Below are 57,671 nucleotides of genomic sequence, written 5' to 3'. Positions count from 1 at the left end.
CGGGGTGCTGGTGACGGGCGCGTTCCTGTGGCTCGCCGGGCGGCGGGGACATGTGGTGCCGCGTCGGCGCCGGGACGCGCGGGACGGCGCCGTCGCTACACTGCCCCGGTGATCGGTCCTCGGCGGGCTCCCGGGTGGTGGCACCGACTCGACGTCACGGTCCGGGATCTGCCGCTCGTGCTGCTGCTCCTGGCCGGCTCGTTCCTGCCGGCGCTGAACGGCAAGGGGACCCAGGTCGGAGACCTGCCGACCCGCCCCTTCGACGCGCTGACGATCGCGGTGCTCGGCCTGGAGTGCCTGCCGCTCGCCGGGCGCCGCCGGTGGCCGGCCCTCTCGCTGGCGCTGGTGTCCCTCGGTTTCGCCGTCGACCAGCTGCGCGGCTACCACTCGGTCGCCGGCACCGCGCTGCCGCTCGCCCTGATCAGCGCGGGCGCCCATCTGGAACGGCACCGGCGGGCCACCGCGCTGGTGTGCTCGGCGGCCTACGTGCCGTTGGCGGTCGCGCTGTACCGGCTGGGGTCGGGGGGCGAGACGGTGAGCGGGTTCGTGACGTTCTACCTGGCGCTGGTCCTCGCGTGGGGCATCGGGGCGTGGTTGCGCTCCACCCGGGCCGCGGAGGCCGACCGGCGGCGGCGCGTGGCCGAGGACACCCGGGCCGCCGAACGCACCCGGATCGCCCGCGAGTTGCACGACGTGGTCACTCACCATGTGACGGCGATGGTCGTGCAGGCGGAGGCGGCCCGGTACCTGACCGCCGCGCCGGACCGTCTCGACCGGACGCTGACGGCCGTCACCGACACCGGGCGGCGGGCCATCTCCGACCTGCGTCACCTGCTCGACCTGCTCAATCCCGACCACGGCACGGACGCCGGTGACGGCAGGACACCGCCGGCCGGCCGGTTGCTCACGCTCGTGGAGCAGACGCGCCGGGCCGGGCAGCCGGTGGAGTTCACCGAGGAGGGCACGCCGTCCCCGGCGGCGGGCAGCGCCGACCTGGTGGCCTACCGGGTGGTGCAGGAGGCGCTGACGAACGCGCTCAAGTACGCCCATGGCAGCCGTACTTCGGTGCGGGTGCGGCACAACGCGAAGGAGATCACCGTGGAGGTCGGCACGGACGGGTCCGGCCCGGCCACCGCGACGGTGGGCGGGAGCGGGCGGGGCCTGGCCGGTCTGCGGGAGCGGGTGGCCGTGCTGGGCGGCGAGTTCAGCGCAGGACCCGCGGACGACGGCCGTTTCGTCGTCCGGGCCCGGATACCCGCGGGGAGCCCGGCGTGACCGGCGGCGTCGGCGAGGCGCCGATCCGGGTCCTGGTCTGCGACGACCAGGTGCTGATCCGCACCGGGCTGGCGACGATCATCGACGCCCAGCCCGACCTGGAGGTGGCCGGCGAGTGCGGGGACGGGCAGGCCGCGGTCGACCTGGCCGCCCGGCTGCGTCCGGACGTCGTGGTGATGGACGTCCGGATGCCGGTCCTCGACGGCATCGAGGCCACCCGGCTGCTGGCCGGTGCCGGGGTGCCGCATCCGGTGAAGGTGCTCGTGGTGACGACGTTCAACCTGGACGAGTACGTCTACGAGGCCCTGCGCGCCGGCGCCAGCGGCTTTCTGCTCAAGGACGCGCCGCCGGACCGGCTGCTGCACGGCATCCGGACCGTGGCCACGGGCGCGGCCCTGCTGGACCCCGAGGTGACCCGGCAGCTCGTGGGTCGCTACGCGGCCCGGATCCGCCCGGCCGACGGCGGCGGCAGCCCGCACGGCGTCCCGCTGACCCCGCGTGAGCTGGAGGTGCTGCGGCTGATCGCGGACGGCCTCTCCAACGGCGAGATCGCCGCGGCGCTCGTGATCAGCCCGGAGACCGTCAAGACCTTCGTGTCCCGCATCCTGGCCAAGCTGGGGCTGCGCGACCGCGTCCAGGCCGTCGTCTACGCCTACCGGCAGGGCCTGGTGACCTGACCGCTACAGCACCCCGCCGGCCTCGTCCTGGAACAGCTCGGTCCAGTAGTGCCAGTCGGCGTCCGTCGTGACCGGGGTGGGGTCGATGGCCGCGAGGGTGTGGAGCATGGTCGCGGCGAGCTGGTCGTAGGCCTCGGTGGTGAGTTCGTGGTTCAGGTGCTCGTCGATGGTGCGCTCGTGGTGCAGGAGCCAGAGGGTGTAGGCGAGTGTGGAGATGTCCGTGTTGAGCGGGTAGAGGGTCGCCTCGGGCTCGGAGAAGTTGAGGATCGCGCCGGTGGTGCCGTCCACGACGAGGCTGTTGTCCTCGACCAGGTAGCCGAGGCGTATGAGCCGGTCGGCGTGGGCCGGGAGGTCGTCCGGGGGGAAGTGGCCGGTGTGGATGTCGGTGAAGTACTCCCAGAGGGTGGGCAGCGGGGCGTCCGGGTCGAGGTGGAAGAGGACCGCGTCCTCCGGGAGGCCGGTCTCGCGCAGGAAGCGGCGGGTCGGCTCGTGGGTGAGCGTGGGCGGGAAGTCGACCTCTTCGAAGCGGGCCACCCGGCCCTGCCCGAACTCCTGGTCCAGGAGCCGGGCCGGCAGGTCGACGGCGAGCCCGGAGTCCGTGCCGGGTCCGGCGATCAGGCTGAGGGGACGGATCAGGGCCGTCGCCTTCCAGTACGGCGGGACGCGGCCGGCCGTGCCCTCCTCGAAGAGCTCCAGGAGCCTGCGGGAGGCCTCGGTCGCCGCCTTCGTGCCGTGCGTGCCGGCGAGGGAGGCGAACCGGCCGCGCAGGCTCGTCAGTTCCTCGGTGACCGCGGCGAAGCGCAGCAGGGTCTCCAGCGAGGGGGCCAGCGGGCGCGGGTCGGTGGGGTCGAGCAGGTAGGCCGTGCTGATCTCGCCGGTACCGCCGTCGAGGAGGATCGACTCGGTGTCCAGGCCGGCCGGGGCCAGCAGCTCCCCGATCACCAGGCGGTCCCGGAGCTCCTCCGCGAGCCGGGCCGGGCCGTCCGTGACGTCGGCCAGGGTGCGCAGGCCGACCGTGCGCAGCGGCTCGAACGTCAGCAGGCCGCCGCTCTCGGGCAGTCCGTGGCCGGTGAGCCAGCTGCGGGTGGGTTCGTGCGTGATGTACCGGCCCAGTTCGGCCTCGGTCAGCGTGATCGCCGTCGCACCGCTGCCGGTCGTGCTGATCGTGCTCATCGCTGCCCCCGCGATCAAAGAGTTCAAGACGTGCAGGTGGGTCCGTGGTGCGCCGTGCGGACAAGCCGGAAGTCAGCAGGGCATGGCGGCTCGTCCGGGCTTCCCCTCCGGAACGGCCGTCCCCACTGCCAGAACACTACGCCGCGGCACTGACAACGCCCCAGGAAGAGACGCCGGACGGCCCTCGACCGTTGCGCCCCGGTGGGAATTCCCTGCACCGGCCGTTCCACGGTGAGTTCCGGGGTGCGTCCGGCCGCGGTTACCGGGGCCGGCTCACTGCCCGGTGACCACCGCCGCCTGGGGGCGGATCGGGAGGCGGTTGACGGGGCGGCCGGTTGCGGCACGGACGGCGGAGGCGATGGCTGCCGGGGACGTCACCACCGGTACCGCGCTGACGGACTTGGCGCCGAAGGGGGCGACGACGTCGCGTTCCTCGACGAGCTTGACGATCCGGATGTCGGGTGCGTCGAGGGCGGTCGGCAGGGCGTAGCCGGTGAGGTCGGGGTGGCGGATCAGGCCGCGCGGGGTGCGCAGGTTCTCCGTGAGGGCGATGCCGACGCCCTGCGTGACGCCGGCCTCGATCCGGGCGTTGAGCTGGGCCGGGTTGAGGATCCGGCCGACGTCCTGGGCGACGGCCAGCTCCACCACCCGTACCGAGCCGAGTTCGATGTCCACGTCGACGACCGCGCGGATCGCGCAGAAGGCGAGGCCGACGAAGGCGTCGCCCTGCCCGTCGCCGTTCAGCGGCTCGGTCGGGTGCGGGCGGCACTGCGCGGTGGCCCACAGCTCCTTGCCGTCCAGCGCCTCGGTGACCGTGGTCGACAGGACGCCGTCGTACGACGTGATCTTGCCGTCGGTGATCTGGAGCAGCTCGGTCGACATGCCGAACTTGTGGGCGAGGGGCTGCAGGAGCTGGGTGCGGACCATCTTGGCCGCGCGTTCGACGGCGCCGCCGGAGACCCAGGTGTGGCGGCCACGGCAGCCGGGACCGGCCGGGGGCTGGTCGGTGTCGACGGGGGCCACGTGGACCTCGTCGACGCCGAGGGTCTCCTGGACGATCTGGCGGGCCAGCGTGGTGAAGCCCTGGCCGGTCTCCACGGCCGCGCAGAGCACGGTCGCGATGCCGTCGTGGACCTTGACCGTGGCCGTGGAGACCTCGTCGGCGCCCTCCGCGCCGAGCATGTGCACCATGCCGAGGCCGTAGCCGACGCCCCGGCGCACCGCGCCCGGTTCGCCGGCGCCCTCGGGGCCGCCGGGCAGCAGCCACTCCTCCTCGGGGGTGTCCTTGGGGAGCTGCGGGAGCGGGAAGTCCCGTACCGCCTGGAGGAGTTCGGCGACCGGGGCCGGGCAGGTCACGGTCTGGCCGATGGGCAGGAGGTCGCCGGTGGCGAGCACGTTGCGCAGCCGGATCTCGGCGGGGTCGAGGCCGAGCCTCTTCGCCAGCTTGTCCATCTGCGCCTCGTAGGCGGCGCAGACCTGCATGGCGCCCTCGCCGCGGACGTGGCCGGAGGGAGGGTTGTTGGTCCGGACGGCCCAGCCCTCGATGAAGGCGTTGGGGACGACGTACGGGCCGCAGGCGAAGGAGACGGCGGCGGCCAGGGACTCGGCGGAGGTGTCGGCGTAGGCGCCGGCGTCCAGCAGGATCTGGGCCTCGACCTTGACCAGCTTGCCCTCGGCGTCGGCGTGGTGGCGGTAGCGGAGCAGGGTGGGGTGGCGGTGCGCGTGGCCGAGGAACGACTCCTCGCGGGTCGCCGTGAGCTTGACCGGGCAGCCGGTCTTCAGGGCGAGCAGGCCGAGCGGCAGCTGGAAGCCCTGGTCCTCGCGGTCGGCGGTCGCGCCCGGCACGCCGGTGACGACGATCTTGACCTGTTCCAGCGACAGGCCGTAGCAGGCGGCGGCCGTGTTGCGGTCGGTGTGCGGGTCGGTGGAGGCCAGGTAGAGCTCGACGCCGCCGTCGGGGCGGGGCACGGCGAGTCCGGCCTCGGCGCCGATCGGCGCGGGGTCGGCGCGGCCGATGCGGTACTGGCCCTCGACCACGATCTCGCCGGTCGCGTCCGGGTCGCCGTGCTGGAGCGGGATGTGCCGGATCAGGTTGCCGTCGGGGTGCAGCGGCTCGGCCTCGAAGGACTGCTCGGGGTCGATGACCGGGTCGAGCACCTCGTACTCGACGATGACGGCGGCGGCGGCCATGCGGGCGGTGTCCGGGTGGTCGGCGGCGACGGCCGCGATGGGCTCGCCGTGGTGCCGTACGACCTCGGAGGCGAAGACCGGGCGGTCCGGGGTGCCCCGGCCGTGGCGCGGGGTGCCGGGCACGTCCTCGTGGGTGACGACGGCCCGTACGCCGGGCATCTCGCGCGCGTGGCTGGTGTCGATCGACACGATGCGCGCGTGCGGGTGCGGGGAGCGCAGCACGGCCGCCCACAGCAGGCCCTCGGCCCACAGGTCGGCCGCGTACGGGAAGGTGCCCTCGGTCTTCGCGCCCGCGTCGGCGGCCGGCAGCGACACGCCGAGGCCGTGCGGCAGCGGTTCGGCGGCGGGGACGGGGGTCTCCGCGGCGGTGGACGTGGCGACGGTCTCGTTGGTCACGCCTGGCCTCCGTCCGGGCCGTAGGGCTGGTCGTCGTAGCTCTGGTTCTGGTCGTCGAACGACTGGTTGCCGCCGAAGGTCCGGTCGCCGCCGAACGACTGGTTCCCGCCGAACGACTGGTCGCCACCGAACGACTGGTCGCCACCGAAGGTCTGGTCGCCACCGAAGGTCTGGTCGCCACCGAAGCTCTGGTTGCCACCGAAGCTCTGGTCGCCGCCGAACGACTGGTTGCCACCGTACGACTGGTCGTACGTCTGCTCGTGCGGGATCTGGATTCCGGCCCCGAAGGTGCGTGGGGACTCGAACGCCGACGCGTTGACGCCGCCGGCGCCGGGTCCCGCCTGATGGGGGATACGGGCCTCCTCGCCGTCCGTCTCGGCGTCCGCCGCGGCGTGTGCCTCGCGTTCGGCGACGACCTCGTTGACGGCGTCCAGGACGCCGCGGTAGCCGGAGCAGCGGCAGAGGTTGCCGCACAGGGCCTGGCGGGTCTCCAGCTCGGTGGGGGCCGGGTTGCCCTCCAGCAGGTCGTGGACGGTCATCGCCATGCCGGGGACGCAGAAGCCGCACTGGACGGCTCCGCAGCGGGCCAGGGCGCGTTGCACGTCCGAGGGGCGGCCGTCCTGGGCCAGGCCCTCGACCGTGCGGACCTCGCTGCCGGCGGCGGTCACCGCGGGGACCAGGCAGGAGGCGACCAGACGGCCGTCGACCTGGACGTTGCAGGCGCCGCACTCGCCCTGCGAGCAGCCGTCCTTGGCGCCGGCGAGGCCGAGGCGTTCGCGCAGGACGTACAGGAGGGACTCGCCGATCCAGGCGTCGGTGACGGGGCGGTCGGCGCTGTTGACGCGCAGGACGTAGGAGGCGAGGGGGTGGTCGTCGACCGCCTCGGCCCCGCCTTCGATCTGCCGGTCCTCGCCCGCGCCGGCCGGGCCGCTCTCGTCGTCGGGTGCGGGCGGCCCCTGCGGGGCGGACTCGCCGTCGGCGGCCTGCGGGTCGTGGGCGGGGTGGGAGCCGGCCCCGTCGTGGGGCGCGCCGGCCTCGCCGGCGCCGCGCGGTTCGCCGGTGTCGGACGGTCGGCCGACCGTGTACGGTTCGCCGATCTCACCCGCTTCGCCCCGTTCGCCCCCTTCACCCTCGTTCGGCGCGTCGGCCACAGGCGGCGCGCCGACGGCCTGGGAGGCGACCCGGGAGGCCGGAGTGTCACCGTGACCCGCGAGGGGCTCAGCGGGCGACGCAGGGGCCTCCGCGGGGTGTTCCCAGGTATGGGCCCCCGTCACCCACGGCGCGGCGGCACCACCCGGCAGGGTCGCGGGCGGCGTGCCGCCCCACTGCTCCATGAGCGCGGATGTGGTGAACTCGCCCGATTCGTCCGGGGAATCGCCGCTCGCGACCGGGATCGACCACTGCCCGGTCACGTCGTGGCCGGGCGCGGGCGGCGGCTCCTCGTACGTCCACTGCTGCGTCGAGGCCGGGTTGTACGTGAACCGGTCGTCGGCGGGCGGCTCCTGGGGGACCGCGTTCGGGTCGGGCCACCGGGCGCCGTCGGCCGGCGCGCCCCAGGTGTCGGTGCCGGGGGCGGCCGCTATCTGCGGCGGCACATAGCCGTGCCCGGGCGCGGCCAGGGGACTGTCGGCGGAAAGCAGGGCCTCGATGCCGCCCTCGGGAAGCTTCACGAACGCGGTCGCGCCGTCGTCGTAGTCGCCCTGGGGCAGTCGGTTCCAGCGGCCGCCACCGCTCGCGGGCGCGCCCTCTCCGTGCTGGTCGTCGGTCACGACAGCGCCCTCCCCAGTGCTCGTCGGGCCAGCGCGGCGACGGTGCGCCGCAGGTGCAGTACGGCGGGCGGAAGCGCCGGCACCGAGCCGTCGGGCTCGGGGGCCGGGTCCGGGATGCAGGCGGCCGCGACGTACTCGCCGAAGGCGGCCAGCGCCTCCGGGACGAGCGCGCGGTCGTTGTCCCAGTCGATCAGCCGGGCCACCCACTGTTCGGCGTCCAGGGGCCTGAGCGGCATCGGCGCTATGGCGCCGACGGCGCATCTGACCCCGCGCCGCGCGGGGTCGAGGACGAGCGCCACGGAGGCCACCGAGCGGCCGGGTCCGGTGCGGCCGGTCGCCTTCAGGAAGACCTGCGGGGCGTGCAGCAGCGGTACCCGTACGAAGCCGATCAGCTCGCCCCCGCGGAGCATCTCCACGCCGGCCAGCAGGTGCGACACCGGGATCTCCCGGCGGGATCCGCCCGGTCCCGCGATGATCAGCGTCGCCTCCAGGGCGGCGAGCACCGGCAGCGCGTCGCCGGTGGGCGCGGCCGTGGCGATGTTGCCGCCCAGGGTGCCGGCGTTGCGGATGTGCGGCGGACCGGCGGCCCGCGCGGCGGCGGCGAGCGCCGGGATCAGGGCCGCGAAGTCGGGACGGCCCATGCGCGCGTGCGTGAGTCCGGCGCCGAGCAGGGCGTTGCCGTCCTGGTACTGCCAGCCTCGGATCTCGCTGATCCGGCCGAGGCCCACCAGGGCGGCGGGCCTGAGCTGTCCGGAGTTGACGGCGGCCATCAGGTCGGTGCCGCCCGCGACGGGGACGGCGGCGGGCATGTCGGTGAGGGCCGCCACGGCCTCGTTCAGCGTCGTGGGCAGCGTGACGGACTGCCCCGCCTGCGGTGCGTGCGTGGTCAAAACCGGCTGCCCCTTCCCGCTGCCCCACCTGGTCCCACCTGTGTGGCCGTACGGTACGTGCTCACAGGGCGGACGTGGCAACTCTGGCACATCTTCGCAAGCCTCGAACGCACGGGTCCGCTAGGAGGCATTCGCCCACCTCATCGGCGGCTTGGTCCGTTTTCGTCCGCCATCGCCGGTGAATACCGATTGACACTCTTCGGTGATCCTTGGGGTCTTTTTCCATTACGCGTTCGGGGCGGGAGCAGGGAGCGGGAGCGGGCCGGGGCCGGGACCCGGGGGTGGGCTAGCGGTTCGGGGGCGGTCCGTCGAGGGGGCGGCCGGGGACGCCGGGGCGCTGCTGCCAGGGCAGGGGGCCGGCCGGCGGCCGGTAGGCGACCCCCAGGGCGTCGAGCCGCCGGTAGTGCGCGGCCATGCGGCGTTCGAAGCCGGCGAAGTCCCGTTGCCCGGGGGCCGGAAGGGCACTCCAGGCGACCTCGGCGAAGGCGGCGAGCCGGGGGAAGGCCTGGTAGTCCACGCGCGCGTGGTCCTCCATCACCTCGGTCCAGACGTTGGCCTGGGTGCCGAGAACCCGCCGCGCCTGAGATTCGTCGAGCTCCGCCGGAACGGGCTCGAACCGGTACACGTCCTCCAGGGTGCGGACGTATCCGATCGGCACCGGCTCATCGGCGCCGCCGGCCTGCCGGTGGTCCAGGTAGACGTACTGCTCGGGGCACATGACCACGTCGTGACCGGCCCGCGCGGCCGCGATCCCGCCGCCGTAGCCGCGCCACGACGAGACGGCCGCGCCCTCGGCGATCCCGCCCTCCAGGATCTCGTCCCAGCCGATGAGCCGACGCCCGCGCGCGGAAAGCCACTTCGCGAAGTGCCCGATGAACCAGGACTGCAGCGCGTCCTCGTCGGCGAGCCCGAGTTCCCTGATGCGGGCCTGCGCGGCCGGCGAGGCCCGCCACTGCTCCTTCGGGCATTCGTCGCCGCCGACGTGAATGAACTCGGACGGGAACAGCTCCAGCACTTCCTCGAACACCCCCTCGTAGAAGCGCAGGGTGTTGTCAGTGGGGGCGAGTACGTTCGGAGAGATCCCCCAGGAGTCCCAGACCGAGAGGGCGGTGGTGTCGATGACGTCGGTGTTGCCGAGTTCCGGATACGCGGCGACGGCGGCCTGCGAGTGGCCCGGCACGTCGATTTCTGGGACGACCGTGATATGCCGCTCGGCCGCGTAGGCCACGATCTCCCGGATGTCGTCCTGGGTGTAGTGGCCGCCGTGCGGCTTCTCCTCCCACAGGGGTGACGCCCGATGACCGAATTTCGTGCGGGTGCGCCAGGAGCCGACCTCGGTGAGCCGGGGGTACCGCTCGATGCGCAGGCGCCAGCCCTGGTCGTCCGTCAGGTGGAAGTGGAAGACGTTGAGTTTGTGCGCCGCCATGAGATCGAGGTAGCGCAGGACGCCTTCCTTGGGCATGAAGTGCCGGGCCACGTCGAGCATGAAGCCGCGCCAGCGGAATCGCGGGGAGTCCTCGACCGTGAGATACGGCACGGCCCAGGTGCGGCCGGGTTCGACGGCGGCCCTGCGGTACGCGGCGGGGCCCAGGAGCTGCCGCAGTGTCTGGGCGCCCCAGAACACACCCGCCGCGCTGCCGCCCTCGACGAGGACGCCGGCCGGGTCGCTGACGAGGCGGTACTCCTCGGGGCCGAGGCGCGGGTCGAGCAGCAGCCCGATGCCGTCGCCCTCGGTGTCGCCGGGCTCCCGCCCCTCGCGCAGCGGCAGACCGGCGGCCGCCCACAGGACGCTGCGCAGCCAGCGGCCGACGCCCTCCGTCCCCGGACCGGCATAGAGCCGTGAGTGCGCCGTAAGACGCACCTCGCCGGAACCGGCAACGGCACTGCGCGGCGCGGGAATCAGATCCATCACCGAAATCACCTCAGTCCTTGACCGCTCCGCCCGGTCCCGGGACCGGGCGTCGCTGTACGAGTACGAAGAACACCAGCACCGGAATCGTCATCACCGTGGAGGCCGCCATCACGCCGCCCCAGTCGGGGTCGTCCGGCTTGAAGAACACCATGAGCGCCATCGGCAGCATGGACTGCGAAGTGCCGCTGATGATGACGGACTTGGCGAACAGGAAGTCGTTCCAGGCGGAGAGGAAGGAAAACACGCCCGTGGCCACGGGGCCCGGCAGGACGAGCGGGAAAAGGATCTGCCGGAGAAAGCGCGACCGGCTCACCCCGTCGATGTACGCCGCCTCCTCCAGGGCCTGCGGCACCCCTTTCACGAACCCCCGCAGCATCCAGATCGCGAAGGGCAGCGAGAAGGCGATGCGGGGCAGGATCAGCGAGCCCAGCGTGTTCAGCAGACCGAAGTCCCGCATCTGGAAGAAGAAGGGGACGGCGAGGGCCTCCACGGGCGCCGTCCGGGCCGCCGGAAACATGATCGGCAAGGTGGTCCGGAAGCGGAACCGGAATCGGGTCACGGCGGTCGCCGCGAGAAAGGCGATCAGCGCCGAGACGATGACCACACTGCCCGCGACGACCAGCCTGTCGACAAAGTAACGGCCGAATTCCTGCCGCCCGAAGACCCGCGGGAAGGAGTCCGGAGACCAGCGCCGCTCCCTTGGCCGCCGGCCGCCCCGACCGCCGGAGGAACCCGCGCACAAGATTCACGACGGTCACAGCTCCTCCCCCTGCCGGCGCAGCAGCCGCAGGCAGACCAGGGTGACGGCGGGCAGCACCAGCAGCGCGACGACGCCGATGGCCGCGCCCGGCCCGTACTGCGAGGAGGCGAAGGCCTGCCGGTAGGCGTACACGTTGAAGTCCCGGATCAGCGACGCGGCCTCCAGCACCCCGGACGGCGCGGCGCGGATACCGGGAGGAGCCACACCGGCAGGGTGCCGACGAGGAGTGCGGGGACGGGGAGCTTCATGGAGTGACCCTCCGGGGGCGCGCTCAGACATGGGGGCGTTGCAAGATATGCAACAGCCATTTCGCTCTGCACAACACCATGGAGGCTAGGGACAACACGAACATGCCGACAAGAGGTCTCAACCGCTCTGTGACCGTGCGACGCACTCCGTGCAACGCACGGGTACGACAAAGACCCCGGAGCACGCCAAAGCGCGCCCGGGGCCTCGGAGAGCCGAGCTGTCGAACCAGCGGTTACTTGTCCTGGCCCTCGCCGTCGCCGCCGCTGCCCATGGATTCGTAGATCTCCTTGCACATGGGGCACACGGGGTACTTCTTCGGGTCGCGGCCGGGCACCCACACCTTGCCGCACAGCGCCACGACGGGGGTGCCGTCGAGGGCGCTCGCCATGATCTTGTCCTTCTGGACGTAGTGGGCGAAGCGCTCGTGGTCGCCGTCACCGTGGGACACCTGCGGTGTCGGCTCTACGAGGGTCCCCGTACCAGTCCCGCGCTCGGGCTCAAGAGTGCTCATAAGTGCCAAGGGTAATCAACCGCCGGGAACTATGGTTCCCAGGCTTGCACACGGGCGCCACCGGCTGCAGCGCTGCGTTTGCGTCCAGCCCCGCCGAGGCGGAGACGTGACAGGGGCCGTTGACCGGGCCCCGCGTCGCCACAACTCCCACGCCCGGGCGCGGATGTTGCGGGAGCCGTTCCGGTCCGCGTGATCGACGAATCCGCAGGACCGGCACACCAACCGGGACTGGGAGACCCTGTTCGCCCTGTCGATGTGCCCGCACGCCGCACAGGTGCGAGAGGTGTACGCGGGATCTACGTACACCACCGGCACCCCCGCCGCTCGGGCCTTGTACGCGATGAACGCCTGCAGCTGGGCAAAAGCCCAGCTGGAATGGGTAGCCCGTTGGGACTTTGCAAGCCGTACCCGCTCGCGGATGCCCGTCAACTCCTCCAGGGCGATCCCGCGACCGGTGCGTTCAGCCTCGGCCACCAAATGCTTCGCGATCTTGTGATTGATATCCGCCGCGCGACGCGCCTCCTTACGACGCCGCTCCTTCAGGCGGCGCCTCGCGGACGCGGTGTTCTTCTTGTGAAGTTCGGCACGCAGCTTCCGCTCACGAACCCGGATGCGGTTGAGCTCGCGCCCGGCCATGATCTCGCCGTCGGACGTCGTGGCGATGTTCACGATGCCCAGGTCGACGCCCAGGAAGTCCACCGGGTCGGTGTTCGGCTCGGCTTCGGGGATCTCGCAGGTGGCGTAGGGAACCACATCCCGTCCCGCCGTACGAGGTCCGACTCACCCCTGCGGTACAGGCCCAGAACCGTCAGTTGATCGGATCCGGCAGCAATCGCCACGTCCTTCAGCCGTCCGGCAACCGTCCAGATGGATACACGCCGCTCCTCGATCTGCCAGGACAGCATCCGGTCGTCATACGGCTGTGCACCCTCCGGACGAAAGACGATGGGCTTCTCCGCTGCCTTCCGATGCCGCTCCGAGCCCGGCCTTCCCAGGTTCCCGGCGTTCAGGTTTGCCCTGAGCACGGTGTAGGCATCGCAAGTTTTCTTGATCACGTGCTGCGCCGCCCGCGCGCCAAGGCCCCACCGCGCCTTCGTCTCGGCGTGGACGAGTCCACGCAGCGGGAAGTTCCTCTTCACATCACGCTCGAAGGCGACACGGCTGGCCCAGGTCGCCGCTTCATTGCAGCTACGCAGGGTCTCCTCCAAAGCCGCCGCCCGCTCCGGCGTCGGCAGGAGTCTGACCTGCGTCACGAGCTTCATGCCAGGGAGGCCAGGCGGTGAGGAGTAGAACCGCTCTCGAACATCCACGGCGACACTCGAAAGAGTGCTCCATCAGTTGAGCGAGGGGTCGTCCGGGTAGGTGGCCACCATCGCGAGCTCGTTGCGCTGGCGGCGCAGGACCTCGCGCCAGAGTCTTTCCGGGGACGGAGAGGAGACGTCGCCGGGTTCCGACTCGACGACGTACCAGGCGCCCTCGACCAGTTCGTCCTCCAGCTGGCCGGGGCCCCAGCCGGCGTAACCGGCGAAGATCCGCAGGGAGCCGAGGGCGGAGGCGAGCAGCTCCGGCGGGGCCTCCAGGTCGACCAGGCCGATCGCGCCGTGCACCCGGCGCCAGCCGAGCGGGGCCCGGTCGCCGTTGGCACCGCCGGGGATGACCGCGACGCCGAGCGCGGAGTCCAGGGAGACCGGGCCGCCCTGGAAGACGACCCCCGGCTCGCCGGCGAGCGAGGCCCAGCCCTCCAGGATGTCGCCTACGTCCACCGGGGTGGGGCGGTTGAGGACGACACCGAGGGAGCCCTCCTCGTCGTGGTCGAGAAGGAGCACCACCGCGCGGTCGAAGTTCGGGTCCGCCAGGGCGGGCGTGGCCACGAGCAGCCGCCCTGTGAGCGAGGACACCTCGGTCATGCCTGACATGATCCCGCATCTTCCCGCCGCGTGGGGAGCCAATCCGGGCCCCCGGGTGAATGCAGCTCAGGGCGGAAGGGAGCGTCCCCGGCGCACGGTCACGAGCGGTGACCCCATGCGTCCGGTTAGGCACCGTTCGTGTTGTGACACAGCTATGACGTAGCTGGGTGGTCCGTGGGCTTACGGGAGGGGGCCGATGGGCGATTACTCTGTCTTTCCGGCCCTGCCCAACTCCATGGAACGCGAGATTCATGACCGTCAACGACGATGTCCTGCTTGTCCACGGCGGCACCCCGCTGGAGGGCGAGATCCGTGTCCGCGGTGCGAAGAACCTCGTGCCCAAGGCCATGGTCGCCGCCCTGCTGGGCAGTGCACCCAGTCGGCTGCGCAACGTTCCGGACATCCGTGACGTGCGGGTCGTACGCGGCCTGCTGCAGCTGCACGGGGTGACGGTGCGTCCGGGCGAGGAGCCCGGTGAGCTGGTGCTCGATCCGACGTACGTGGAGAGCGCGAACGTCGCTGACATCGATGCCCACGCCGGGTCCAGCCGGATCCCGATCCTGTTCTGCGGCCCGCTGCTGCACCGTCTCGGCCACGCGTTCATCCCGGGCCTCGGCGGCTGCGACATCGGCGGCCGGCCGATCGACTTCCACTTCGACGTGCTGCGGCAGTTCGGCGCGACCATCGAGAAGCGCGCGGACGGCCAGTACCTGGAGGCGCCGAAGGGGCTGCGCGGCACGAAGATCCGGCTGCCGTACCCGTCGGTCGGCGCGACCGAGCAGGTGCTGCTGACGGCCGTACTCGCCGAGGGCGTCACGGAGTTGTCCAACGCCGCGGTCGAACCGGAGATCGAGGACCTCATCTGCGTGCTGCAGAAGATGGGCGCGATCATCGCGATGGACACCGACCGGACGATCCGCATCACCGGTGTGGACAAGCTCGGCGGCTACACCCACCGCGCCCTGTCGGACCGGCTGGAGGCCGCCTCCTGGGCGTCGGCGGCGCTGGCGACCGAGGGCAACATCTACGTCCGGGGCGCCCAGCAGCGCTCGATGATGACGTTCCTGAACACCTACCGGAAGGTGGGCGGTGCCTTCGAGATCGACGACGAGGGCATCCGCTTCTGGCACCCCGGCGGCCAGCTGAAGTCCATCGCGCTGGAGACGGACGTGCACCCGGGCTTCCAGACCGACTGGCAGCAGCCGCTCGTGGTCGCCCTGACCCAGGCGACCGGGCTCTCCATCGTCCACGAGACGGTCTACGAGTCCCGCCTCGGCTTCACCTCCGCGCTGAACCAGATGGGTGCGCACATCCAGCTCTACCGCGAGTGCCTGGGCGGCTCGGCGTGCCGCTTCGGCCAGCGCAACTTCCTGCACTCCGCGGTCGTCTCGGGACCGACCAAGCTGCAGGGCGCCGACCTGGTCATCCCCGACCTGCGCGGCGGCTTCTCCTACCTGATCGCCGCCCTCGCGGCCCAGGGCACCTCCCGCGTCCACGGCATCGACCTCATCAACCGCGGCTACGAGAACTTCATGGAGAAGCTGGTGGAGCTCGGCGCGAAGGTGGAGCTGCCGGGCAAGGCGCTCGGCTGACGCCCGCAAGAGCGGTACGACGATGGGGCGGCCCCTGGTGGAGGGGCCGCCCCATCGTCATTTTTCAGCCGCTTCGGCGGACGCGCCCCGCAAGGGGCGCTGGGGGAGGAACTGCGCGACCAGCCACGACGGGCCGGCAGTCACCCACGGCGCTCAAGCGAAGCGCCTTCGCTCACTTGCCCTTGGCGGATTCCTTGAGCTTCGAGCCCGCGGAGACCTTCACGCTGTAGCCGGCGGGGATGTTGATCGGCTCGCCGGTCTGCGGGTTGCGCGCGGTGCGAGCGGCACGGTGGGTGCGCTCGAAGGTCAGGAAGCCGGGGATGGTGACCTTCTCGTCGCCCTTGGAGACGATGTCGCCGACGACGTCGGCAAACGCGGCCAGCACGGCGTCGGCGTCCTTGCGAGTCACCTCGGCACGGTCGGCCAGCGCGGCCACCAGCTCACTGCGGTTCATGTTGTTACTCCCGTGTTCTTCTTGCCATTGAGGCGTGCCACGCGGCGGAGCCGCATGTTGGGCCGGGACGCATCCTGCCCCCACCTGCGGCGGGAACGCCAATCCGGGTGCCGCAAATACCCTACGGGTGGGCCGAAGGGGGGGTTTCACGACGCGCCGATTCCAGGGCGTGGCAAGTTTCACAAACGTTTGCCCGGGGGCTGCTGCCCCCGGACCCCCGCATCATGCGTCTCGGGTCGCGTTCCGGCTGCCGGGCGGGGGGCTCGCACAGTTCCTCCCCCAGCCTTCGGCCGGGGGTACCCCCAGCGCCCCCTACCGGGCGCCTACGCGCCCTTCGCCGCTTCCCTGACCGCGCCCGCCACCGCTCCCGCGACCTTCTCGTTGAAGACGCTCGGGATGATGTAGTTCGGGTTCAGCTCGTCCTCCGTGACCACGTCGGCGAGGGCCTTCGCGGCCGCGAGCATCATGTCCGTGTTCACCGTACGGGACTGGGCGTCCAGGAGGCCGCGGAAGACACCCGGGAAGACCAGCACGTTGTTGATCTGGTTCGGGAAGTCGGAGCGGCCGGTGGCCACCACGGCGGCCGTCTGACGGGCCACCGCCGGGTCGACCTCGGGGTCCGGGTTCGCGAGTGCGAACACGATCGCGCCGTCGGCCATGGCGGCCACGTCGTCGCCGTCGAGGACGTTCGGGGCGGAGACGCCGATGAACACGTCGGCGCCCCGCACGGCCTCCTTGAGGGTGCCGGTGAGGTTCTCGGGGTTGGTGTTGTCGGCGATCCAGCGCAGCGGCGAGTCGGCGGGGGCGTCCACCAGGTCCTCGCGGGCGGAGTGCACGACACCGCGGATGTCGGCGACGACGGCGTTCTTCACGCCGGCCGCGATCAGCAGCTTGAGGATGGCCGTACCGGCCGCGCCGGCGCCGGACATGACGACCCGGATGTTCTCGATCGCCTTGCCGGTGCAGCGCAGTGCGTTCGTGAGGGCGGCGAGGACGACGATCGCGGTGCCGTGCTGGTCGTCGTGGAAGACGGGGATGTCCAGGGCCTCGCGCAGCCGGGCCTCGATCTCGAAGCAGCGCGGGGCGGAGATGTCCTCCAGGTTGATGCCGGCGAACCCGGGGGCGATCGCCTTGACGATCTCGACGATCGCGTCGGTGTCCTGGGTGTCGAGGCACAGCGGCCAGGCGTCGATGCCGGCGAACCGCTTGAAGAGGGCCGCCTTGCCCTCCATGACCGGCAGGGCGGCCTTGGGGCCGATGTTGCCGAGGCCCAGGACCGCGGAGCCGTCCGTCACGACCGCAACGGAGTTGCGCTTGATGGTGAGGCGGCGCGCGTCCTCGGGGTTCTCCGCGATCGCCATGCACACGCGGGCCACGCCCGGGGTGTAGATCATGGAGAGGTCGTCACGGTTGCGGATCGGGTGCTTGGACTGCATCTCGATCTTGCCGCCGAGGTGCATGAGGAACGTACGGTCCGAGACCTTGCCGAGGGTGACGCCCTCGATGCCGCGCAGCTGCTGGACGATCTGGTCGGCGTGGGCGGTCGAACTGGCCGCGATGGTGACGTCGATGCGGAGCTTCTCGTGGCCGGACGCGGTGACGTCGAGGCCGGTCACCGAGCCTCCGGAGGACTCCACGGCGGTGGTGAGCTGCGAGACGGCGGTTCCGCTCGCGGGCACCTCCAGCCGGATGGTCATCGAGTAGGAGACGCTGGGCGCCGTTGCCATGGCCGACTTCCTTCGTTGTTCACCGTGTCGCTGGTTCTGCCGTCCGATCGTCGCACCTACCGTCGGGTAGGCGTTAGCCGGGCCTGATTGCGTACGTATTGTTCGCGCAAAAAAAGAGGCCCACGTCACAACGGACGTGGGCCTCTTCCTACGTTCATGACACCGACCCGCCATGCTCGCCTCGCGGCAAGTGGTCGCTCGTAGCGACGAAGGTTGGGCCCGGGGGCTTGGATCGGGCCGGTGTCACGACAAGGCTAACAAACAGATCCCGCGCGGCCATTCCCGTCCGGGGACTTCACAGGAAATCTCTGGCGGAACCAGCCGAACGGGCCCGCCCCCGCGCCCCGCCGTCAGTCCCTGAGCAGGTCCGGCACCCCCGCCGCGTCCGGCACGTCCCGCTCCCCGGAGACCACCGTCAGCTGTTGCGTCGCCCGGGTGAGGGCCACGTACAGTACGCGCAGCCCGGCCGGGGACTCGTCGGCGATCTCCGCGGGCGAGACGACGACCGTGGCGTCGTACTCCAGGCCCTTGGCCTCCAGGCTGCCGAGCGCCACCACGCGGTCGCCGAGCCCGGCCAGCCAGCGGGCGGCCTCGGCGCGCCGGTCCATCGCGACGACCACACCGACCGTGCCGTCGACCAGGTCGAGCAGCCGCTCGGCCTCGGCCCGCACGGTCTTCTCCAGCGAGTCGCGGACGACGGCGAAGCGGGGCTCGACGCCGGTGGAGCGGACCGCCGAGGGGGCCTTGGCGCCGGGCATGGCGAGGGCCAGGACCTTGGCCGCGAGTTCGGCGATCTCGGACGGGTTGCGGTAGTTCACCGTGAGCTCGAAGCGGCGGCGCGGGCGGGTGCCCAGGGCCTCGTCGCGGGCCTCGGCCGCCTCGTCGGGGTCGGACCAGGAGGACTGGGCCGGGTCGCCGACGACCGTCCAGGTGGCGTGCCGGCCGCGGCGGCCGACCATCCGCCACTGCATGGGGGTGAGGTCCTGCGCCTCGTCGACGATGACGTGGGCGTACTCGACCCGTTCGGCGGCCAGCCGCTCGGCGCGCTCGCGCTGCGACTCCTCGCGCACCGGCATCAGCTCCTCCAGGCCGGTGAGCTGGTCCAGCGGGTCCAGGTCGCGCTTCTTCCGGGGGCGGGCCGGGGTGCCGAGGATGGCCTCGAGCTCGTCCAGCATGGCGATGTCGTGGACGGTACGGCCGTCCCGCTTCAGCGAGCGGGCCACCCGGCGGACCTCGCCGGGGTTGAGGATGCGGCGGGCCCAGCGGCCGAGGCGTCTCTCGTCGGCCATGGCCGTGAGGACGGCCTGCGGGGTCAGCTCGGGCCACCAGGCGTCGAGGAACTCGATGAAGGGGTCCTCGGTGAGGATGTCCTCGTCGAAGGAGGAGCGCAGTTCGGCGGCGAGCTCCGGGTCCGTGTGCCGGCCGGCCGCGCCGGAGCGGGCCCACAGGGCGTCCAGGAGGAGCTTGCGGGCACGCGGACGCAGCAGGTTGACCGGGGCGGTGCCGCCCAGCACGTTGTGCCGGATGCGGTCGAGCTCCCCGGCCTCCAGCTCCAGGCGGCGGTTGAAGGCGACCACCCTGAGCCGGGTCGGTGAGTCGTTCAGCTCCAGGGCACCGCGGGCGGCCTTGCGCAGCACCCGGAGCATCCGGGAGGAGCCCTTGGCGCGGGCGGTGGCCGGGGTGTCGTACAGGGTGGCCTCGGCGCCGTCGACGAGGGAGCCGATGGCGCGGATGGCGACCTGGCCCTCCTCGCCCAGGGACGGCAGGACGCCCTCGGTGTACGCGACGAGCAGCGGGGTCGGGGAGACGATCAGGATGCCGCCCGCGTACCGGCGCCGGTCCTGGTAGAGCAGGTAGGCGGCGCGGTGCAGGGCGACGGCGGTCTTGCCGGTCCCGGGGCCGCCCTCGACGTAGGTGACCGAGGCGGCGGGGGCGCGGATGACCAGGTCCTGCTCGGCCTGGATGGAGGCGACGATGTCCCGCATGGTGTGGCTGCGGGCCTGGCCGAGGGCGGCCATCAGCGCGCCGTCGCCGATGACGGGCAGGGTGTCGCCGTCGAGGAAGGCGGTCAGCTCGGGGCGCATCAGGTCGTCCTCGACCCCGAGGACCCGGCGGCCCTTGGAGCGGATCACCCGGCGCCGTACGACACGCCCGGGATCGACCGGGGTGGACCGGTAGAAGGGCGCGGCGGCCGGGGCCCGCCAGTCGATGACCAGCGGGGCGTAGTCCTCGTCGAGGACGCCGATGCGGCCGATGTGCAGGGTCTCGGCGATGTCGGCGGTGTTGTCGCCGCGGACCGCCCCCTCGGCGGGCTCCACGGCGGTGTAGGCGCCGTCGGGGCCCTTCTTGCCGTCCTTGCCGAGGAGCAGGTCGATACGGCCGAAGAGGAAGTCCTCGAACTCGTTGTTGAGCCGGTTCAGGTGGATGCCTGCCCGGAAGACCTGCGCGTCGCGTTCGGCGAGCGCGCCGGGTGTGCCTACCTGACCGCGCTTGGCCGCGTCCTCCATCAGGAACTCCGCCTCGTGGATCTTCTCCTCGAGGCGGCGGTACACCCGGTCGAGGTGTACCTGTTCGACGCTGATCTCACGGTCTCGGACGGAGTCCCGGACCGAGTCCGGGAGCGAGTCCTGGACGGAGTCCTGTGCGGAATCCCGATCCGAGCCGTGAGAGCCGACCGCGGATTGCTGAGCCTGAGCGGCCACCGGGCCCCCTTCTGACGTGCTGGGCAGCCGTCAACCGTACGCGAAGGGGACCCGCCGAAGCTACGCGCTGACCGAGACGAGCTTCTTCCCGTCGAAGGTCATGACCTCGAAGTGGTCGATCTGGTTGGGGGTGAAGGCGGCCCCGCCGTGCACGTAGAGCGGCTCCTTGGCCTTCGCCGACTTGGCGTCGGTGATGCCGTATCCCCAGGTCGGGACGGACCAGGAGGTCACCGTCTCGCGCTCGCCGTTCTTGCCCACGGCGATCAGCGAGCACTTCTTCGGGCCGGTGACGTTCTCGAGCTGGAGGACCGCGTGGGTGCCCCAGTCCTTCTTCTCCAGGGCGACGGTCGCGGTGACGTGGGTCGTCGGGTCCGTGGCCGTCTTCTTGTCGCCCATGGTCTGGAAGGCCGCCTGGGCGGGCCCCATGGCCATGTCCGCGGTGCCGCTGTCCGAGGAGCCGCTCAGCGCCACGCCGGCCGCGGTACCGCCGGCGATCAGCACGACCGAGGCGGCCAGTGCGAAGACGTTCCGCCTGCTGCGGACCTTGCGCTTCTCGGAGACCTCGACGACGAGTTTCTCGACCATCCGCGGGCTGGGCCTCGCCGACAGCGACTCGCCGATGGACGGATTGCTTCCGGAGCCCGGCAGGTCCGCCAGGGCCGCGAGCATGGGCTCCATTCCGGCCAGCTCGTCGAGCTGCTGGGCGCACCATTCGCACCCGGCCAGATGGGCCTCGAAAGCGGTTGCCTCGGCGTCGTCGAGAATCCCGAGCGCATACGCGCCGACAGTCTCGTGCTCATTGGGCACCGGAGATTCCTGCATAGCACCAGACATACCCGAACCACCTGTGCCGAACCCGCCGTGCCCCCCGTACACACTCATCACGCCGTCACCCCCCGCTCCTCCAGTGCCAGCTTCATCGACCTGAGGGCATAGAACACCCGCGAACGGACGGTGCCGCTGGGTATACCCAGCGTTTCGGCCGCCTCGTTGACGGTACGCCCCTTGAAGTACGTCTCGACGAGCACCTCCCGGTGGGCCGGGGTCAGGTCGTCGAGCGCGTCCGACAGCGTCATCAGCCACAGCGCCTTGTCGATCTCGTCCTCCGCGGGGATGACCTCCAGCGGCGACGGATCGACCTCCTGCGGCCGGGCCTGCCGGCTGCGGTGACCGTCGATGACGATGCGGCGAGCGACCGTCACCAGCCAGGGGCGTACAGATCCGGTCGCCCGATTGAGCTGGCCGGCGTTCTTCCAGGCACGGATGAGTGTCTCTTGCACGACGTCCTCGGCGCGTTGCCGATCACCGGCGACCAGCCGAAGGACGTACGCAAGGAGAGGTCCGGCGTGCTCCCGGTAGAGAGCACGCATCAGCTCCTCATCAGGCTCCGAGGGCTGGGACATGCGATGTCGGGCCCTCGATCCACGTTCATTGGCCACGGCCGCATCCTTGCGCACGCCCACCTCCGGTGTCCGGGGGTTCCCCCAGTCGGTCGCTCCCCCACCGGTACGGAAGTGACTCGCGGTGTGTTCAACAAGACCCCACATTTTTCGGCGAGGTGACATGACGAGCGGGACATGACCCCACATTCCCACCGCGTGATCTTTACATTTCCGACACAACGTCGAAGACGGCCGAGGTGCCCGTACTCACCCGTCACCAAACGGAGTGTTGTCGAAATCACTTTCGCGGAGCTCGGGTGAAGGTCCGGCAGAAGCCGCGAATGGGACGGGAGTTGGCGTGCGGAGTGACGGCGGTCACGCGCGTGCGCGGGCGCTCGCGCGCGGACGAGGAGCGGACGAGGAGTGGTTCCCGCACGGTCGAAGAGCGGTTCCCGCACGGTCGGGGAGTGGATCACGCGCGGGCGAGGGCGGCGCGGCGCCGGTGCCGGGCCACCCGCTCGCGGTTCCCGCAGACCTCGCTGGAGCACCAGCGGCGCCGCCGGCCCCGGGAGGTGTCCAGGTACACCAGCGGGCAGTTGTCGCCCTCGCACTCCCTGACCGCGGCCCGCGCGACGGGGTCCGTGAGCAGTTCCACGGCGTCCCTGGCGACGGCGGCGAGCAGCGCCGCGCAGCCCGGCGGCCCGGCCAACTCCCGGACCAGGTAGCCGTCCTCGCCGGGCACCGCGCACGGGGCCGGGGGTGCCGCGGCGCGGGCGACGTCGTTGACGCGGGCGAGCGCGAGGTCGTACGACCGGCCCCCCGGGGTGTTCGTGCCGCGCACCAACTGCCCGACACACCCGCGCAGTTCCCGGAAGCCGACCAGCCAGCCGGCGTCGGCGTGGGCCAGCGGGGTGCCCGGCGGGACGAGCCCGGATCCGGTGATCCAGGCCCGCAGCGGTTGCGGCCCGTCCAGCCGTTCGCCGGGATGCGTGGTCGCGAGCAGATCGAGACAGATCCGCCCGGCGTCGAAGCGCAGCTCGTGCGCGGACGCGGTCTCGGCCGTACCCAGTGCCATGTGCCTGCCACCGCCTAGGACAGGGGAACCGTTCTGTTCACAGTGCCCGGTGCGGCGGGCGGCCGGAAGTCCTCGTACCGGTGTTCCGCCGTGGGTCCACGGGCCGGTGTCCCGCCGGGGACCGCGGGCCGGTGTCCCGCCGTGCGCCCTCGGGCCGGTGTCCCGCCGTTCCGGGGAGTTCCCGGGCGACCCCGCTCCGGGCGGGTACGCCGGTGCCCGGCGCGCGGGCCGTCCCCGTTCGGCCCGGATACGGCGACAGGCCTCGCCGTCCCCCGCCGCGGACCCCGACCCTGTGTCCTGCGAACGCACAGCGAGCCGCCCCAGGGGGGACCTGCGAGGGACGGCGGTTCAGAAGGGACACTTTCATGAGCATGCGCATCCGGATCGTACGGGTGCCCGGTCCGACACCGCCCCGGTCCCGACACCGCCCTGGTCCGCGCGCCGACGGCCCCGGCAGCCACGACGTCATCCGCCCTCCCCCGTCGCCTCATCCCCCGTCCCTCCGTGACCGGGGCCGGCGGCAGGCCAGGGGGCGGTCGGCTCAGACGTCCGCGTACTTCGCGTCCGCCGCCGGGTCCAGGGCCAGCCGGTACCCGCGTTTGACGACGGTCTGGATCAGCTTCGGCGCGCCGAGGGCCGTACGCAGGCGGGCCATCGCCGTCTCCACGGCGTGTTCGTCGCGCCCGGCGCCCGGCAGGGCCCGGAGCAGTTCGGCGCGGGCCACCACCCAGCCCGGCCGCCGCGACAGCACCCGCAGCAGGGACATCCCGGCCGGTGGCACCGGCTTCAGCTCGCCGTCGACGAGGACCGCGTGCCCCCGGATCTCGACGCGGTGGCCGGCGACGGGCAACGCCCGGGCCCGCGAGGGCAGTTCCTGGCAGAGGAGCTGTACGAGGGGGCCGAGCCGGAAGCGCTCCGGCTGGACGGTGTCGACGCCGAGGGCCTGGAGCGGCAGGGCCGTCACCGGTCCGACGCAGGCGGGGACGACGTCGTGGCCGAGGGCGGCGAGCAGGTCGCCGAGGAGTCCGCGGTGTTCGGCGCGGGAGACGAGGGAGGCCGCGGCGGGCGCGCTGGTGAAGGTGATCGCGTCGACCGAGCGGGAGACGACGGCGTCCAGGAGCCGGTCCACCGGTCCCAGGTCCTCCGGCGGCATCCACCGGTACACCGGCACCGGCACCACCTCCGCGCCGGCCGCCCGCAGCGACTCCACGAACCCGGGCAGCGGCTCCCCGTGCAGCTGTACGGCGATCCGACGGCCGTCCACGCCCTCCTCCAGGAGCCGGTCGAGCACCTCGGCCATGGACTCGGAGGACGGCGACCACTCCTCGGTCAGCCCGGCGGCCCGGATCGCCCCCTTGACCTTGGGCCCGCGGGCGAGCAGCTCGACGTTCCGCAGCCGTTGCAGCAGCTCCTCGCCGAAGCCCCACCCGTCGGCGGCCTCGACCCACCCCCGGAACCCGATCGCGGTGGTCGCCACGACGATGTCCGGCGCCTGGTCGATGATCTCCTTCGTGGCGGCGAGCAGCTCGCCGTCGTCGGCGAGCGGCACGATGCGCAGGGCGGGGGCGTGCAGCACGACGGCGCCACGCCGCTGCAGCAGCGCTCCGAGCTCGTCGGCGCGGCGCGCGGCCGTGACCCCCACGGTGAACCCCGCGAGGGGGCCGTACCGACCGGGGTCCGGCCGCTGCTGCTGTTCCTCGTCCATGGCTGCTCTCCTAGCTGACCCGCATGCCGAACGAGCCTGTCAACGGCGCGTGACAAGCTCGGTTCGGGTTCATGTCACCAGTGTTACGTCACACCTCGGCGTAGCTGAGCTGCGCCTTTGCCTCGGTGGCGGCCGCGGCCCGCCGTTGCGCGGCCGGCCGGCGAAGGTATACGGCCCAGGTGATGGCGAAGCACAGGCCGTAGTAGGCCAGGAAGGCGACGAACGCACCGGTGCCGGAGCCGTAGGAGAGGAAGGACTGCCGGAAGGCGAGGTTGATGCCGACACCACCGAGCGCGCCGACCGCGCCGATGAGGCCCATGGAGGCACCGGAGAGCCGACGCCCGTACTTGACCGCTTCCTCGCCTTCCAGCCCCTTGGCGAGCGCCTTGGTGTGGAAGATCCCGGGGATCATCTTGAACGTCGAGCCGTTACCGATACCGGCGAGCGCGAACAGGACGACGAACGCGACGACGAACAGCGGCAGCGACTTCTGCATGCTCGCGACGACCAGGACGGCGGTGGCGGCGGCCATGCCGACGTAGTTGTACAGAGTGATCTTCGAGCCGCCGTACCTGTCGGCGAGCCAGCCGCCCACGGGACGGATCAGGGAGCCGAGCAGGGGGCCCATGAAGGTGAGGTACGTGGCCTGCAGCGGCGTACGGCCGAACTGGTTCGTCAGCACCTGGCCGAAGGCGAAGCTGTAGCCGATGAAGGAGCCGAACGTCGCGATGTAGAGGAAGGACATGATCCAGGTGTGGGCGTCCTTCGCGGCGTCCTTGGCGGCACCGGTGTCGTTCTTGACGTTCTCGATGTTGTCCATGAAGAACGCGGCGAGGACCGCGGCCACGACGATGAGCGGGATGTAGATCCCCAGCAGCACCCGCGGCCCGCCGCCCGCACCGATGACGGCGAGGGCCACCAGCTGGATCGCCGCCACACCGATGTTGCCGCCGCCCGCGTTGAGCCCGAGCGCCCACCCCTTCTTCTTCAGCGGGAAGAAGGCGTTGATGTTGGTCATGGAGGAGGCGAAGTTGCCCCCGCCGATGCCGGCGAGGAGTCCGATCCACAGGAAAGTGTCGAACGACGTCCCCGGCTTCATGACGGCGAACGCGGCAACGCTCGGGATGAGCAGCAGGCCGGCCGAGACGATCGTCCAGTTCCGCCCGCCGAAGACCGCGACGGCGAAGGTGTAGGGCACGCGTACGACGGCACCGACCAGGGTCACCATCGACGTCAGCAGGAACTTGTCGGCCGGGGTCAGCCCGTACTCCGGCCCCATGAACAGCACCAGCACGGACCACAGGGTCCAGATCGAGAACCCGATGTGCTCGGAGAGCACGGAGAAGAACAGATTGCGGCGGGCGATCTTCTCCCCGGTCTCTTTCCAGAAGGTCTCGTCCTCCGGATCCCACTCCTGGATCCAGCGACTACGGGAAGTAGGGGCTGGGGCTGTCATGACGCCTCCACGGTGCTCCGCGTGCTCGGTCTGCTACGAGTGACTAGGCCACGAAGGTAGGGAGGCGTCGTTTCCGCGCTGTGGCTGTGAGTGACCGGAAGGGAACGTTGCTCTCACCCCGGGGAGAGGGCGGGTGAGAGGTCCGGGGCGGTCCGGGGCGGTCCGGGCCAGGGGCCGCGTCAGCGGGAGGGGTACGGCGGCTGCTGGGGCTGCTGGTGGTAGGGGCCGGGGGCGTACGGGCCGGTGGGCTGCTGAGGGGCCGCGTACGGCCCGGTGGGCTGCTGGGGTGGGGCGTAGGGGCCGGGGGTGTAGGGCGCGGGGGGCTGCTGACCGTAACCGGGGGCGGGGGCCGGGGCGGGGGAGCCGGTGGGGGGTTGGCCGCCGTAGGGGCCCTGACCGCCCTGGCCGCCGTACGGGCCCTGACCGCCCTGGCCGCCGTACGGGCCGTAGGGACCGGCCTGCTGCGGGGGCTGCGGGGGCTGGTATTGGGGCTGGTACTGGGGCTGCTGCATGGGGCCCTGTTGCATAGGCACGGGTGTGCCGGGCGGCAGATACCGCACCCGCCCGCCCTCACCCGTCACCGGCACGAACCCGGCGGCCTGGAGTCGCTGCGCGAACTTGGCGTTGCGCCCGCGCGTGACGAAGAACCCGAGCCCCATGACCGCCATGAGGAGAACCCATACGACACCGGAGACGACGAAGGCGCCCGCACTCCCGCCGGCCCGCGCCGCGGCCAGCACCAGCCCGAGGGTGATACCACCGGCCCCGAGCAGCATGCGCTTCTCGGCGTTCTTCCCGGTGAGGTCGAACTGGATCCGGGCCTTGAGGAGTTCGACGGCGTCGGGGACGAGGGGCGGCAGCGAGACGCCGTCGGCGGCGTTCGGGTACTGCGCCCAGTTCTGCGCGGCGCGCGCCCGCCCCTGCGGGCTGTGATCCGGCACGATCAGGAGCTTGAGGACGTTGTTGCGGGAGCCGGTGTGGCGGGCGTCGGCGTACTCGTACCCGAACTGCTGGGCGACGAAGGCGAGCCGGGCGAGCTTTTTCACGGAGCCCCAGGAGTTGGTGAGCTCGACGGGCTCACCACTGGCCATCAACTGGAACATCTTCCTTGTCTGCCGCGCGCTCATCGCATCCGCTCCCCGTCGGTCGAGCCACTCGTTTGCCTTCCGCAACTTGGCGAGTTTTTCACGGGACATGCCACGAGCAGCCGGCTACCTGGCGGGTTGACCGGACCTTGACCTGCCCACCTCGAACCACAACAGCTTCCCGGCACCGCGATCCAGCGGACCTCCGTCGCCGATCGGCCAGCCGCCCCAGGTGTCGGCGTACTCCTGTACGAGATGCAGCCCGCGTCCCTCTTCGGCACCCACCGGGGTGCGGCGGACCCGGTCCCAGGGTGGTGCGCCGAAGGGGGCCGGGATGCGCGGGTGGCTGTCCCAGACCCCGACCCGCAACCGTCCGCCGGGCAGGGCGGTCAGCCGGAGGGAGGCGGGGCCGCTGGTATGCCGGTAGGCGTTTGTCACCAACTCCGACGTCAACAACTCGACGGCATCAAGGACTTCGAGTCTGCCATGGCCGCTCAGCGCCGCCCGTACGGTCATGCGTGCGACGCGTGCCGCGCGCGGGTCGTGCGGCAGACGGAGGGCGTACACCCAGGTGTCGGGCAGGGATACGGTTCCCATGGAGACCTCCAGCGAGAACGGGAAGGGGGACGGATCAGGCTCAACGACCGCGCCGGGCGGTGGCTCTGCCGTAGGGGTGCGCTTCCGGCTTATGGGCGTGGGGAGTTGGGCTGCGATAATCACGGTAGAGCAAATGGTTAGATACATCTAACTAAACCTATGGAAAGCATCCACGCTTCACTCATGTGAGGGAGCGCAGTGCCGCGTCGCGGCCAGGAAGGAGACAGCGTGCCGCCCACCGACAGCCCTACGCTCCGACAGCGACGGCTGGGCGCTGAGCTGCGCAAACTGCGGGAGCGGGCCGGACTCACGGCCACCGGCGCCGGCAACCTCCTGGGCGTCAATCAGGCGCGCGTCAGCATGATCGAGACCGGCCGCACCCCTGTCAGCGCCGACCGGCTTCGCTCCATGGCACGCGCCTACTCCTGCTCTGACGAGCAACTCGTCGACGCCCTGGCCGCGATGACAGGGCGGCGCACTCGCGGCTGGTGGGACAGCTACCGCGACCATCTTCCAGTCGGCCTCATCGACCTTGCCGAGCTGGAGTACCACGCGGCAGCACTGCGCGTTGCCCTGGTGATCCACATCCCCGCACTGCTCCAGACGACCGACCACGCACGGGCGCTCTTCAAGGAGGCCGTACCGGCTCTGCGGCAGTACGAGATCGAGCATCGGGTCAGCCACCGGATCAAACGACAGGAGATCCTGCACCGGGAGAGTCCCCCGCCCTACACGGCGGTGATCCACGAGTGCGCACTGCACATGGGGTACGGCGGCCCCACCACTGTGCAGGCTCAGCTGAAGCACCTACTGGACATGAGCGAGCTGGAACATGTGACCGTTCGGGTCATCCCGTTCGGCAAGGGTTCCTTCCCCGGTACAGGACAGTCCGTCGACTACCTGGTGGGGGCGGTACCTCAACTCGACACCGTTCAGTTGGACACCCACCACGGGTGTGACTTCCTCGACGCCGAGGCCCAGTTGGAAAAGTACCGACTCGTTCTCGACCGCATGGAGGAGAACGCTCTCGAACCCGCAGAATCCGTTGACCTGATCCACCGCATCGCCAAGACCATCTGAGGGAACCGTGTCCGAACTCCGTTGGCAGAAGTCCACATACAGCCCCGACGCCTCGAACTGTGTCGAAATAGCCACCACCCCCGCGGCCGTCCACATCCGCGACTCGAAGCACCGGGCAGGCCCCCGCCTCACGGTCGGGCCCTCCACCTGGGCCCACTTCGTATCCCGCGTGGCACAGCCCCGGCCACGGTGACCGCATGGGAACGGACATCCACGGCTGGATCGAGTGCCGCACCTGGCGGGAGGGCCTGAACCACGACGAGACGGCATGGTCCCCGGCCATCAGCCTGTCGGTGCTGGGCATGCCGAGGGACTACGACGGCTTCGCGTGCCTCTTCGGCGTACGCGACTTCGACGCCACCTGGCGTCCGGTGGCAGCGGACCGAGGCCTACCGCCGGACACCTCCCCCGAGGTCCGCGAGGACCACGCCACCTGGGCGGCCTCGGCCTTCGCGGAGACCTGGCTGACCTGGCCGGAGGCGAGGGCGATCGACTGGACGGAACCGGCAATCCCCCGCACCACCCACATCGCCCGCTACGACCGCACCCCGGACGGCGCCCTCCGCCTGGTCCACCACCACGACTGGAGCAGAGGCTTCGCCCGGGCGAGCGGCATCAACACGCTGACGACGTCCCCGGCCGACCTGGCCGGCCTCCACCCCGAAGGCACGGAATGGACCACCGGCACCACGGTCTACCGGGCCGAGCGCGCCCGCCGCCGGGACGCGGTTCCGGAGGACGGCCCGTGGGCGCCGGTGTGGACGGTGATGGAGGCCCTGGCCGGGGTGCACGGAGAGGGGAACGTACGGCTGGTGGCGTGGTTCGACGAGTGACCGCCTCCTCAAGCGGCCGTTGTCACGGCTGGCATGCCTGGTCACCCCTGTTCGAAACGATGTCGCTGGTCTGCCAGACGCCGTCGGCGTTCTTGGCGAGCACGGTGTGGTAGAGCACGTAGGACTGCGAAGTGGTCGGGGTCCTGTTGACCTTTCCGGTCGTCCTGTACTTGATGAACGACTTGCTCTCGTCGGAGCAATAGGTGACGTATGCCTTGTCAGCCCCGGACAGGGTCACCTTCCGGTCGAAGAACCGGGTCTCCCCGATCCAGGTGTCCTTCTTGTTCAGGTAGCCATTGATGAAGGTGATCGACGCGTTCAGAGCCTTGCCGGTGTTGTAGAAACCGAGGGCCTTCGTGCTCGTGCTCCCCGTGAGGATCGCCTCGTCAACAGAGTTCACGCTCAGCGCGCTGTCCGCGAGAACCGCGTCCTTCGTCGCGTCTCCGGTCTTCGTGTCCTCGAAGACGTTCTTGGCGGTACTGGGAAACGCGATCTCCGGACGTCCGGTGGCGGCCGTCCGGGAGGCGGTCGGCCGTGCGGAAGCCGGTGATGCGGAGATCGAGTTCACCACCCCTGCACTCTTGCCACCCGCCCTCGCATCTCCGCCGCCGTCTCCGCATCCCGTGAGCAGGAATACGGCTACGGCGCCGGCGGCCCCCGCGATGAACGGGCGTGGAATACGTGCGCTCAAGGCCGGCACGCGGCGCTCCCCTGTGATGTCAACGTCTCGGTGATCCGGACGCCTTGCTCGTCGGTCCCGTGTCGGCTGCTGCAGAACCGAGGGCGTCGGATCGGCGGTGGTCACTTCCAGTGCAGCGATTTGGCGACCGCCTCGAACAAATCGACCATGGCATCGGCGTACATGTCCAAGGACGTCGAGAACGTGAGCAGCAGGACGGCCCGGGTGTTCGGCACCCTGACCGCGTAGTCCACCACGGTCACGGGCAGTTGGTTGCCGGTCGGATCTTCGGCATCCGGGACCTTACGGGTGCGCCGCATCGTCGCGGTCCCGGCGAACGGGAGAACGACGTCGGTGATCTCCTGGGACCGGCCCTTCGCTTCGAGGCGGATGTCCTCCTCGGCCGGGGCCACTGTGACGAGCAGCGAGGAGGAGAGCGGTACCGGGCCGATGGAGGCCGTCGAGATGTAGAGTTCGACGCCGCCGTTCGCGTGGCCTTCTTCCGCTCGCGCAGCTACGGCCTTGATGAACTCCCGCTTAAGAAGCACGGCGTCGTCCTGGCCGTAGAAAACCCGCTCGGCCAGTGCGCGAACGGGCGCCTTCCAGCTGTCGGGTTCGAGCGGCATCCTGAACCAGCCGTCCGGGACGAGCAGACCGTAGTCACCCGGCGGGGCGATCTCTCCGTCGGCATGGCCGTCGACGAGGACGTCTGACACTGCTCAGCCTTCCTTGATCTCGGTGAGCTCCAGGGACTCGGCCAGCGTCTGCGCCAGCTCCAACAGCGCCTCGCTGAAGACGAGATTCGTCCACGACATCCGGAGGACAAGGATGTTGTCGACCTGCGGCGGAATCACCGCATAGGTGGCCGTCTCCATCATCGTCTTCTTTTTGAAGACCGATCCGGTCTCGACGGAGAGGAGTTCTTGGACTCGTACACCGGGCCCGGCCGGAAGGTTCACCTCGGTCACGCCACGGCGCTCGGGAGACGTGGGGAGGACAGCCTGCAGGAGATCGGGAAGACGGTCAGTGGACCGGTATCCGTCGCCGTCGTAGTCGTGGACCTCGTAGACGGCGGTCAACGCCTTCGCTGCGTCGATCACATAGGCATAGGCAAAGGTGGGATCGCCCAGATCAGCCGTAGCCGCCACCCGGGCCAGTACCGCGGCCAGGTCGCGGATCTCACTTCGCGGGGCATCTGCACCCAGGTGCTGCCGAGCGGCCTGCCTGGCCCACTCACCGAACTCCACGCCCTCCCCCACGGGCAGCCTGATGCTGCTCTCGGGCTCGGAGATCAGGCACTGCCATGTCACGTCGTCACTCACTCGGAATTCCTCCTGGCCGTCACGAACCCACCGTCCAAGCGGTCTTCCACTTGTTGTACGGATTGTCCCATTCCGTGAGGCCGTGGAGCTTGTCATTCCCGTCGATGGCGGTCGCCGCGGCGGTGTAACCGAGCCACTTCTGCCCGGCGGATCGCACATAGTCGGTGAACTTCACCCCGCCCATGCTTTCGAACTTGCCGAGAATCGGAACCTCGTGGAGCGCCTTGGTGGACTCGACCCACTCCGGATTACCGAAGGGCCGGGCCCCCCGCCAGGCATCCCTTCCGAAGAGCTTCCCCACGTCCTTGAAGTCCTTGAGGCCCTTCACGGCGTCCACCGTGTCCTGGTAGATCACCTTGGGATTCAGGACGTGCTTGAACTCCCCGAGCTTGCCGAAGGCTCCCGGCAAGTCGCCCGCGAGTCTCTGCGATGCCTCTTGGGCGGCCTGGTTCGCGACCTTGGTGGCTTTGCCCTTCAGTGTGTTGGCCGCTTTCACCGATCTCCCGGACAGCGAGTTGGCGGCGAGGTAGTCCGCCCTGGCGGAGCGACTCGCCGTCTGCACTCCCCGCACGCCCGCCGCGGCCGCCTTGCCCGCGCTCAGCGCGGCGCGGCCCAGCCCGAGCGTGAGCAGGGCCACGCCGTCCAGAACCAGGTCGGCGATGCTCGCGTCTCCCGAGAAGACGAGCACCAAGTGACAGGCGAGGGACACCACGGTCGCGAGCAGAGCGATCGCGTCCAGGACGCCCGCCAGCGCCCAGCCGATCACCGGGATCCAGCCCACCAGCAGCGAGGCGAGGGCGCAGGCTGTCGCCACCCAGCCGGCGATGTCCGCGATGGTCTTGAGCGCTCCCTTGATGTTCTCCCAGGTGGAGTCCTTCAGTTTGTCGTGGTCGATGAGCGCCTCAAGAGCGCGAGCCGCCTTCTCCCCGGCCCGGTTGCGGGCGTTCTTGGCATCGTGCACCCGCTTGATGGCGTCGTTGACACGGCCGTCGACCTCGTCTCGCTTCGTGGTCAGGGCGTGCTTCTGCTGCTCGTAGTCGCTCGCGGACTTGTCCAGGGCGTCGAGCGACTTGTCGAGACGGTCCCGTTCACCGCGGTCGCGCTCGGCGTCGTTACGGGCCTTGTCCGCCGCCTGCTGGGAGGACGCCAGGACGGAGGCGTACTTCTCATCCGGCCGGTCCGTCTGCTCGCCCAGGAGGTCGGCAGCCGTCTCGAAACGGTCCAGGACCTTCTTCAGCCGTCCGACTGTCCCCTCGGCCGTCTTGCGGAACTCGTTGGCGGCATCACTCTGCCAGCCGTCGACACCGCAGAGGGCTTCGATGTTGCCCGTCTGTCTCCTGATGGCATCGGCCACCGAGCGGAATCGCCGTCCCAGCTTCGCCACAGCCTCGGGGTCCCCGGACACCGGGTCGGAGTCCAGCTCGACCGGTGACCAGTCCTTCGGTCGGGACATCATCCCCCTTGCCTCTGGGACTTCTTGTCCTGCTTGCGGACCGCGTTGGCGAGGTCGGTGTCGATCTGCTCGTAGGCCTGAGCCGCGGCCTTGGTGATGGTCGCGAGCTTGGCCAACTCCCCTTCGAGTTTCCCACGCTTGTAGTCCCAGTTGTCAGCGAAGTCGTCGAGCCGGTCCGTGAGCTCCTCGTGACCGACGACCTCACGGCTCCAGCCGTACTTGTCCTTGTCGTCGAGCCCCTGCAACTCCTCGACGATCTTCTCGATGCCCGTGGAAACGCTCTTGAGCACGTCGAGATCGTCGATCCTGGTCCGGTCACCCACGACGCCTCCCACGGCCGGAAGGCTCCGGCCGACTCATCGCTCACCTGTTGACGGACTGAATCTCCTGCACGATGACATCCTGAGTGGCACCGAAGGTCCCGTCGTCCAAGGGTCCGCCCGTCCCTCCCGTGCCCTTCCAGCTGATGTTCCAGGTGATCGTGGCCCTGAGCGGGTACGAGCCCGTGCCCGAGGACCGCAGGTACTTCACCCCACAGGGTGGCGTCTCGCCGGCCTTCCCCTTGGCGTAGGCCTCACCGATGCTGCCGTTCTTGAACTCGCAGACACCCGAGGCGGGATACGTCACCGCATCCGAGGTACCAGGGTCGATCTTGAGGGAGTGCGGCGTGGCGGTGGTCGTGGCGCTGATGCCCAGCACGGGCACGGACGCGGTGACGGAAACCGGTTTGAATTTGACACTGTCCAGCCAGGCCCAGGTGGGAAGGTTGACCTTTGTCTTGTCCGCCGGGGCCAGGGTCACCTGTGTACTGGGAACGCGGATCTCCTTGTACGCGAGTTCCGCCAGGATCTTTGGCGTTACTGCATTCTCGACATCGGCAGGCGGAGCATCACCCTTGTCCACCCAGAAGATAGGCTTGTCGCACTTATCCCAGCCTGGCGGGAAGCTCTTGTCGACGTATGAGTCCCACCAGTAACCCTTGTCGGCCTTGTCCTTGTTGAAGTCCTTGTAAGGGTTCCCGTTCACATACCTGTCGCGTTGCTCGGCATCCCATTCGTAGCCCGTCGAGCCCGCCTCCCAGATCGGCTCCAAGTACGCCTGGAGTTGAGCAGGGGTGTACTTCGGGGCGTACCAGCAGGCAGGAGGCACCCAGGACGTGGTGGAAATGATCGCCCCCACCGAAGCGCCCGAGCCGTTCTTAGAGAAGTCGAAAACGACGCCTGCCGCGCTGGCCGATATCGTGCCGTCCGGGCTGCTGTCCCCCTTCGGCCCAGGATCGGAGTTCTGCGAATTGCCGTCGAGCACGTCATCTGCATACGCCACGCCCGGACCGGACAGAAGCGACAGGCATACCCCCAGAGTGACTAGCAGGGGAAATGCGTGCGGCTTGCGCATCAAGGCTGGCACTCTGCACTCCCAATCTGAGAAATGATCTTCTCAATCACCCAGACACCCTTGGTATTCTTCTTCAATGACGTGTGATAAATGACGTAGCTCTTTGCAGTGACCTTGGTCTTCCTGATCTCATTGGTCTTGAGGTACTTCACGAACGCCTTGCCTTGGTCTTCGCAGTAACTCAGCGAAGCTGTCCCGTCCTTGGACACAGCCACATCAGGAGAGTAGAAGCGGTAGGCGCCCGTGATGCTGGCCTTGTGGTCCACATAATTCTGGATGAATTTCTGTGTACCCGCAGCGGCTTCACCCTCGTAGTAGTAGAGATATACCTTGTCGAGAGCGTCCTGATGAACGATCGCAAGATCCACCGCTTTGATGGACTGCTCACTGTCAGCAAGCACTTCGTCCTTGTCGGCATTACCGGTCTGCGGCCACTCGAAGGTGTACGACAAGTCAGATGGCATGTCGAGCTTCGGGCGGCCAGCGGCCTCGGAAGCCGAAGCACTCGGCGAAGCCGAAGCCGAAGCCGAAGCCCCCGTGTCCGCGCCCGCGATCTTGTCGTTCGACTTGGACTTGCCTCCGTCACCCCCACCGCAACCGGCAAGCAGCAGTGCGGCCGTCACACCGGCGGTGGCTGTCGTGAGCAGGCGGGAACGGCGGGTCACGGTGGGCTCCTGGTGGGGCGGTTGGGGTCTGCGAAGCAGCGAATACGGTATCGGGGACCATCCGGAATGCACCAGAGCGATTTGCTGCACGTCGGCAGCACGAAACGTGTACGGCACACCATAGCCGGGCAACTCAACGCCTCCACCACGGCTTTGGTGCCGTCCCGTGACATCCCCGCGGCCCCCGGTTGGCCTCCGCAAAGGACTGCTGACAGGGCAGGCTTCCGGAATACCGGGCGGACCACAGGCCCAGACAGGGGCACCGATCCGGACCGCAGTCACAGAGTGGCCTTCACCTCGGACGGACGACCCCTGTAACTTCACGCGTGCACAGGTTTGTTGATGAGGCGTACGCGACGGGGGTTGCGGGGACATGGCGGGGTACCGACCGGCGGACTGGCATCCACTCGATCTCGACCGGGACCCGACCCCCGGCGACCCACAACGCGTCCGCACGCTCGCCCAGCAACTCCACACCTTCGCCGACGACGTTTCCGACGCGCTCCGCCTGGTCAAGGGCATGGCCGGCGAGGACACGCTCCTGCAGTGGGCGGGCAAGTCGGCCGAGGTGTTCAAGGAGCAGTTCAAGGACGTTCCGAAGAACCTGAAGAAGCTGAAGAAGTCGTACGAGATGTGCGGCGACGCCCTCGCGGACTACTGGCCCAAGCTTGAGCGCGCCCAGGCGCTGGCGGACAAGGCCCTCGCCAAGGCGAAGGACGCGCAGTCGGACCTGTCCTCCGCCAAGTCCCGGCTCTCCTCCGCCGATTCCTGGGTCACCCGGGCCACCAAGGAAGCCGACAAGTACAAGGACGACCCCACCGGCAGCAAGTCGGACGCCGACAAGCCGGACGAGGGCAAGGTGCGGGCCGCCACCCGGGACGTGCAGAGCGCCAAGTCCGCGCACACCCAGGCCCAGTCTGACGTCACCACCGCCCAGAACGCCCTCGATGCCGCGAAGAAGATGGCCGAGGACGCCCGGAAGATGCGTGACGACGCGGCCGGTGAGGCGAAGCGGAAGATCGACGAGGCGTCCGACGCGGGGATACCGAACCGGCACTGGTGGCAGGACGTCGGGCACTGGTTCGAGGACAACTGGGACACCATCGTCACCGTCTGCAAGGTCGTCGTCGCCGTCGTCGGGATCATCGCGATGATCATCGGCGGGCCCATCCTCGGCGCGATCGTGCTGGTCGCCGCCCTCGTCGTGCTCGCCGACACCCTCTACAAATACTCCAAGGGACAAGCATCCCTATGGGATGTGGCGTTCGCAGCCCTGGACTGCATACCCGGTGGCAAGGGCATCACCTCCCTCGGCAAACTCGCCAAGGGTGTGAAGGAGATGAAGGTCTTCAAGGGCGGCCTCAAGGCCATGGCGGAGAGCCTTGGCAAGAAGGGGCTGCGTAAGGAGGCCGACGATGTGCTCGCCAAGAGCAAGCCGGGCAAGGGGCGGTGCCTCAACGGCGACCCCATCGACATGGTCTCCGGCGAGATGTACATGGCCGAGACCGATGTCGAGCTACCCGGGCTACTTCCGCTTCTCCTACGGCGCACCCACCTGTCCACGTACCGCGCGGGCCGTTCCTTCGGCTCGTCGTGGGCCTGCACGCTCGACGAGCGCCTGGAATTGGACGACCGAGGCGCCGTCTTCGCCACCGAGGACGGCATGATCCTCGTCTATCCCGTGCCGGAACCCGGGGCTTCGGTACTGCCGGCGGAGGGGCCGCGGTGGCCGCTGGACTGGGACGGCACTCCCGGTGCCCCGGTACGGATCACCGACCCACTCACGGACGTCACCCGTCATTTCGCCCCGCCGCAGCGGCCCGGGCCGATCGACGAGCCGTTCACCCTGCTGCTCACGGCGATGACGGACCGCAATGGCTTCCGGATCGACTTCGACCGCGATGCCGAGGGCACACCCGTGGCCGTACGGGACTCGGGCGGCCGGTGCGTGTACGTGGACACCACCGACGGCGGACGCGTCACCGGTCTGCGCCTGCGCAATCCTGAGGACGGCCCTGAGGGTACTGTCCTGCGGCGCTTCGACTACAGCTCCGTCGGCGATCTGACCGGCATCCACGACTCGGGCGAGCTGCCCCTGAGCCTCGCCTACGACTCCCGCGGGCGTATCACGTCGTGGACCGACCGCAACGGCTACCGCTTCTGCTTCGGTTACGACGGGCTGGACCGCTGCGTCCGGGGTGAGGGTGCCGACGGCAGCCTGTCCTGCACTGTGGAGTACGACGACGAAGCGCGTGAGACGCGCTACACGGACGCACTCGGCCAGACCACGACGTACCGCTACAACGAGCTCTACCAACCGGTCGCCGTGACCGACCCGCTCGGGCACACCGAGCTCTCCGAGTGGGACCGTTTCGGACGGCTGCTCGCACGCACCGACCAGCTGGGCCGCACCACTGGCCTGACTCTTGGCGCCCACGGCCAGCCGACCCGGATGGAGCGGCCGGACGGCTCCGTCATCGAGGTGGCGTACAGCGGCGAAGGTCTGCCCGTCGCCGTCACGGAGGCCGACGGAGCGCGTTGGGAGTGCACGTACGACGACCGGGGCAACCTGCTCACCAGCACCGATCCGCTCGGTGCGGTGAGCCGCTACACCTACGACGGACGCGGGCACCGGACCACACGGACCGACGCGCTCGGCAACACCTTCCGTTTCGAGACCGACGAGGCGGGGCTGCCCGTCCGGGTCGTGGACCCACGCGGCAGCACCGTCACCGTGCGCCGGAACGCGTTCGGCCGCATCGTCCGGATCGATGACGCAGTCGGCGGGACTGTCAGCCAGGGATGGAGCCCGGAGGGCCGGCTGCTGTGGCGCGAGCACGCCGACGGCGGCCGGGAGACGTGGTCGTACGACCCTCAGGGCAACCTCACCGAGCACCGCGACCGCGGCGGGGCCACCACCGTCTTCGAGTACGGCGCGTTCGACCTCCCCAGCGCCAGAACCGATCCGGACGGCACCCGCTACTGCTTCACCCACGACGCCGAACTACGGCTGGTCGGCGTGACCAATCCGCTCGGCGACCTTTGGAGCTACCACTACGACGCGGCGGGCCGTCTCGTCGGCGAGACGGACTTCGACGGCCGGACGCTCGCCTACGCCTACGATCCCACCGGCCGGCAGACCGAGCGGAGGAACGGCATCGGGCAGACGGTCCGGATGACCCGTGACATCGCCGGCCGCGTGGTGGAAACCCGCGCGGACGGCGGCGCCGTCGTCTTCCTGCGCTACGACCCGGCCGGCCGGCTGGTCGAGGCCGCGGGCCCGGAAAGCGTGGTCGCTTTCACCTACGACGCGGTGGGCAGGGTGCTCACCGAAAGCGTCGACGGCCGCACAGTCACCAGCGCGTACGACCCGCTGGGCCGCAGGGTGGGGCGGACCACTCCGTCCGGCGCCACCTCGCGGTGGTCGTATGACTCCGTGGGCCTGCCCGTCTCGCTCGTGACCGCGGCAGGCGAGCTCACCTTTACCCACGACGCGGCCGGCCGGGAAACCGCCCGCGGGTTGGCCGGCGCCGCCACGCTGACCCAATCCTGGGACGCCGGACATCGCCTGGTGGATCAGGTCATCCACTCGGGGACCGGTCCGGCCGGCCCCGATGCCAGCACCGTGCTGCAGGCCCGCTCCTACGCCTACCGGGGCGACGGACACCTCACCTCGGTCGACGACAGGCTGGCCGGCACCCGAAGGTTCGACCTGGACCGGGCCGGCCGCGTCACCCGGGTGTCGGCCGCGAACTGGACCGAGACCTACGCGTACGACGAACTCGGCAACCTGACCACCGCGAACCATCCCGGAACCGCGGGACAGGACGCGCAAGGCCCGGTCGGGCGCTCCGGCACGAAGGTCACTTCGGCGGGCCGCACCACGTACGAGCACGACGATCAAGGACGCGTGGTCCGCATGATCCGGCGCACGCTGTCCGGGCTGCGGCGGATCTGGACCTACGCCTGGGACGCCGACGACCGGCTCGTCGAGGCCGCGACTCCCGACCGGGGCATATGGCGGTACCGCTACGACGTCCTCGGCCGGCGTACCGCCAAATGGCGGGTGCACGAGGACGGTTCGATCGCCGACGAGACCGCCTTCACCTGGGACGGAGCCAACCTCGCGGAGCAGCAGACGCTCCGGGACGGTGCGGTGGAGACCGACACGTGGGACTGGGACCCGGGTACCCACCGGGCGGCGGCCCAGACGCGGGGGCGACGCAGCCTCCTCGATGCGGACGAGGTCAGCAGGCGGTTCTACGCGATCGTCACCGACTCGGTGGGGACGCCCAGCGAACTCGTCGGCGAGGACGGCACGATCGCCTGGCGGGCCGCGACCAGCCTGTGGGGACGGCCCCTGGCCGGCGACGACGACAGCCTGTGCCCGCTGGCCTTCCCAGGTCAGTACCGCGACGCCGAGACCGGCCTGCACTACAACCTGGCCCGGTACTACGACCCGGACACCGCGCAGTACCTCTCACCCGACCCGCTGGGACTGGTCCCCGCTCCGAACCACCACGCCTATGTGGACAACCCGCTGCGCTGGACCGACCCGCTGGGTCTGGAGGGCGACAGCACCGAGCCGGTTCGGGTCTACGACGATTCCGAGTACAGCAAGCACGGTTCGGGCAGCAGTTCGTCCGCCAGGGGTGAGATCAGCCGCGCCCCCACCAACGGCCAGGCCGCACTCGACCGGTCCATCGACCTGGACCCGAACAACCCGAACGTCACCCGGCGCCTCGGCGTGGACCACGTGAACAACGAGATCGTCGTCCTGGATCGGCACCGGGCGATCACGGACAAGGACGGCAACATCGTCAAGGAGATTTACCACGGCCACGTACAGTCCTCGTACCCGTCGAACAGCGTCGACGAGGGCGATCTGACCAAGCTGAAGAGGGCGGGCATGATCAACAACACCAAGAAGCAGCGGGTGCTTCCGCCCAAGTGCGACGGGTGAAGGCGCGGGGATGAGGAGGGAAGGGGACATGGCATCCGGATGGGATTGGGCGGGCGGCGAAGGCCTGCTCGGTCTCGACGATCCTGCGGAATGGGACGCCGCGTTCACACGTGGAGAGGACCACCTCGGGACGGCGGTGATCGGACTGGCGCTCAACTGCCCGTTGGCGGAGGCTTCCCCCCGGATCGTGCAGGCGATGCGGATGCCGGATCCGAACCAGCGGGGGTTCGCGTTCACCGCGGCGGGCGACGCGGCCCGGATCAACGGCGCACTCACGCCGGAGTTGTACGAAGCACTGCGCGCGGAGGGGCCGCATGGCTTCGCCACCCACGCCATCAGGGACACGCTGACCTTCGTACCGTTCCGGGATCTGCCGCCGTGGTTCAAACGCCGGTGGGTGTATGTGACCGTACGCAACAAGCTGGAGTACTGGTGGCATCGCATCCAGGACGCGATCGGCGATGCCTGGCGGGCCCTGCGGCGACGCCGCGGCTGAGCCGACCGGCAGCGGAGCAGTGCAGGGCCCTGGGAACGTGTGCAGAGTCAAAAGGTTTCCACTCACAGTCGCCGGCGAGGCCTCCCCCGGCATGGAGTTTCAGCAGTTGCCATGGACGCAGAAATCAAGTCCCGCTTCACGAGCGCCGGCCTGGAAGTGGTCGCGCGATACACGGGCGTTGACGGCCCATCCGTCGAGGAGGCGTTTCACCAGGTCGTGCACATCGATGCCACGCCGGTTCAGAGAATGCAGGAGCGCGGGCCCGACGCGGCTCACCAGATCGACGCGGCCTGGAAGACACGTGCGCATGAAGGAGAGGTGACAGCCGACGATGGTGATGGACCTCGACGAGGGAATGGTCGAGTACTTCCGTGACATCGCGAACGAGATGATCTCGCGGTTCGGTATTTCTCGGTCCGAAGCGGTGGCCAGGATCAACGAGCGATATCACGACGCGGAGATCTCCGCGTTCCCCGACCTCATGTGCCACGAGTTCCCGGAGTACTGGTCGTACGGCCTTTACTACTACCCGAACGAGTCCGGGCGCCTGCCCACCGGTGACGAGGACAACGACGAGGACTTCGATCTGGCCGCCCTGCGCGTCCGCCCCGCGCCCCCGAAAGACTCCCTCTACTGGACACTGGAGGCCTGAGCATGGCGGCCGTCGGCGGGACGCAGTTGGGCATGCGCACCAGAAGAATCGCCGACACGCAGCCGGAAGAAGCTCCCGCTCGGTGAGCATGTTCCAGTCGCCGACCAGAGGAGAATCATCAACATGCGGCAGGAAGATGCAACTTCGGCTGGGGGCGGCCACACCACGTTCGATCTCGACGAGATCGAAGATATGTGCGCCATGGCCACGCCCGGGCCCTGGTTCGTCAGAAACCTGGACGACAGCCATGCCATGAACCTGCGCGCCGTCAGTACGGTGGCGGACACCGGACGAGGTGAGCGGTGGCCCGAGTTCGACCACAGGGAGCTGATCGCGGCGACCCTGGTGCAGGAGCCACGCTACGTGGACTGCGCCGACGAACGCTGGGACGAGAACGCGGCCTTCATCGCGATGGCGCGGGATGCCGTGCCTCGGCTCGTGAAAGAGGTGAGGCGTCTGCGGCGGCTCCTCGCGGCTGTCGTGCCCGGAGACGGACACGCGACGGAGACCAGCACCTTCGCGTACCGCTTCCGCAGCCCGCTCGGCGGGCTCGCCGCCGATCTGACGGCGGAGCGCATGTCCCCGGGCACGGAGGACGGCTTCTTCCTGCAGATCGACGGGCAGGTGCGCCTGATCCCGCCCGCGGGAGCGCACTGGCGCGACGCCCACTGGCTGGCCCACGGCCTGGCCGCGCACGCGGCCGCCCTGCTGTCACTGCACCCGGAGGGCCTGACCGTCAGGGTCACGTCGTTCACGTTCCCGCTCGCCCACTACCGACCGGAAGTCGCGGCCCTGGCCATGGACGGCTGGCTCAGGCAGCAGTTCGGCCTGCCGGACCGCGGACTGCGGGTGGCCTTCGACGCCGAGCAGGGGGAGTACATGTTCCATTGGGGAGAGGGCACCGCCCTTTCTCGGACAACGCTCCGGTTCGAGTTCTCCGTGGCCGAGAACGAGGCGCCCCCGCCGTCAGGATTCGACCTGGGGCACATGGACGTCCGGGGCGACCGGGGAGCAGCAAGCTCGCGGGACCGCACCCCGGACCAGGCGATGATGATCTATCTCTCGCTGCCGCTGCTCATGGACGGCCTGCGCCGTTTCCTGTCGAGCCGGGACCGGTCCTTCACGACGTCCGCCGTCGACTCGTCCTTCTCGCTGACGTTCCGGCGCGGAGACGACGGCTCGATCGAGACCCTCCACGACGGTACGGTCATCGACCGCTCGTCCGCCGAGGACCTCACGAGCGCCGTGTACACAGCAGCCGAGCGCTTCGCGAGGCCCCGGCTCCCCCTCCTGCCCGAGGACGACGCGGGACGCGAGGACTTGGAGAAGTCCCTGGCCGAGTTCAGAGACTTCGTGCTGCAGCTGCCTCGGGGGAACGCCGGTGAGTGACGGCGCCCCCAACCCCTGGGTGCTCCTTGTTCCGGAGGAGTCCGCCGAGGTCCAGCGGCAGTTGTCGACCCTGACAGCAAAGGGTGGGCGAGTCCACCACTTCGACGCCCTCGATCTGACGACCGCGCAGGGAGTCTTCCGCACCTTCGCGGAAACCCTCCGCTTCCCCGGTTACTTCGGCCGGAACTGGGATGCCCTGGTCGACTGTCTGGGCGACCTGTGCGGCGAGGTCACGGGAGGCGGGGCGGGGATCGCGGGCGTCGTGCACGGTGCGGATCTCCTGTTGGAGACAGAACACTTCGCGCTGTTCGTATCGGTTCTCTGCCAGGGCGCCGACCGCGCGAACTCGGCCGTGGACCTCGACGGCGACCCTCTGGACCGGCCCGCGGTCGCCGAACACTTCGTCCTCGAATTCCGTGATTTCGACCGCGAGAAGATCGCAGCCCGCATCGAACAGCCGGACCTGATCGTCACCACGGGGGACGGATTCGTGGGGGCCGCGCTCAATCCCGAGGTATGGCACTGAGGGAGCACTGAGGCTGCGGCTTCTCATAGCGCCCGCCGGCGAGCCCGTCCCCGGCGTGCCCCGTCCGGCCACACCCGCGCCCTCCTCCCCGCCGCCGCGTCCTCCACCCACCCGAACGCCACCACCGCCACCGCGATCAGCGGCCACACCACCACGAACATCCAGAAGCCGTACGTCGAGTCCAGCAGGCCCGACGCCCGGTCTGACTCCATGAACGGCAGGTTGTACGCCTGGTCGATGATCGGGACCGTTGCCATGATCAGCATGTTGTGCCAGAGGTAGATGGTCACGGCGCGGTTGTTGGAGAGGGTGATGAGTCTGTCCCAACGGCGCAGGCCGCCCGGCAGCTCACGCCAGGACGGGGAGTACTGCAGCAGGATCAGCACGGCCCCGAACGACCAGCATGCCTGGGCGAGCGGGATGTCGTTGAGGTCCCAGCCGTCGGGGCCCTGATGGCCCGACGCCCACCACAGGCCCACTGCCATCACCAGGCAGGACAGCGAGACCGCCGCATAGCGGGGGACGCGTGCCAGTGCGCCCTCCTGGTGGGCGAAGCCCAGGGTCCAGCAGCCGCCGTACACCGCGAAGTCCGTCACCGCGTTGCCCGTCTCGCCGGGGATCCGCACCCACCCCGTGGCCAGCACAGCGGTCAGCGCCAGCGGGGCCAGGACCGTCTGCAGCGGGGCCTTGCGGAACGCCCGCAGGAGAAGCGGGGACAGGAGCACGAACCACAGGTACGCGCGGAGGTACCAGAGCGGGCCCGCCGCCTGTTCCGCCCAGGTGTCGTCCAGCAGGCCCGACGCCGAGCCGAGGTGTTCGGGGTAGGGCGGGGCGCCGATCGGGACGGCGTAGGTGGCGAGCCGGCACCAGCCGGTCCAACCGCCGCCCACGTCCGGGTCCTTCAGCGGATGCCAGCCCGCGCTGAGCATCATCGTCAGCAGCACCGCGCCGAACAGCCAGAGGGGAGGCAGGAGGCGGCGGAGCCGGGCCCGGACCACGCTTCCCGCCGAGCGGTTGAGGCTGCGGGCCATCAGGGAACCGGCCAGCGCGAACATCACGCCCATGGAGGGGAACAGCACGGTCAGCCAGGGCCAGCCGAAGAGGTGGTAGACCACCACGCGGAACAGGGCCAGGGAACGGAGGAGGTCGAGGTAGCGGTCCCGGCCGCCGCCGGTTCGGGCCGCCTTGCCCGCGCCGACCGGGGTTGCCTCTGCCTGCGTCATGCCGCCGACCTCTCCCCTGCCGTGCCCTGCGCCGCCCCCACCACGCCCGTCCTCCGCAGCTTCTGCCAGCGCAGGCGGCCGCCGGTCAGCGCCGTGATCCAGGACTGGAGGAGGACGACGTACATGAGCTGGCGGTAGAGGATCTGCTGGAGCGGGAGCGAGACGAGGTGGGTCATGCGTTCGCGGTCCAGGCGGAAGGCGTAGGCCGCGCAGACCGCCTGGACCGCCAGGATCCCCAGCCAGGCGCCGATCGTCTTCTGTGTCGGGCCGAAGACGATGCCGTAGAGGAGGAAGGCGTCGATCAGGGGGGCCAGGAGCGGGGCCACGACCATGAACAGCGAGACCAGCGGGAGGCCCACCCGGCCGAAGCGTCCGGACGGGCCGCGGTCCAGCAGGGCGCCGCGGTGTTTCCAGATCGCCTGCATCGTGCCGTACGACCACCGGTAGCGCTGGGACCAGAGCTGCGCGACCGACTCCGGGGCCTCCGTCCAGGCTCGGGCCCGTTCGGCGTAGACCACGCGCCAGCCCGCGCGGTGGATCGCCATCGTGATGTCGGTGTCCTCGGCGAGGGTGTCGTCGCTCATGCCGCCGACCTGCTTGAGGGCGGTGCGCCGGAACGCGCCGACCGCGCCGGGGATGGTCGGCATACAGCGCAGCACGTCGTACATCCGGCGGTCCAGGTTGAAGCCCATCACGTACTCGATGTGCTGCCAGGAGCCGATCAGCGAGTCCCGGTTGCCGACCTTGGCGTTGCCGGCGACCGCCCCGACGGCGGGATCGCCGAAGGGCTGGACGAGTTCCCGTACCGTGGCCGGTTCGAAGACGGTGTCACCGTCCATCATCACGACGATGTCGTGACGGGCGTTGCGCAGGCCCCGGTTGAGGGCGGCGGGCTTGCCCGCGTTCTCCTGGCGGACCACCCGGACGCGCGGCAGGCGCAGGTTCTCGACGATCCGTGCCGTGCCGTCCGTCGAGCCGTCGTCGACGACGAGGATCTCGATGGGATGCTCGCTCGCGGTCAGTGAACGGACCGTGTTCTCGATGCACTTGGCCTCGTTGTAGGCGGGGACCAGGACGGAGACCGGTTCGGTCACCGGGCGGCGGCCCCAGCGGAAGCCCTTGCGGCGGACCCTGCGGGCGTGCAGGGCGGAGAGCCAGAGCATCAGGGCGAAGCGGGCCAGCACCGACGCGCCGACCACCGCGAGGCCGACCACCAGTACGCCCGTGATGCCGTCCGCCGCCTGGACCAGGAAGATCCAGGCCCTGCCCTGCCAGAGGTCGGGTCCGGTGACCGGGGTGTGGGCGCTCGGGGCGCGCAGGGCCTCGGTGAGGTTGTCGACGGTGTACCCCTGCTTCTGCAGGTGCGGCAGGAGCCTGTCCAGGGCTTCGACCGTCTGGTGGCGGTCGCCGCCCGAGTCGTGCATCAGGACGATCGCGCCCTTGCCGTCGCGCGGGGTGGCGTTGCGGATGATCCGGTCGACGCCCGGCTTGCGCCAGTCCTCGCTGTCGACGTCGTTGACGACCGTGATGTAGCCGCGGGTGCCGATGTACCGGGTCACCGGCCAGGACCGGTTGTCCATCGCGTCGGCGAAGGAGGAGTACGGCGGCCGGAAGAGGGAGGTGCGGATGCCGCCCGCGCCGGTGATCGCCAACTGGGTCTGGGACAGCTCCCGGTCGATGCGCCGCTTCGACTGGTACGACAGGTCGGGGTGGCTGAAGGTGTGCACGCCGACCTCGTTGCCCTCGGCCACGATGCGCCGGACCAGCTGCGGGTAGCGGGAGGTCATGGTGCCGGTGACGAAGAAGACGGCGTGCGCGTGGTGCTTCTTCAGGACGTCCAGGACCTTCGGGGTCCAGGTCGGGTCGGGGCCGTCGTCGAAGGTGAGGACCAGGTGGTGGTCGGGGATGCGCAGGGAGGTCGTACGGCCGCCGCGGGTGTCGATGACCGGGCCGCCGTCCAGGATCTTCGCCGGGACCCGGTCGGTGGCGGCCTCGGGGCGGACGCGGTGGTCGGCGAGGATCTCGCTGTGGACGTAGCCGCGCAGCATCAGCATCGCCATCACGGCGGCGAGGACGAGCACGGGCAGCGTCAGACGCATGGAGAGGCGCCGGCGCCGGGAGGCGACTGCGGTCTGTCGGCGTCGGGAGCCGTCGACTGTGCTCCGGCGGCGCCGGGAGGCCTCGGTGGCGGTGGGGCGGCGCCGGGTGCGGGGCGCCGTCACAGGACGGGGGCGGGAGTGGCGGTGCCGCGGGTGCGGGTGTGCTCGTGCGCGCCCTGCGCGACCGGGCCGCCGGTCGGTGCGGCCGACTCGCTGGGCGAGACCGGGGGCGGCGACACGGCGGGTGAGGAGGGCGGTTCCGGGGAGGGCGGCACCGTGGACGGCGCGGCGGACGCGGACGACGAGCCCGCCTTCGGCGAGGAGACCGTCACCCCCGCGGTCGACACGGGCCGCGCGGACCCCGACGCGCTCGGCCGGGCGGTGCCCTTTCCGTCCCCAGGCGCCCGGGCGGAGCCGCCGGCCGACGGGGTCGTACCGCCGCTCACGGCCGGGCCGGCCACCGAGGCGCCGTCGTCGGAGGTCGGGGGCGAGTGCGCGGGCCTCGGCGAGCCGTCGACCCTGCCGGCCGGCCTGTCGGCGTTCTGCCCCGGCACCGGCAGCCAGGGCGCGTCGGAGCTCCCGGACAGCAGGGTGACGACGATGACCACCGCGTAGACCGCGCAGGCGAGGCCGAGGGCCGTCCCGAGCCTGCGGAACCGGCGGCTGCGGCGCCCCGAGGCGTCGACGAAGACCGGGACGGGGACGTCGGGAGCGCCCGAGCCCTCCGTCGCACCGGAGGCCCCCGCCGCGGCGGGCGTGGCCGACCCCGCGGGTCGGGCCGGCCCCGTCGACCCCCCAACCGGCCCCGTCGGCCGTATTCGTACGACACCGACGTCGTTCTGGACGGTCACCTCGTCCGGGTCGTGGACGAGGTCCGTGGCCCGGTCACGCAGAAACACCGGGGTCGGCGGTTCGACCACGCTCCACGGGTCCCGTAACGCCGCGGTCCGCAACACCTCGGTCGCCCCGCCGCCCCCACCCGCTCCGGCCGACGGGCCGGCGCCACCGACGCCGCCGGGTGTCCCGGTCTGCGCCCCGTCGTCCCCGGCCACCGGCACATCCCCGGCCTCCAGGGCCACCTGCGGCAATTCGGGTTGGGTTTCTTCTCGCCAATTCTTCACGCGCGTACATCCCCCCACGGGAGTGTTCCGGGCGCACTGACGAACCCGAGCACACGTCAACGGAACGGGCCCCCACCCGCTCCGAGCGCCCCCTTGCAACTCTCCGCGCTCGGGCCCATGAAGCTAGCGCACGGGGGAGTTCCGCGTTCTCGATGTGTCATTTGTGGTCGTCCATCACCTCTTGATCACTGGCTGGAATCCATCCGTCGGACGGTCGTCGAAGCCACCGTTCCGCCTGCCCGATCTCGGCAGCCGCCCGCCGCAACGCGTCGACTCCCGGATGGACCAGCCCCTTTCGCCACACGAGCGACACAGGCGACAACGGGACCGGATCGACCAGCGGCCGCGACACGCTTCCAGGTATGGCCGGAAAACCCACTACCGCGAGGATGGGATACCGATCCTTGGCCATGACCCGCCGGAACTCCTCCTCCCCGACGGCCAGCGGCAGCGGCGGCGCGACCGCGGTTCCTCGCCCCTCGAAGAGGCGAAAGGCCAGGTCAGTCCATTCCAGGGTGCGCTCGTTCCCGGCGCCGGCGTACACCGTCTCGCCCGCGAGCGCGGCCAGCGGCACCGCGTCCAGGGCCGCGAGCCGGTGTTCGGAGGGGAGAATTACGGCCATGGGTTCGAACCGCACGGGCTGGTGTTCGAGTCCGGAGCGCAGCGCCGGGTCCAGTCCCGCGAACCGCCCGAAGGACACGTCGAGCCGCCCCGCGAGGAGTTCGGCCGCCGCTCCGGTGAGCCCGCTCTCGTAGCGGGCCATCAGCTCGCAGTCGGGGGCGAGTTCGCGGGCCCGGTACAGAACGCGGCGGGCGGTCTCCAGGCCCGGGGAGTTGAGGTCCACCAGCAGCGGCCGGGCCTGCCCGAACGCGGCGAGCAGGGCGTCCTGGGCAGCCAGCACCCGGCGGGCGTACGGCAGCAGCCGGGCGCCGTCCGCGGTGAGGCCGACCTGCCGTGTCGTGCGCAGGAACAGCTCGGCGCCCAGCTCCCGCTCCAGCCGCCGCACGTCACGGCTGAGCGCCTGCTGGGCGACGTACAGCCGGGCGGCGGCGCGGGTGAAGTGCAACTCCTCGGCGACGGTCACGAAGACGCGCAGCAGCCGGGGTTCGATGTGGGCGGGCGAGGCAGGTGCGGGCATCTCTCGAATTTACAACACGGGTGCGTGAATCGGCCCCGAGCAGGTGTTGGACCCCTTGATCGGTCCGGGGCGACGGTGGTGTCCATGCCACAACCGAACCGGCCGGGCCCGCCCGCGGCCACCCACGGCACCCGCACCGCCCACGGCACCCGCACCGCCCACACCGTCACCGCCGACTCCCTCGTCACCGTCGACTTCAGCCCCCGGTTCGACGGCCATTCCCGGCCCCGCCCCCGCCGTCGCCCGCCCGGCCCCTACCGCCGCCTCTTCGCCCTCCCCGGCACCCGGGCGTTCACCGCCGGGAACCTGCTGGCCCGGCTCCCCATGGGCATGTTCAGCGTCAGCGCGGTCGTGATGATCGCCGGATCGCGCGGCTCGTACGCCCTCGCCGGTGCCGTGACCGCGACCGGTCTCGCCGCCACCGGTCTCGCCGGGCCGTGGATCGCGCGGCTGGTGGACCGGTACGGGCAGGCCCGGGTCGCCGTGCCCGCCACCGTCACCGCCGTGCTGGGCAGCCTCGCCCTGCTGCTCTGCGTCCGCTTCGGCGCCCCGGACTGGACCCTGTTCGCCGCCTACGCGGCCACCGCCACCACCCCCAACCTCGGCGGCATGTCCCGCGCCCGCTGGGCCCACCTGCTGCGCGACGACCCGGGCGCCCTGCACACCGCGAACTCCTTCGAACAGGCCGCCGACGAACTGTGCTTCATGCTCGGACCGGTCCTCGCCGCCTTCCTGACCGGCACGTTCTTCCCGGAGGCCGGCACCCTGGTGGCCGCGGTGCTGCTGCTCACCGGCGCGCTGCTGTTCGCCGCCCAGCGGGCCACCGAGCCACCGCCCCGGGCCGGGTCGGCCACCGCGCGCACGCCGCTGCGCATCGGCCCGCTGCTGGTCTGCTTCGTCGCGACCGGCGCGGTGTTCGGCTCCATGGAGGTCGTCACCATCGCCTACGCCGACGGCCAGGGCCATCGTTCGGCGGCCGGTGCCGTACTCGCCCTCCAGGCGGCCGGTTCGTGCGCGGCGGGCCTGCTGTACGGGGCGCTCCGGCCGGCCGGACCGGCCGAACGCCGGCTCCCTGTCTGCCTGTTGTCGATGGCGGCGCTGATGTCCCTGCCGCTGCTCGCCACCCGCGCGTTCGACAGTCTCTGGGCCCTCGCCCCCGCCCTGCTCGTGGCCGGCATGGCGACCGCCCCGACCATGGTGACCGCGATGACCCTGGTCCAGGACCGGACCCCCGAGGGCCGTCTGAACGAGGGGATGAGCCTGGTCGTCACCGCCCTGCTGACCGGCATCGCCTGCGGCTCCGCGCTCGGCGGCTGGGCGGCGGACCACGTCTCGCCGACGGCCGCCTTCGTCACCCCGGCCGCGGCGGCCGTCGCGGCCCTGGCCGTCAACGCGGTCAGTCGAATCGCTTCGCCCAATTCCCGCCGCACCCATTGACGCCTTCACAGCCCGCACCTACCGTCCTCCGTCGAAGCGCTTCGACGTTTCGCATCGAACCGATTCGACGCGGGACGAGCACCAGCCATCCGACTCCCCTGGAGGCATTGGATGTTGACGGCACGAAGGCGAACCACGACCGCGGCGGCGATCCTGGCCGGATCGCTGCTCCTCACCTCCTGCGGCGGCTCGGGCGGCAGCACGTCCGACGCGAAGACGCTGCGGCTGTGGCACTACGAGGGCCCCACCAGCGCGATGGGCGTCGCCTGGAACGAGGCCATCAAGGAGTTCGAGGCGACCCACCCGGGCGTCAAGGTGAAGTACGAGGAGAAGAGCTTCGAGCAGATCCAGAAGACCGCCCAGATGGTCCTGAACTCCTCCGACGCCCCCGACATCATGGAGTACAACAAGGGCAACGCGACGGCGGGGCTGCTCTCCAAGCAGGGGCTGCTCACCGACCTGACCGCCGAGGCGGCCAAGCGGGGCTGGGACAAGGAGCTCAGCGCGGGCGTGCGCACCACCAGCCAGTACGACGCGAACGGCGTGATGGGCTCCGGCAAGTGGTACGGGGTGCCCAACTACGCCGAGTACACCATGGTCTATTACAACAAGGACCTGTTCGCGAAGTACGGGATCGCCGAGCCGAAGACCTTGGACGACCTGACGGCGGCCATGGACACGTTCGTCGCGAAGGGGGTCACCCCGCTCGCCGACTCCGGCTCCGAGTACATGGCACAGCAGTACCTGTACCAGCTGGCGCTCTCGAAGGCCGACCGCTCGTGGGTCGACGCCTACGAGCTGTACAAGGGGAAGGTCGACTTCCACGACCAGGCGTGGACTTACGCGGCGACCACCTTCGCCGACTGGGTGAAGAAGGGCTACATCGCGAAGACGTCGTCCGGTACCACCGCCGAGCAGGCCGGGGTCTCCTTCATCCAGGGCAAGTCACCGATCCTGTTCTCCGGCAGCTGGTGGTACGGCCGCTTCCAGTCGGAGGCCAAGTTCGGCTGGGGCAGCTTCCTGTGGCCCGGCTCGAACCTCACCCTCGGCTCCGGCGGCAACCTCTGGGTCGTACCGAAGAACTCCAAGAACAAGGATCTCGCCTACGACTTCATCGACATCACCATGTCGAAGAAGATCCAGAACCTGCTCGGCAACAAGGGCGGAGTCCCGGTCGCCGCCGACGCGAGCGCCATCACCGACCCCAAGTCCAAGGAACTCATCGCCAACTTCAACACGGTGAGCAAGCGGGACGGCCTCGCCTTCTACCCGGACTGGCCGGTCGCCGGCTTCTACGACACCCTCGTCTCGGAGACCCAGAAGCTGATCACCGGCAGCGAGAAGCCGGAGGCCTACCTGAGCAACCTCCAGACGGCGTACGACAAGGGCACCAAGTGAGGATGGCGCGCCGGGACTCGTACGCCCCGTTCCTCCTCCCCGGCGCCCTCGCCTTCCTCGCCGTCGTGATCGTCCCGTTCCTGATGAACACGGGCGTGAGCTTCACCGACTGGCAGGGCGTGGGCAGCCCGCACTGGTCCGGACTCGCCAACTACCGGGAGCTGCTGCACGACTCCGAGTTCTGGGCGTCCTTCCGGCACAGCCTCTTCATGGTCGTCGCGATGGCCGCGATCCCGACGGCGCTCGGACTGGTCCTGGCCGCCGCCCTGTTCGACTACGTCGGCAAGCACTTCGGCACCCGGATCGCGGCCGTCCTGCGCGCCTGCTTCTACCTCCCCCAGGTGCTGCCGGTCGCGGTCGCCGGCATCGTCTGGAGCTGGATCCTGGCCCCGGACAACGGCTCCCTCAACGCCCTCCTGAAGGCGGTCGGTCTCGGCTCCTGGCAGCAGGACTGGCTCGGCGACCCCGACCTCGCCCTCTACACCGTGATGGGCGTGCTGGTCTGGGTGCAGATCGGCTTCCCGCTGGTCGTCTTCATGGCCGGGCTCGGCCGGGTCGACCCCCAGCTGTACGAGGCGGCCGAGCTGGACGGGGCCGGCTGGTGGCGCCGCTTCCGGCACGTCACCCTCCCGCAGATCCGGCCCGAGGTGTACGTCGTCCTGACCTGGTGCACGATCGCCGCGCTCAAGGTCTTCGGCGCGGTGTACGTCCTGACCAAGGGTGGTCCGGGCGGCGCCACCGACGTGCCCTCCTACTTCTCCTTCACCACGTTCTTCGAGAAGACCCAGGTCGGCTACGGCTCGGCGATCTCCACCGTCCTCACGGTGATCATCCTGGCCCTGGCGATGGCCGGCCTGAAGCTCCAGAACCGCGCGGAGGCCGTATGACCCGGCTGTCCGCCCTGCGCCGCTACCCGGTCCTCCTCGCCCTCTGCCTCGCCGCCCTCTTCATGGTCGTGCCGTTCCTGATCGTGGCGGTCAACGCGGTGAAGTCCCCGGCGGAGTACTCCCAGAACGGCCCGCTGAGCCTCCCCCACGGCCTGTACCTCGACGGCCTCAAGGACTTCTGGCAGCGCGTCGACTACACCCGGAAACTCGCCAACTCGGTCCTCATCAGCGGCTCGGTGGCGCTGCTCGCCACCGCCCTGTCGGTCCTCAACGCGTACGCGATCGGCATCGGCCGGATCCGGTTCCGCACCTGGGTGCTGGCGTTCTTCGTGCTCGCCAACATGCTGCCGCAGGAGGCGCTGGTCTACCCGCTCTACTACCTGAGCAAGGAGGCCGGCCTCTACGACACCCGGCTCAGCGTGATCATCGTGTTCACGGTGATCCAGTCGGCGTTCGGGACGTACCTGCTCTCCGCTGTTCTCGGACAGTTCCCGCGCGAGATCGTCGAGGCGGCCCGGATCGACGGCGCGAACAAGTGGCAGATCCTGGTCCGGATCGTCGTCCCCGTCAGCCGCCCGACCCTGGGTGTGCTCCTGGTCTTCTTCTTCATCTGGACCTGGAACGAGTTCCTGCTGCCGCTCGTCATGCTGATCTCCAACGACAACCAGACGGTGTCCGTCGCCCTCGGCGTCCTCCAGGGCCAGCGCCTGATGGACGCCACCATGACCAACGCGGCCGCCCTGCTCGGCGTTCTCCCGGCCGTCGTCTTCTTCCTCGTCTTCCAGCGGACGCTCACCCGGGGGATCGCCGTCGGGGCGGTCAAATAGGAGGTACGTGCGTGAAGTTCACCGACGGCTACTGGCTGCTGCGCGAGGGCGTCACCGCCGCCCACCCGGTCGAGGTCCTCGACGTCACGGCCACGGAAGGCGCCCTGGAGATCCACGCGCCGACCCAGCCCATCCGCCACCGCGGCGACCTGCTGAGGGGACCGGTCCTGACGATCAGCGCGCACACCCCGATGCCCGACGTCATCGGCGTCACCTTCACCCACTTCGAGGGCGAGCGGTCACGCGGGCCCCAGTTCGAGCTGCGGAAGGGCGACTTCGCGTCCCAGGTGGCGTACGACGACGAACACGCGACCCTGACCTCCGGCTCGCTGACGCTGCGGCTGAGCCGTACGGCCCCCTGGCGGCTCGACTTCCTCGCCGACGGCCGCACCCTCACCTCCAGCGGCCCCAAGGGCATGGGCATCATGCGGGACACCGCCACCGGCGCCCACTACCTGCGGGAACAACTGGGCCTCGGGGTCGGCACGTCCGTCTACGGCCTCGGCGAGCGCTTCGGGCCGCTGGTCAGGAACGGCCAGGTGGTCGACATCTGGAACGCGGACGGCGGCACGGCCACCGAACAGGCCTACAAGAACGTCCCGTTCTACCTCACCGACGCGGGGTACGGCGTCTTCGTCGACCACCCGGGGAAGGTGTCGTTCGAGGTCGGCTCGGAGGCGGTGTCACGGGTCCAGTTCAGCGTGGAGTCGCAGCAGTTGACGTACTACGTCATCCACGGCCCGACCCCCAAGGACATCCTGCGCAAGTACACGGCCCTGACCGGCCGGCCGGCGCTCCCGCCGGCCTGGTCCTTCGGCCTGTGGCTCTCCACGTCCTTCACGACCTCGTACGACGAGAAGACGGTCACGTCCTTCATCCAGGGCATGCGCGAGCGCGAACTGCCGCTCTCCGTCTTCCATTTCGACTGCTTCTGGATGCGGGAGTTCAACTGGTGCGATTTCGAGTGGGATCCGCGGGTGTTCCCCGATCCGGCGGGGATGCTGGGGCGGCTGCACGAGCGCGGGCTGCGGGTGTCCGTCTGGATCAACCCGTACATCGCGCAGCGGTCGCCGCTGTTCGCCGAGGGGAAGGAACTGGGGCACCTGTTGCGGCGACCGGACGGGAGCGTGTGGCAGTGGGACCTGTGGCAGCCGGGGATGGCGCTGGTGGACTTCACCTCCCCGGCGGCGCGTGACTGGTACGCGGGCAAGCTGGAGGCCCTGCTCGCCCAGGGTGTCGACTGCTTCAAGACCGACTTCGGGGAGCGCGTCCCGGTGGACGTGGCCTGGTCCGACGGCTCGGACCCCGAGCGGATGCACAACTACTACACCTACCTCTACAACCGGACCGTCTTCGAGGTGCTGCGCAAGCACCGGGGTGAGGGCGAGGCGGTCGTGTTCGCGCGGTCGGCGACCACCGGGAGCCAGCAGTTCCCGGTGCACTGGGGCGGTGACTGCGAGGCGACCTACGAGTCGATGGCCGAGTCGCTGCGCGGCGGGCTCTCGCTCGGCCTGTCCGGCTTCGGGTTCTGGAGCCACGACATCGGCGGCTTCGAGGGCACCCCGACACCCGCGCTGTTCAAGCGGTGGCTGGCCTTCGGGCTGCTGTCCTCGCACAGCAGGCTGCACGGGTCGTCGTCGTACCGGGTGCCGTGGCTGTTCGACGAGGAGTCGGTGGACGTGCTGCGGCACTTCACGCGGCTGAAGCTGAGCCTGATGCCGTACCTGTACGAGGCCGCGCGCACCGCCTCGGCGGAGGGGGTGCCGGTGATGCGCGCGATGGTGCTGGAGTTCCCGGACGATCCGGGGTGTGCGCATCTGGAGCGGCAGTACATGGTGGGGGCGGATCTGCTGGTGGCGCCGGTCTTCGAGGACGAGGGGTATGTGACATATTACTGTCCGCGAGGCACCTGGACCCACTTCCTGACCGGCCGTACGGTCACCGGCCCCGGCTGGGTCCGCGAGCACCACGACTTCCTGAGCGTGCCGCTCCTGGTCCGTCCCGGCGCGGTGATCCCGGTCGGCGCGGTGGCAGACCGTCCCGACTACGACCACGCCGACGGGGTGACCCTGCGCGTCTACGGCCTGGAGCGCGGCGCACAGGTCACGGTGCCCGTCGGGGAGGTCACCTTCACCGTCGTACGCGAGGGGGACACCCTGCGGGCCTCGTGCAGCGACCCGGCGGCGCCGTGGGCCCTGGCGGCCGGGGACCGCGCCGCGCGAGCGCAGGCCGGCACCGGGTTCCTCTCCCTGGAGCTGGGCTGATGGTGAAGATCACCGACGTGGCCCGGCACGCCGGCGTCTCCCCCAGCACGGTGTCCTACGCGCTCAGCGGCAAGCGCCCGATCTCGGACGAGACCCGGCGCCGGGTGGAGGCGTCCGTCCGCGAACTGGGCTACCGCCCGCACGCCGGGGCGCGCGCCCTCGCCAGCAGCCGCGCCAACGTCCTCGCCCTGGTCGTCCCGCTGCGCGCGGGCATCCACGTCCCGGTGGTGATGCAGTTCGCGGTGTCGGTGGTGACGACGGCCCGCCGGTACGACCACGACGTGCTGCTCCTGACCCAGGAGGAGGGCGAGCAGGGCCTGCACCGGGTCGCCGACACGGCACTGGTCGACGCCCTGATCGTCATGGACGTCCAGCTCCACGACCCCCGGCTGCCGCTGCTGCGGACACTGGAACGGCCGTCGGTGCTGATCGGCTTCCCGGCCGCCGCCGAGGGCCTGACCTGCGTCGACCTGGACTTCAGGGCCGCCGGGGAACTGTGCGTGGAGCGGCTGGCGGGGCTGGGGCACCGGGTGGTCGCGCTGGTCGGCTCGCCGCCGGAGGTGTACGTCCGGGAGACCGCGTTCGCCCAGCGGGTCGTCCAGGGCTTCACGGCCGCCGCCGACCGCAACGGCATGGCGTCCTCCGTCCACCCGTGCGAGGCGACGCCGGCGGCGGCGCGCCGGGCCGCGGAGCAACTGCTCCGTCAACAGCCGGCGTTGACGGGTGTCGTCGTCCACAACGAGGCGGTCCTGGAGCCCCTGGTCGACGCCTTCGAGCAGCTGGGCCTGCGCGTCCCGGCCGATCTGTCCATCACCGCGATCTGCCCGGACGAACTGGCGGCGGGGCTGCGCGTCCCGGTCACCTCGGTCGCCCTGCCGGCCGCGGAACTCGGCGAACGGGCGGCGGAGTTGCTGATGCGCAAACTCGACGGCGACCCGGACGTGCCCGAGGCGACGCTGCTCACGCCCCGGCTGACGGAACGGGCGAGCACCGCGCCGCGCGAGGCGCTGTGACGGCTCCCGCGAAACGGATCAGTCGGTGTCCGTGGCAGTGAGGACTGCGATCTCCTGCCCGCCTGGTCGCAGGGCAGCCACGGCGAGATCCCAGGCCACGTGCTGGAACCAGTCCGACGACGGGTCGGCGATGAACCAGTGTGCCTGTTCGACCAGCATGGCCGTGTGGCTGATCGGCGCGTCCGGCGCGGCGCCGACCAGGCCGCCGAGGGAGCGCCAGGCAGCCAGCCGCCCGTACGCACCGAACATGCCGCTGCCGTAGGCGGGGCTGCGCACCGCCGTGGTGAGCAGCACCTGCAGCACCCTGTCGGAGGTGGCCGGGTGGAGCCGGGGCCTGGTCTGTCCCGTCGGCCATGCGGTGAGCGGCAGGCGCTCGAAGACGGCGGCGAAGTCGTCCGGTGCGACAGGGGACGCGGACCAGAACTCCTGCGCGGCGACCGTGCCGTTGGACTCCTCCGTCCAGTGCCGCACCGCAGCGCCCATGGCCTCGGCCACCTCCGGGACGGTGGTCTCCACCGGATCGACCGCGGCACTGCGTCGCCGCATCTGCGGTGAGACACGGAGCTCGGGTCGGTCGCAGTGCTTGGCCACCGCTGCCGGGGGCAGGGCCCACGTCCAGTCGTGCGGGGCGTGCGCCGGCCTGAGCAGCGCACGCTCGGCCGGCAGCAGGTGGAGCGGCAGGGGTGCGAGCGGATGCTCCTCCGTCACGAGCGCTCCGCCGAAGGACCGCAGCAGGGCGTACTCCGGTACTGCGACGCCTTCGAGTACCAGTTCCTGGAGCAGGCAGGCTTTGAACTCGTCCGAGGGCGCGCAGCCGGGCTGCCCGCCGTAGACGACCGGGACGATGTCCGCAGGCCGATGCCCCAGGGCCACCCTCTGGGCCACGCGTCGCTCGGCCCTGGTCCGTGCCGGCCCTTCGGCCTCCAGGCTGCTTGGCAGGCACATCAGAACGCGCAGGCTCTGCTGCCCCGCGGTCGTGGCAAGAGCGGTCTGCAGCCGGTCGAGCAGGAAGGCGGGTTCGGATGCATCCTCGCCTCCCCCGGCGGCCCGCCGGGCGAGCTCCTCCCCGAGCAGCTTCGCCCACTCGAAGTCTCCGGACGAAACCCTGTGCTGGATCTCTTCGCCGAGTGCGGACGCGGCTGCGAAGCCACGGTCCAGCAGTTCTCTGATCCGTCGGGTCATGTCGCTGTGCATGGTGGAATCTCTTTGCCTCACGCTCGTCAGGTCGGGGTTCGGCCGACGCCGTAGGGCGTCGGCGAGCGCACCCGCGGCCAGGAGATCGAGAAGCGGTAGGCGTCCACGCCGAGGCCGGCCAGGAGCGCCACGT

The 57,671-nt window shown here is 70.4% G+C and carries 51 protein-coding genes and 2 pseudogenes (1 of these 53 running past the window's edge); 19 read left to right on the top strand and 34 right to left on the bottom strand.

Features of this window, described 5'->3' with window-relative positions; all coding sequences use genetic code 11:
- The 3 genes in view from AB0472_RS16275 to AB0472_RS16265 are tightly spaced (each overlapping or abutting the next) and all read left to right on the top strand, a layout consistent with a single transcriptional unit that may run on beyond the window.
- Positions 1-112: the 3' portion of a CPBP family intramembrane glutamic endopeptidase gene (locus tag AB0472_RS16275; protein ID WP_366357063.1), read on the top strand. Its footprint begins 728 nt before the window's first position; 112 of the gene's 840 nt are visible here — the last part of the coding sequence; its start codon lies beyond the left edge, outside the window; the stop codon is at positions 110-112.
- Positions 109-1,275, top strand: coding sequence for a histidine kinase (locus AB0472_RS16270; protein WP_366357061.1), 1,167 nt, complete (start codon positions 109-111; stop codon positions 1,273-1,275). The genes AB0472_RS16275 and AB0472_RS16270 overlap by 4 nt, the downstream gene beginning before the upstream one ends.
- Complete coding sequence (locus AB0472_RS16265) at positions 1,272-1,952, top strand: response regulator transcription factor (protein WP_366357059.1); 681 nt, start codon at positions 1,272-1,274, stop codon at positions 1,950-1,952. Before AB0472_RS16270 ends, AB0472_RS16265 begins: the two co-directional genes overlap by 4 nt.
- A gap of 3 nt (positions 1,953-1,955) precedes the next feature.
- Here the strand turns inward: AB0472_RS16265 and AB0472_RS16260 are convergent, their stop codons facing one another.
- The 11 genes and pseudogenes from AB0472_RS16260 to AB0472_RS16210 form a co-directional block, all read right to left on the bottom strand.
- Positions 1,956-3,125, bottom strand: coding sequence for an SUKH-4 family immunity protein (locus tag AB0472_RS16260; RefSeq protein WP_366357058.1), 1,170 nt, complete (start codon positions 3,123-3,125; stop codon positions 1,956-1,958).
- A gap of 273 nt (positions 3,126-3,398) precedes the next feature.
- Positions 3,399-5,711: a molybdopterin cofactor-binding domain-containing protein gene (locus AB0472_RS16255; RefSeq protein ID WP_366357055.1), complete on the bottom strand. Its 2,313-nt coding sequence runs from the start codon at positions 5,709-5,711 to the stop codon at positions 3,399-3,401.
- The gene (locus AB0472_RS16250; RefSeq protein WP_366357053.1) at positions 5,708-7,480 is read right to left on the bottom strand and encodes a 2Fe-2S iron-sulfur cluster-binding protein; all 1,773 of its coding nucleotides are present in this window, start codon (positions 7,478-7,480) and stop codon (positions 5,708-5,710) included. The genes AB0472_RS16255 and AB0472_RS16250 overlap by 4 nt, the downstream gene beginning before the upstream one ends.
- Complete coding sequence (locus AB0472_RS16245) at positions 7,477-8,370, bottom strand: FAD binding domain-containing protein (protein ID WP_366357051.1); 894 nt, start codon at positions 8,368-8,370, stop codon at positions 7,477-7,479. Before AB0472_RS16245 ends, AB0472_RS16250 begins: the two co-directional genes overlap by 4 nt.
- A gap of 286 nt (positions 8,371-8,656) precedes the next feature.
- Positions 8,657-10,279: a beta-N-acetylhexosaminidase gene (locus AB0472_RS16240; RefSeq protein ID WP_366357050.1), complete on the bottom strand. Its 1,623-nt coding sequence runs from the start codon at positions 10,277-10,279 to the stop codon at positions 8,657-8,659.
- A 13-nt stretch (positions 10,280-10,292) separates the two neighbouring features.
- A pseudogene (locus tag AB0472_RS16235) lies at positions 10,293-10,961 on the bottom strand (carbohydrate ABC transporter permease); the annotation flags it as partial.
- Between the two features lie 75 nt (positions 10,962-11,036).
- On the bottom strand, positions 11,037-11,246 hold the full coding sequence (locus tag AB0472_RS16230; protein WP_366357291.1) for a hypothetical protein: 210 nt from the start codon (positions 11,244-11,246) through the stop codon (positions 11,037-11,039).
- Between the two features lie 277 nt (positions 11,247-11,523).
- Positions 11,524-11,802 carry a DUF3039 domain-containing protein gene (locus tag AB0472_RS16225; protein WP_362586261.1) on the bottom strand — a complete coding sequence of 93 codons (279 nt, stop codon included), beginning with the start codon at positions 11,800-11,802 and terminating at the stop codon, positions 11,524-11,526.
- 15 nt (positions 11,803-11,817) lie between these two features.
- Positions 11,818-12,555: a transposase gene (locus tag AB0472_RS16220; RefSeq protein ID WP_366357048.1), complete on the bottom strand. Its 738-nt coding sequence runs from the start codon at positions 12,553-12,555 to the stop codon at positions 11,818-11,820.
- Positions 12,468-13,064: a hypothetical protein gene (locus tag AB0472_RS16215; protein ID WP_366357046.1), complete on the bottom strand. Its 597-nt coding sequence runs from the start codon at positions 13,062-13,064 to the stop codon at positions 12,468-12,470. The genes AB0472_RS16220 and AB0472_RS16215 overlap by 88 nt, the downstream gene beginning before the upstream one ends.
- 72 nt (positions 13,065-13,136) lie before the next feature.
- A complete protein-coding gene (locus AB0472_RS16210) occupies positions 13,137-13,709 on the bottom strand; it encodes a YqgE/AlgH family protein (protein WP_217545775.1) in 573 nt (190 codons plus the stop codon).
- A gap of 251 nt (positions 13,710-13,960) precedes the next feature.
- Between AB0472_RS16210 and murA the strand changes: the two genes are divergently transcribed.
- Positions 13,961-15,301: a UDP-N-acetylglucosamine 1-carboxyvinyltransferase gene (gene murA / locus AB0472_RS16205; protein ID WP_366357044.1), complete on the top strand. Its 1,341-nt coding sequence runs from the start codon at positions 13,961-13,963 to the stop codon at positions 15,299-15,301.
- Positions 15,302-15,473: 172 nt separating this feature from the next.
- Here murA and AB0472_RS16200 read toward each other — a convergent pair whose 3' ends face one another.
- From AB0472_RS16200 to AB0472_RS16155, 10 genes are all read right to left on the bottom strand, one after another.
- Positions 15,474-15,755: an HU family DNA-binding protein gene (locus AB0472_RS16200; RefSeq protein ID WP_089106629.1), complete on the bottom strand. Its 282-nt coding sequence runs from the start codon at positions 15,753-15,755 to the stop codon at positions 15,474-15,476.
- A 323-nt stretch (positions 15,756-16,078) separates the two neighbouring features.
- Positions 16,079-17,482 carry an NAD-dependent malic enzyme gene (locus AB0472_RS16195; protein ID WP_366357042.1) on the bottom strand — a complete coding sequence of 468 codons (1,404 nt, stop codon included), beginning with the start codon at positions 17,480-17,482 and terminating at the stop codon, positions 16,079-16,081.
- A gap of 350 nt (positions 17,483-17,832) precedes the next feature.
- Positions 17,833-20,064, bottom strand: coding sequence for a UvrD-helicase domain-containing protein (locus tag AB0472_RS16190; protein ID WP_366357279.1), 2,232 nt, complete (start codon positions 20,062-20,064; stop codon positions 17,833-17,835).
- 180 nt (positions 20,065-20,244) lie between these two features.
- The gene (locus tag AB0472_RS16185; RefSeq protein WP_366357040.1) at positions 20,245-21,066 is read right to left on the bottom strand and encodes a zf-HC2 domain-containing protein; all 822 of its coding nucleotides are present in this window, start codon (positions 21,064-21,066) and stop codon (positions 20,245-20,247) included.
- Complete coding sequence (locus AB0472_RS16180; RefSeq protein WP_010039908.1) at positions 21,066-21,587, bottom strand: sigma-70 family RNA polymerase sigma factor; 522 nt, start codon at positions 21,585-21,587, stop codon at positions 21,066-21,068. The genes AB0472_RS16185 and AB0472_RS16180 overlap by 1 nt, the downstream gene beginning before the upstream one ends.
- Before the next feature lie 451 nt (positions 21,588-22,038).
- Complete coding sequence (locus tag AB0472_RS16175; protein ID WP_366357038.1) at positions 22,039-22,641, bottom strand: ABATE domain-containing protein; 603 nt, start codon at positions 22,639-22,641, stop codon at positions 22,039-22,041.
- A 541-nt stretch (positions 22,642-23,182) separates the two neighbouring features.
- Positions 23,183-24,346 carry a uroporphyrinogen-III synthase gene (locus AB0472_RS16170; protein ID WP_366357036.1) on the bottom strand — a complete coding sequence of 388 codons (1,164 nt, stop codon included), beginning with the start codon at positions 24,344-24,346 and terminating at the stop codon, positions 23,183-23,185.
- A gap of 88 nt (positions 24,347-24,434) precedes the next feature.
- Positions 24,435-25,802 carry a nitrate/nitrite transporter gene (locus tag AB0472_RS16165; protein ID WP_366357034.1) on the bottom strand — a complete coding sequence of 456 codons (1,368 nt, stop codon included), beginning with the start codon at positions 25,800-25,802 and terminating at the stop codon, positions 24,435-24,437.
- 179 nt (positions 25,803-25,981) lie between these two features.
- On the bottom strand, positions 25,982-26,929 hold the full coding sequence (locus AB0472_RS16160) for a hypothetical protein (protein ID WP_366357032.1): 948 nt from the start codon (positions 26,927-26,929) through the stop codon (positions 25,982-25,984).
- Positions 26,930-27,013: 84 nt separating this feature from the next.
- On the bottom strand, positions 27,014-27,484 hold the full coding sequence (locus AB0472_RS16155) for an ATP-binding protein (protein ID WP_366357030.1): 471 nt from the start codon (positions 27,482-27,484) through the stop codon (positions 27,014-27,016).
- Between the two features lie 228 nt (positions 27,485-27,712).
- Between AB0472_RS16155 and AB0472_RS16150 the strand changes: the two genes are divergently transcribed.
- From AB0472_RS16150 to AB0472_RS16140, 3 genes are read left to right on the top strand one after another with little or no spacing between them, the layout of a single operon-like run.
- Positions 27,713-28,564, top strand: coding sequence for a helix-turn-helix transcriptional regulator (locus AB0472_RS16150; RefSeq protein ID WP_366357029.1), 852 nt, complete (start codon positions 27,713-27,715; stop codon positions 28,562-28,564).
- A 7-nt stretch (positions 28,565-28,571) separates the two neighbouring features.
- On the top strand, positions 28,572-28,757 hold the full coding sequence (locus AB0472_RS16145; RefSeq protein WP_366357027.1) for a DUF397 domain-containing protein: 186 nt from the start codon (positions 28,572-28,574) through the stop codon (positions 28,755-28,757).
- Between the two features lie 4 nt (positions 28,758-28,761).
- Positions 28,762-29,397 carry a hypothetical protein gene (locus AB0472_RS16140; RefSeq protein WP_366357026.1) on the top strand — a complete coding sequence of 212 codons (636 nt, stop codon included), beginning with the start codon at positions 28,762-28,764 and terminating at the stop codon, positions 29,395-29,397.
- Positions 29,398-29,419: 22 nt separating this feature from the next.
- Here the strand turns inward: AB0472_RS16140 and AB0472_RS16135 are convergent, their stop codons facing one another.
- The 7 genes from AB0472_RS16135 to AB0472_RS16105 are packed head-to-tail and all read right to left on the bottom strand — an operon-like array spanning position 29,420 to position 34,911.
- Positions 29,420-30,202, bottom strand: coding sequence for a hypothetical protein (locus AB0472_RS16135; protein WP_366357024.1), 783 nt, complete (start codon positions 30,200-30,202; stop codon positions 29,420-29,422).
- On the bottom strand, positions 30,199-30,792 hold the full coding sequence (locus AB0472_RS16130; RefSeq protein WP_366357022.1) for a hypothetical protein: 594 nt from the start codon (positions 30,790-30,792) through the stop codon (positions 30,199-30,201). The genes AB0472_RS16135 and AB0472_RS16130 overlap by 4 nt, the downstream gene beginning before the upstream one ends.
- Before the next feature lie 3 nt (positions 30,793-30,795).
- On the bottom strand, positions 30,796-31,398 hold the full coding sequence (locus tag AB0472_RS16125) for a hypothetical protein (RefSeq protein ID WP_366357020.1): 603 nt from the start codon (positions 31,396-31,398) through the stop codon (positions 30,796-30,798).
- Between the two features lie 19 nt (positions 31,399-31,417).
- Positions 31,418-32,854, bottom strand: coding sequence for a putative T7SS-secreted protein (locus AB0472_RS16120; protein ID WP_366357018.1), 1,437 nt, complete (start codon positions 32,852-32,854; stop codon positions 31,418-31,420).
- Positions 32,851-33,174 (bottom strand): hypothetical protein, encoded by a 324-nt coding sequence (locus AB0472_RS16115; RefSeq protein WP_366357017.1) that lies wholly within the window; start codon positions 33,172-33,174, stop codon positions 32,851-32,853. Before AB0472_RS16115 ends, AB0472_RS16120 begins: the two co-directional genes overlap by 4 nt.
- Positions 33,175-33,214: 40 nt before the next feature.
- Positions 33,215-34,246 carry a hypothetical protein gene (locus AB0472_RS16110; RefSeq protein WP_366357015.1) on the bottom strand — a complete coding sequence of 344 codons (1,032 nt, stop codon included), beginning with the start codon at positions 34,244-34,246 and terminating at the stop codon, positions 33,215-33,217.
- Positions 34,246-34,911, bottom strand: a complete 666-nt coding sequence (locus AB0472_RS16105; protein WP_366357014.1) for a hypothetical protein — start codon at positions 34,909-34,911, stop codon at positions 34,246-34,248. The genes AB0472_RS16110 and AB0472_RS16105 overlap by 1 nt, the downstream gene beginning before the upstream one ends.
- A gap of 373 nt (positions 34,912-35,284) precedes the next feature.
- Between AB0472_RS16105 and AB0472_RS16100 the strand changes: the two genes are divergently transcribed.
- The 6 genes from AB0472_RS16100 (at position 35,285) to AB0472_RS16075 (ending at position 42,937) form a co-directional block, all read left to right on the top strand.
- A complete protein-coding gene (locus AB0472_RS16100) occupies positions 35,285-39,874 on the top strand; it encodes an RHS repeat-associated core domain-containing protein (protein WP_366357012.1) in 4,590 nt (1,529 codons plus the stop codon).
- A 28-nt stretch (positions 39,875-39,902) separates the two neighbouring features.
- Positions 39,903-40,370 (top strand): hypothetical protein, encoded by a 468-nt coding sequence (locus AB0472_RS16095; protein WP_366357010.1) that lies wholly within the window; start codon positions 39,903-39,905, stop codon positions 40,368-40,370.
- Between the two features lie 111 nt (positions 40,371-40,481).
- Complete coding sequence (locus tag AB0472_RS16090) at positions 40,482-40,745, top strand: hypothetical protein (protein ID WP_366357008.1); 264 nt, start codon at positions 40,482-40,484, stop codon at positions 40,743-40,745.
- Positions 40,702-41,022 (top strand): hypothetical protein, encoded by a 321-nt coding sequence (locus AB0472_RS16085; RefSeq protein WP_366357006.1) that lies wholly within the window; start codon positions 40,702-40,704, stop codon positions 41,020-41,022. The genes AB0472_RS16090 and AB0472_RS16085 overlap by 44 nt, the downstream gene beginning before the upstream one ends.
- A 123-nt stretch (positions 41,023-41,145) precedes the next feature.
- A complete protein-coding gene (locus tag AB0472_RS16080) occupies positions 41,146-42,411 on the top strand; it encodes a hypothetical protein (protein ID WP_366357005.1) in 1,266 nt (421 codons plus the stop codon).
- Positions 42,404-42,937 (top strand): barstar family protein, encoded by a 534-nt coding sequence (locus tag AB0472_RS16075; RefSeq protein WP_366357003.1) that lies wholly within the window; start codon positions 42,404-42,406, stop codon positions 42,935-42,937. Before AB0472_RS16080 ends, AB0472_RS16075 begins: the two co-directional genes overlap by 8 nt.
- A gap of 23 nt (positions 42,938-42,960) precedes the next feature.
- On the opposite strand, the gene AB0472_RS16070 is transcribed toward AB0472_RS16075, so the two are convergent.
- From AB0472_RS16070 to AB0472_RS16055, 4 genes are all read right to left on the bottom strand, one after another.
- A complete protein-coding gene (locus AB0472_RS16070; protein ID WP_366357001.1) occupies positions 42,961-44,160 on the bottom strand; it encodes an acyltransferase in 1,200 nt (399 codons plus the stop codon).
- Positions 44,157-46,259: a bifunctional polysaccharide deacetylase/glycosyltransferase family 2 protein gene (locus AB0472_RS16065; RefSeq protein ID WP_366356999.1), complete on the bottom strand. Its 2,103-nt coding sequence runs from the start codon at positions 46,257-46,259 to the stop codon at positions 44,157-44,159. Before AB0472_RS16065 ends, AB0472_RS16070 begins: the two co-directional genes overlap by 4 nt.
- Before the next feature lie 119 nt (positions 46,260-46,378).
- Complete coding sequence (locus AB0472_RS16060; protein WP_366357278.1) at positions 46,379-47,338, bottom strand: hypothetical protein; 960 nt, start codon at positions 47,336-47,338, stop codon at positions 46,379-46,381.
- Positions 47,339-47,537: 199 nt separating this feature from the next.
- Complete coding sequence (locus AB0472_RS16055; RefSeq protein ID WP_366356997.1) at positions 47,538-48,518, bottom strand: LysR family transcriptional regulator; 981 nt, start codon at positions 48,516-48,518, stop codon at positions 47,538-47,540.
- Positions 48,519-48,602: 84 nt separating this feature from the next.
- Between AB0472_RS16055 and AB0472_RS16050 the strand changes: the two genes are divergently transcribed.
- From AB0472_RS16050 to AB0472_RS16025, 6 genes are all read left to right on the top strand, one after another.
- Complete coding sequence (locus AB0472_RS16050; RefSeq protein WP_366356995.1) at positions 48,603-49,955, top strand: MFS transporter; 1,353 nt, start codon at positions 48,603-48,605, stop codon at positions 49,953-49,955.
- Between the two features lie 111 nt (positions 49,956-50,066).
- Entirely contained in the window at positions 50,067-51,353 is a 1,287-nt protein-coding gene (locus tag AB0472_RS16045) for an extracellular solute-binding protein (protein WP_366356993.1), read from the top strand.
- A gap of 2 nt (positions 51,354-51,355) precedes the next feature.
- Complete coding sequence (locus AB0472_RS16040; RefSeq protein ID WP_366356991.1) at positions 51,356-52,240, top strand: sugar ABC transporter permease; 885 nt, start codon at positions 51,356-51,358, stop codon at positions 52,238-52,240.
- Entirely contained in the window at positions 52,237-53,067 is an 831-nt protein-coding gene (locus AB0472_RS16035) for a carbohydrate ABC transporter permease (RefSeq protein WP_366356990.1), read from the top strand. Before AB0472_RS16040 ends, AB0472_RS16035 begins: the two co-directional genes overlap by 4 nt.
- 11 nt (positions 53,068-53,078) lie before the next feature.
- Positions 53,079-55,331, top strand: a complete 2,253-nt coding sequence (gene yicI, locus AB0472_RS16030; RefSeq protein WP_366356988.1) for an alpha-xylosidase — start codon at positions 53,079-53,081, stop codon at positions 55,329-55,331.
- Positions 55,331-56,344 carry a LacI family DNA-binding transcriptional regulator gene (locus AB0472_RS16025; RefSeq protein ID WP_366356986.1) on the top strand — a complete coding sequence of 338 codons (1,014 nt, stop codon included), beginning with the start codon at positions 55,331-55,333 and terminating at the stop codon, positions 56,342-56,344. Before yicI ends, AB0472_RS16025 begins: the two co-directional genes overlap by 1 nt.
- Positions 56,345-56,362: 18 nt before the next feature.
- Here the strand turns inward: AB0472_RS16025 and AB0472_RS16020 are convergent, their stop codons facing one another.
- Positions 56,363-57,526 carry a DUF6183 family protein gene (locus AB0472_RS16020; protein ID WP_366356984.1) on the bottom strand — a complete coding sequence of 388 codons (1,164 nt, stop codon included), beginning with the start codon at positions 57,524-57,526 and terminating at the stop codon, positions 56,363-56,365.
- 71 nt (positions 57,527-57,597) lie between these two features.
- Positions 57,598-57,671: pseudogene (locus tag AB0472_RS16015) on the bottom strand (family 1 glycosylhydrolase); the annotation flags it as partial.

Origin of the sequence: Streptomyces sp. NPDC086777 (assembly GCF_040702065.1) — a bacterium.
Classification (GTDB): Bacteria; Actinomycetota; Actinomycetes; order Streptomycetales; family Streptomycetaceae; genus Streptomyces.
The sequence above is the reverse complement of the archived record's forward strand: the minus strand, read 5'-3'. Positions and strand labels throughout refer to the sequence as shown.

Excerpts from the sequence above, each read along its gene's own strand:
- murA (WP_366357044.1), top strand. The coding sequence starts at position 13,961 with ATGACCGTCAACGACGATGTCCTGCTTGTCCACGGCGGCACCCCGCTG.
- AB0472_RS16090 (WP_366357008.1), top strand. The coding sequence starts at position 40,482 with ATGGACGCAGAAATCAAGTCCCGCTTCACGAGCGCCGGCCTGGAAGTG.
- AB0472_RS16170 (WP_366357036.1), bottom strand. The coding sequence starts at position 24,346 with ATGGACGAGGAACAGCAGCAGCGGCCGGACCCCGGTCGGTACGGCCCC.
- AB0472_RS16040 (WP_366356991.1), top strand. The coding sequence starts at position 51,356 with ATGGCGCGCCGGGACTCGTACGCCCCGTTCCTCCTCCCCGGCGCCCTC.
- AB0472_RS16155 (WP_366357030.1), bottom strand. The coding sequence starts at position 27,484 with ATGGGAACCGTATCCCTGCCCGACACCTGGGTGTACGCCCTCCGTCTG.
- AB0472_RS16070 (WP_366357001.1), bottom strand. The coding sequence starts at position 44,160 with ATGACGCAGGCAGAGGCAACCCCGGTCGGCGCGGGCAAGGCGGCCCGA.
- AB0472_RS16080 (WP_366357005.1), top strand. The coding sequence starts at position 41,146 with ATGCGGCAGGAAGATGCAACTTCGGCTGGGGGCGGCCACACCACGTTC.
- AB0472_RS16185 (WP_366357040.1), bottom strand. The coding sequence starts at position 21,066 with ATGAGTGTGTACGGGGGGCACGGCGGGTTCGGCACAGGTGGTTCGGGT.
- AB0472_RS16035 (WP_366356990.1), top strand. The coding sequence starts at position 52,237 with ATGACCCGGCTGTCCGCCCTGCGCCGCTACCCGGTCCTCCTCGCCCTC.
- AB0472_RS16045 (WP_366356993.1), top strand. The coding sequence starts at position 50,067 with ATGTTGACGGCACGAAGGCGAACCACGACCGCGGCGGCGATCCTGGCC.
- AB0472_RS16055 (WP_366356997.1), bottom strand. The coding sequence starts at position 48,518 with ATGCCCGCACCTGCCTCGCCCGCCCACATCGAACCCCGGCTGCTGCGC.
- AB0472_RS16200 (WP_089106629.1), bottom strand. The coding sequence starts at position 15,755 with ATGAACCGCAGTGAGCTGGTGGCCGCGCTGGCCGACCGTGCCGAGGTG.
- AB0472_RS16215 (WP_366357046.1), bottom strand. The coding sequence starts at position 13,064 with ATGAAGCTCGTGACGCAGGTCAGACTCCTGCCGACGCCGGAGCGGGCG.
- AB0472_RS16260 (WP_366357058.1), bottom strand. The coding sequence starts at position 3,125 with ATGAGCACGATCAGCACGACCGGCAGCGGTGCGACGGCGATCACGCTG.
- AB0472_RS16120 (WP_366357018.1), bottom strand. The coding sequence starts at position 32,854 with ATGATGTCCCGACCGAAGGACTGGTCACCGGTCGAGCTGGACTCCGAC.
- AB0472_RS16100 (WP_366357012.1), top strand. The coding sequence starts at position 35,285 with ATGGCGGGGTACCGACCGGCGGACTGGCATCCACTCGATCTCGACCGG.
- AB0472_RS16050 (WP_366356995.1), top strand. The coding sequence starts at position 48,603 with ATGCCACAACCGAACCGGCCGGGCCCGCCCGCGGCCACCCACGGCACC.
- AB0472_RS16140 (WP_366357026.1), top strand. The coding sequence starts at position 28,762 with ATGGGAACGGACATCCACGGCTGGATCGAGTGCCGCACCTGGCGGGAG.
- AB0472_RS16180 (WP_010039908.1), bottom strand. The coding sequence starts at position 21,587 with ATGTCCCAGCCCTCGGAGCCTGATGAGGAGCTGATGCGTGCTCTCTAC.
- AB0472_RS16095 (WP_366357010.1), top strand. The coding sequence starts at position 39,903 with ATGGCATCCGGATGGGATTGGGCGGGCGGCGAAGGCCTGCTCGGTCTC.
- AB0472_RS16020 (WP_366356984.1), bottom strand. The coding sequence starts at position 57,526 with ATGACCCGACGGATCAGAGAACTGCTGGACCGTGGCTTCGCAGCCGCG.
- AB0472_RS16165 (WP_366357034.1), bottom strand. The coding sequence starts at position 25,802 with ATGACAGCCCCAGCCCCTACTTCCCGTAGTCGCTGGATCCAGGAGTGG.
- AB0472_RS16225 (WP_362586261.1), bottom strand. The coding sequence starts at position 11,802 with ATGAGCACTCTTGAGCCCGAGCGCGGGACTGGTACGGGGACCCTCGTA.
- AB0472_RS16085 (WP_366357006.1), top strand. The coding sequence starts at position 40,702 with ATGGTGATGGACCTCGACGAGGGAATGGTCGAGTACTTCCGTGACATC.
- AB0472_RS16160 (WP_366357032.1), bottom strand. The coding sequence starts at position 26,929 with ATGAGCGCGCGGCAGACAAGGAAGATGTTCCAGTTGATGGCCAGTGGT.
- AB0472_RS16210 (WP_217545775.1), bottom strand. The coding sequence starts at position 13,709 with ATGACCGAGGTGTCCTCGCTCACAGGGCGGCTGCTCGTGGCCACGCCC.
- AB0472_RS16195 (WP_366357042.1), bottom strand. The coding sequence starts at position 17,482 with ATGGCAACGGCGCCCAGCGTCTCCTACTCGATGACCATCCGGCTGGAG.
- AB0472_RS16065 (WP_366356999.1), bottom strand. The coding sequence starts at position 46,259 with ATGCGTCTGACGCTGCCCGTGCTCGTCCTCGCCGCCGTGATGGCGATG.
- AB0472_RS16110 (WP_366357015.1), bottom strand. The coding sequence starts at position 34,246 with ATGCGCAAGCCGCACGCATTTCCCCTGCTAGTCACTCTGGGGGTATGC.
- AB0472_RS16240 (WP_366357050.1), bottom strand. The coding sequence starts at position 10,279 with ATGGATCTGATTCCCGCGCCGCGCAGTGCCGTTGCCGGTTCCGGCGAG.
- AB0472_RS16175 (WP_366357038.1), bottom strand. The coding sequence starts at position 22,641 with ATGGCACTGGGTACGGCCGAGACCGCGTCCGCGCACGAGCTGCGCTTC.
- AB0472_RS16025 (WP_366356986.1), top strand. The coding sequence starts at position 55,331 with ATGGTGAAGATCACCGACGTGGCCCGGCACGCCGGCGTCTCCCCCAGC.